The 54,962-nt window shown below is 70.1% G+C and carries 52 protein-coding genes, 2 tRNA genes and 5 pseudogenes (1 of these 59 only partly in view); 27 read left to right on the top strand and 32 right to left on the bottom strand.

Annotated elements, in window-relative coordinates:
• Positions 1–83 precede the first annotated feature (83 nt).
• Positions 84–659 (bottom strand): TetR/AcrR family transcriptional regulator, encoded by a 576-nt coding sequence (locus tag MMB17_RS16585; RefSeq protein ID WP_241099598.1) that lies wholly within the window; start codon positions 657–659, stop codon positions 84–86.
• A 410-nt stretch (positions 660–1,069) separates the two neighbouring features.
• Here MMB17_RS16585 and MMB17_RS16580 point away from each other — a divergent pair.
• The 4 genes and pseudogenes from MMB17_RS16580 to MMB17_RS16565 all read left to right on the top strand — a co-directional run.
• A pseudogene (locus MMB17_RS16580) lies at positions 1,070–1,495 on the top strand (transposase); the annotation flags it as partial.
• A gap of 87 nt (positions 1,496–1,582) precedes the next feature.
• A pseudogene (locus MMB17_RS16575) lies at positions 1,583–2,157 on the top strand (transposase); the annotation flags it as partial.
• A gap of 38 nt (positions 2,158–2,195) precedes the next feature.
• A protein-coding gene (locus MMB17_RS16570; RefSeq protein WP_241099007.1) for an IS5 family transposase occupies positions 2,196–3,001 on the top strand; the annotation gives its coding sequence in 2 pieces (ribosomal slippage) (positions 2,196–2,523 and positions 2,523–3,001; 807 coding nt in all).
• A 4-nt stretch (positions 3,002–3,005) separates the two neighbouring features.
• Positions 3,006–3,599: pseudogene (locus tag MMB17_RS16565) on the top strand (transposase family protein); the annotation flags it as partial.
• A gap of 111 nt (positions 3,600–3,710) precedes the next feature.
• On the opposite strand, the pseudogene MMB17_RS16560 reads toward MMB17_RS16565, so the two are convergent.
• Positions 3,711–3,824 (bottom strand): annotated as a pseudogene (locus MMB17_RS16560) (IS5-like element ISMra2 family transposase); the annotation flags it as partial.
• Positions 3,825–3,982: 158 nt separating this feature from the next.
• Between MMB17_RS16560 and MMB17_RS16555 the strand changes: the two are divergent.
• A complete protein-coding gene (locus tag MMB17_RS16555) occupies positions 3,983–4,357 on the top strand; it encodes a capsid cement protein (protein WP_241099597.1) in 375 nt (124 codons plus the stop codon).
• A gap of 55 nt (positions 4,358–4,412) precedes the next feature.
• Here the strand turns inward: MMB17_RS16555 and MMB17_RS16550 are convergent.
• Positions 4,413–4,488, bottom strand: a tRNA-Glu gene (locus MMB17_RS16550).
• A gap of 151 nt (positions 4,489–4,639) precedes the next feature.
• Between MMB17_RS16550 and MMB17_RS16545 the strand changes: the two genes are divergently transcribed.
• Positions 4,640–5,593, top strand: a complete 954-nt coding sequence (locus MMB17_RS16545; protein WP_241099595.1) for an RluA family pseudouridine synthase — start codon at positions 4,640–4,642, stop codon at positions 5,591–5,593.
• 260 nt (positions 5,594–5,853) lie between these two features.
• Positions 5,854–6,753, top strand: a complete 900-nt coding sequence (gene rpoH, locus MMB17_RS16540; protein ID WP_238314628.1) for an RNA polymerase sigma factor RpoH — start codon at positions 5,854–5,856, stop codon at positions 6,751–6,753.
• 118 nt (positions 6,754–6,871) lie between these two features.
• On the opposite strand, the gene MMB17_RS16535 is transcribed toward rpoH, so the two are convergent.
• The 5 genes from MMB17_RS16535 to MMB17_RS16515 all read right to left on the bottom strand — a co-directional run bounded on the left by MMB17_RS16535 (position 6,872) and on the right by MMB17_RS16515 (position 13,860).
• The gene (locus tag MMB17_RS16535; RefSeq protein ID WP_241099593.1) at positions 6,872–9,028 is read right to left on the bottom strand and encodes a methyl-accepting chemotaxis protein; all 2,157 of its coding nucleotides are present in this window, start codon (positions 9,026–9,028) and stop codon (positions 6,872–6,874) included.
• A gap of 163 nt (positions 9,029–9,191) precedes the next feature.
• A complete protein-coding gene (locus MMB17_RS16530) occupies positions 9,192–10,604 on the bottom strand; it encodes a histidine kinase (RefSeq protein WP_241099592.1) in 1,413 nt (470 codons plus the stop codon).
• Between the two features lie 50 nt (positions 10,605–10,654).
• Positions 10,655–11,947 carry an adenylosuccinate synthase gene (locus tag MMB17_RS16525; protein ID WP_238314622.1) on the bottom strand — a complete coding sequence of 431 codons (1,293 nt, stop codon included), beginning with the start codon at positions 11,945–11,947 and terminating at the stop codon, positions 10,655–10,657.
• A gap of 189 nt (positions 11,948–12,136) precedes the next feature.
• Complete coding sequence (locus MMB17_RS16520) at positions 12,137–12,445, bottom strand: hypothetical protein (RefSeq protein ID WP_238314619.1); 309 nt, start codon at positions 12,443–12,445, stop codon at positions 12,137–12,139.
• A gap of 107 nt (positions 12,446–12,552) precedes the next feature.
• On the bottom strand, positions 12,553–13,860 hold the full coding sequence (locus tag MMB17_RS16515; protein WP_420847278.1) for an MFS transporter: 1,308 nt from the start codon (positions 13,858–13,860) through the stop codon (positions 12,553–12,555).
• 291 nt (positions 13,861–14,151) lie between these two features.
• On the opposite strand from MMB17_RS16515, the gene MMB17_RS16510 reads away from it, so the two are divergent.
• Entirely contained in the window at positions 14,152–14,586 is a 435-nt protein-coding gene (locus MMB17_RS16510) for a tellurite resistance TerB family protein (protein WP_238314614.1), read from the top strand.
• 355 nt (positions 14,587–14,941) lie between these two features.
• Here the strand turns inward: MMB17_RS16510 and MMB17_RS16505 are convergent, their stop codons facing one another.
• Together MMB17_RS16505 and MMB17_RS16500 are read right to left on the bottom strand one after the other, a co-directional pair.
• A complete protein-coding gene (locus MMB17_RS16505; protein ID WP_241099588.1) occupies positions 14,942–16,561 on the bottom strand; it encodes a peptide chain release factor 3 in 1,620 nt (539 codons plus the stop codon).
• 106 nt (positions 16,562–16,667) lie between these two features.
• Positions 16,668–17,447 carry an SDR family oxidoreductase gene (locus MMB17_RS16500; RefSeq protein WP_241099587.1) on the bottom strand — a complete coding sequence of 260 codons (780 nt, stop codon included), beginning with the start codon at positions 17,445–17,447 and terminating at the stop codon, positions 16,668–16,670.
• A gap of 86 nt (positions 17,448–17,533) precedes the next feature.
• Between MMB17_RS16500 and MMB17_RS16495 the strand changes: the two genes are divergently transcribed.
• Positions 17,534–17,608, top strand: a tRNA-Gln gene (locus tag MMB17_RS16495).
• A gap of 33 nt (positions 17,609–17,641) precedes the next feature.
• Here MMB17_RS16495 and hemC read toward each other — a convergent pair.
• From hemC to MMB17_RS16450, 9 genes are all read right to left on the bottom strand, one after another.
• Complete coding sequence (gene hemC, locus MMB17_RS16490; RefSeq protein ID WP_238314605.1) at positions 17,642–18,571, bottom strand: hydroxymethylbilane synthase; 930 nt, start codon at positions 18,569–18,571, stop codon at positions 17,642–17,644.
• Positions 18,572–18,627: 56 nt separating this feature from the next.
• Entirely contained in the window at positions 18,628–18,837 is a 210-nt protein-coding gene (locus MMB17_RS16485) for a hypothetical protein (RefSeq protein ID WP_241099585.1), read from the bottom strand.
• Positions 18,838–18,880: 43 nt separating this feature from the next.
• Positions 18,881–19,180: an antibiotic biosynthesis monooxygenase family protein gene (locus tag MMB17_RS16480; RefSeq protein WP_238314599.1), complete on the bottom strand. Its 300-nt coding sequence runs from the start codon at positions 19,178–19,180 to the stop codon at positions 18,881–18,883.
• A gap of 66 nt (positions 19,181–19,246) precedes the next feature.
• The gene (locus MMB17_RS16475; protein WP_241099584.1) at positions 19,247–19,852 is read right to left on the bottom strand and encodes a PadR family transcriptional regulator; all 606 of its coding nucleotides are present in this window, start codon (positions 19,850–19,852) and stop codon (positions 19,247–19,249) included.
• A 148-nt stretch (positions 19,853–20,000) separates the two neighbouring features.
• A complete protein-coding gene (gene acnA, locus MMB17_RS16470; RefSeq protein ID WP_238314593.1) occupies positions 20,001–22,700 on the bottom strand; it encodes an aconitate hydratase AcnA in 2,700 nt (899 codons plus the stop codon).
• 274 nt (positions 22,701–22,974) lie between these two features.
• The gene (locus MMB17_RS16465; protein WP_241099582.1) at positions 22,975–24,039 is read right to left on the bottom strand and encodes a zinc-binding metallopeptidase family protein; all 1,065 of its coding nucleotides are present in this window, start codon (positions 24,037–24,039) and stop codon (positions 22,975–22,977) included.
• Between the two features lie 228 nt (positions 24,040–24,267).
• Entirely contained in the window at positions 24,268–24,936 is a 669-nt protein-coding gene (ccmB, locus tag MMB17_RS16460; RefSeq protein ID WP_241099580.1) for a heme exporter protein CcmB, read from the bottom strand.
• Entirely contained in the window at positions 24,933–25,583 is a 651-nt protein-coding gene (ccmA, locus tag MMB17_RS16455; protein ID WP_238314585.1) for a heme ABC exporter ATP-binding protein CcmA, read from the bottom strand. Before ccmA ends, ccmB begins: the two co-directional genes overlap by 4 nt.
• Before the next feature lie 117 nt (positions 25,584–25,700).
• The gene (locus MMB17_RS16450; RefSeq protein ID WP_241099578.1) at positions 25,701–26,540 is read right to left on the bottom strand and encodes a transglutaminase-like domain-containing protein; all 840 of its coding nucleotides are present in this window, start codon (positions 26,538–26,540) and stop codon (positions 25,701–25,703) included.
• Between the two features lie 264 nt (positions 26,541–26,804).
• Between MMB17_RS16450 and MMB17_RS16445 the strand changes: the two genes are divergently transcribed.
• Genes MMB17_RS16445 through MMB17_RS16435 form a run of 3 tightly spaced genes read left to right on the top strand, consistent with a single transcriptional unit; the run spans position 26,805 to position 28,385 of the window.
• Entirely contained in the window at positions 26,805–27,596 is a 792-nt protein-coding gene (locus MMB17_RS16445) for a heme ABC transporter permease (RefSeq protein ID WP_241099576.1), read from the top strand.
• A 10-nt stretch (positions 27,597–27,606) separates the two neighbouring features.
• Positions 27,607–27,774: a heme exporter protein CcmD gene (ccmD, locus tag MMB17_RS16440; protein WP_238314577.1), complete on the top strand. Its 168-nt coding sequence runs from the start codon at positions 27,607–27,609 to the stop codon at positions 27,772–27,774.
• On the top strand, positions 27,771–28,385 hold the full coding sequence (locus tag MMB17_RS16435) for a DsbE family thiol:disulfide interchange protein (protein WP_241099574.1): 615 nt from the start codon (positions 27,771–27,773) through the stop codon (positions 28,383–28,385). Before ccmD ends, MMB17_RS16435 begins: the two co-directional genes overlap by 4 nt.
• Positions 28,386–28,389: 4 nt before the next feature.
• Here the strand turns inward: MMB17_RS16435 and MMB17_RS16430 are convergent, their stop codons facing one another.
• On the bottom strand, positions 28,390–29,001 hold the full coding sequence (locus tag MMB17_RS16430) for a septation protein A (protein ID WP_241099572.1): 612 nt from the start codon (positions 28,999–29,001) through the stop codon (positions 28,390–28,392).
• A gap of 214 nt (positions 29,002–29,215) precedes the next feature.
• Between MMB17_RS16430 and MMB17_RS16425 the strand changes: the two genes are divergently transcribed.
• Positions 29,216–29,476: a type II toxin-antitoxin system VapB family antitoxin gene (locus tag MMB17_RS16425; protein ID WP_238314568.1), complete on the top strand. Its 261-nt coding sequence runs from the start codon at positions 29,216–29,218 to the stop codon at positions 29,474–29,476.
• Positions 29,473–29,871, top strand: coding sequence for a type II toxin-antitoxin system VapC family toxin (locus MMB17_RS16420; RefSeq protein WP_241099571.1), 399 nt, complete (start codon positions 29,473–29,475; stop codon positions 29,869–29,871). Before MMB17_RS16425 ends, MMB17_RS16420 begins: the two co-directional genes overlap by 4 nt.
• Here the strand turns inward: MMB17_RS16420 and ftsY are convergent.
• Entirely contained in the window at positions 29,868–31,166 is a 1,299-nt protein-coding gene (gene ftsY, locus MMB17_RS16415) for a signal recognition particle-docking protein FtsY (protein WP_241099569.1), read from the bottom strand. The two genes, MMB17_RS16420 and ftsY, sit on opposite strands and share 4 nt — an antisense overlap.
• 44 nt (positions 31,167–31,210) lie before the next feature.
• On the opposite strand from ftsY, the pseudogene MMB17_RS16410 reads away from it, so the two are divergent.
• Positions 31,211–31,905 (top strand): annotated as a pseudogene (locus MMB17_RS16410) (RluA family pseudouridine synthase).
• A 2-nt stretch (positions 31,906–31,907) separates the two neighbouring features.
• On the opposite strand, the gene mtaB reads toward MMB17_RS16410, so the two are convergent.
• Both mtaB and dapF read right to left on the bottom strand, forming a co-directional pair.
• On the bottom strand, positions 31,908–33,131 hold the full coding sequence (gene mtaB / locus MMB17_RS16405) for a tRNA (N(6)-L-threonylcarbamoyladenosine(37)-C(2))-methylthiotransferase MtaB (RefSeq protein WP_241099567.1): 1,224 nt from the start codon (positions 33,129–33,131) through the stop codon (positions 31,908–31,910).
• Entirely contained in the window at positions 33,128–34,021 is an 894-nt protein-coding gene (dapF, locus tag MMB17_RS16400; RefSeq protein ID WP_241099565.1) for a diaminopimelate epimerase, read from the bottom strand. The genes mtaB and dapF overlap by 4 nt, the downstream gene beginning before the upstream one ends.
• A 271-nt stretch (positions 34,022–34,292) precedes the next feature.
• On the opposite strand from dapF, the gene MMB17_RS16395 reads away from it, so the two are divergent.
• The 3 genes from MMB17_RS16395 to trpS all read left to right on the top strand — a co-directional run bounded on the left by MMB17_RS16395 (position 34,293) and on the right by trpS (position 37,048).
• Positions 34,293–35,042: a GyrI-like domain-containing protein gene (locus MMB17_RS16395; RefSeq protein ID WP_238314550.1), complete on the top strand. Its 750-nt coding sequence runs from the start codon at positions 34,293–34,295 to the stop codon at positions 35,040–35,042.
• A gap of 61 nt (positions 35,043–35,103) precedes the next feature.
• Positions 35,104–35,877 (top strand): endonuclease III domain-containing protein, encoded by a 774-nt coding sequence (locus MMB17_RS16390; RefSeq protein ID WP_241099563.1) that lies wholly within the window; start codon positions 35,104–35,106, stop codon positions 35,875–35,877.
• A 109-nt stretch (positions 35,878–35,986) separates the two neighbouring features.
• Positions 35,987–37,048, top strand: a complete 1,062-nt coding sequence (gene trpS / locus MMB17_RS16385) for a tryptophan--tRNA ligase (protein WP_241099561.1) — start codon at positions 35,987–35,989, stop codon at positions 37,046–37,048.
• 151 nt (positions 37,049–37,199) lie between these two features.
• Here trpS and MMB17_RS16380 read toward each other — a convergent pair whose 3' ends face one another.
• The 7 genes from MMB17_RS16380 to ilvN all read right to left on the bottom strand — a co-directional run bounded on the left by MMB17_RS16380 (position 37,200) and on the right by ilvN (position 41,755).
• Complete coding sequence (locus MMB17_RS16380; protein ID WP_241099560.1) at positions 37,200–37,853, bottom strand: pyridoxamine 5'-phosphate oxidase family protein; 654 nt, start codon at positions 37,851–37,853, stop codon at positions 37,200–37,202.
• A gap of 196 nt (positions 37,854–38,049) precedes the next feature.
• A complete protein-coding gene (gene ilvC, locus MMB17_RS16375; protein WP_133089719.1) occupies positions 38,050–39,069 on the bottom strand; it encodes a ketol-acid reductoisomerase in 1,020 nt (339 codons plus the stop codon).
• A gap of 16 nt (positions 39,070–39,085) precedes the next feature.
• Positions 39,086–39,736 (bottom strand): TetR/AcrR family transcriptional regulator, encoded by a 651-nt coding sequence (locus tag MMB17_RS16370; RefSeq protein WP_238314525.1) that lies wholly within the window; start codon positions 39,734–39,736, stop codon positions 39,086–39,088.
• A 108-nt stretch (positions 39,737–39,844) separates the two neighbouring features.
• Positions 39,845–40,489 carry a glutathione S-transferase family protein gene (locus MMB17_RS16365; protein WP_241099558.1) on the bottom strand — a complete coding sequence of 215 codons (645 nt, stop codon included), beginning with the start codon at positions 40,487–40,489 and terminating at the stop codon, positions 39,845–39,847.
• A gap of 27 nt (positions 40,490–40,516) precedes the next feature.
• Positions 40,517–40,861 (bottom strand): type II toxin-antitoxin system PemK/MazF family toxin, encoded by a 345-nt coding sequence (locus tag MMB17_RS16360; protein ID WP_241099557.1) that lies wholly within the window; start codon positions 40,859–40,861, stop codon positions 40,517–40,519.
• Between the two features lies 1 nt (position 40,862).
• On the bottom strand, positions 40,863–41,156 hold the full coding sequence (locus MMB17_RS16355; protein WP_241099556.1) for an AbrB/MazE/SpoVT family DNA-binding domain-containing protein: 294 nt from the start codon (positions 41,154–41,156) through the stop codon (positions 40,863–40,865).
• Between the two features lie 56 nt (positions 41,157–41,212).
• Complete coding sequence (gene ilvN / locus MMB17_RS16350) at positions 41,213–41,755, bottom strand: acetolactate synthase small subunit (RefSeq protein WP_238314488.1); 543 nt, start codon at positions 41,753–41,755, stop codon at positions 41,213–41,215.
• Positions 41,756–41,859: 104 nt separating this feature from the next.
• Here ilvN and MMB17_RS16345 point away from each other — a divergent pair, with 104 nt between their 5' ends.
• Entirely contained in the window at positions 41,860–42,729 is an 870-nt protein-coding gene (locus tag MMB17_RS16345; protein ID WP_241099555.1) for a methyltransferase domain-containing protein, read from the top strand.
• Positions 42,730–42,782: 53 nt separating this feature from the next.
• Here MMB17_RS16345 and MMB17_RS16340 read toward each other — a convergent pair whose 3' ends face one another.
• Positions 42,783–43,262, bottom strand: coding sequence for a hypothetical protein (locus MMB17_RS16340; protein ID WP_241099554.1), 480 nt, complete (start codon positions 43,260–43,262; stop codon positions 42,783–42,785).
• Between the two features lie 41 nt (positions 43,263–43,303).
• Positions 43,304–45,079: an acetolactate synthase 3 large subunit gene (locus MMB17_RS16335; protein ID WP_238314700.1), complete on the bottom strand. Its 1,776-nt coding sequence runs from the start codon at positions 45,077–45,079 to the stop codon at positions 43,304–43,306.
• Between the two features lie 378 nt (positions 45,080–45,457).
• On the opposite strand from MMB17_RS16335, the gene MMB17_RS16330 reads away from it, so the two are divergent.
• The 8 genes in view from MMB17_RS16330 to MMB17_RS16295 are tightly spaced (at most 46 nt apart) and all read left to right on the top strand, a layout consistent with a single transcriptional unit that may run on beyond the window.
• A complete protein-coding gene (locus MMB17_RS16330) occupies positions 45,458–45,970 on the top strand; it encodes a chemotaxis protein CheW (protein ID WP_241099553.1) in 513 nt (170 codons plus the stop codon).
• A 7-nt stretch (positions 45,971–45,977) separates the two neighbouring features.
• Positions 45,978–47,486 carry a CheR family methyltransferase gene (locus MMB17_RS16325; protein WP_241099552.1) on the top strand — a complete coding sequence of 503 codons (1,509 nt, stop codon included), beginning with the start codon at positions 45,978–45,980 and terminating at the stop codon, positions 47,484–47,486.
• The gene (locus MMB17_RS16320; RefSeq protein WP_238314452.1) at positions 47,483–48,034 is read left to right on the top strand and encodes a chemotaxis protein CheW; all 552 of its coding nucleotides are present in this window, start codon (positions 47,483–47,485) and stop codon (positions 48,032–48,034) included. Before MMB17_RS16325 ends, MMB17_RS16320 begins: the two co-directional genes overlap by 4 nt.
• A gap of 46 nt (positions 48,035–48,080) precedes the next feature.
• Entirely contained in the window at positions 48,081–49,754 is a 1,674-nt protein-coding gene (locus MMB17_RS16315; protein WP_241099550.1) for a methyl-accepting chemotaxis protein, read from the top strand.
• A 20-nt stretch (positions 49,755–49,774) separates the two neighbouring features.
• Positions 49,775–51,979: a hybrid sensor histidine kinase/response regulator gene (locus MMB17_RS16310; RefSeq protein WP_241099549.1), complete on the top strand. Its 2,205-nt coding sequence runs from the start codon at positions 49,775–49,777 to the stop codon at positions 51,977–51,979.
• 35 nt (positions 51,980–52,014) lie between these two features.
• Positions 52,015–53,067, top strand: coding sequence for a chemotaxis-specific protein-glutamate methyltransferase CheB (cheB, locus tag MMB17_RS16305; RefSeq protein ID WP_241102214.1), 1,053 nt, complete (start codon positions 52,015–52,017; stop codon positions 53,065–53,067).
• Positions 53,064–54,791: a response regulator gene (locus MMB17_RS16300; RefSeq protein WP_241099547.1), complete on the top strand. Its 1,728-nt coding sequence runs from the start codon at positions 53,064–53,066 to the stop codon at positions 54,789–54,791. The genes cheB and MMB17_RS16300 overlap by 4 nt, the downstream gene beginning before the upstream one ends.
• Positions 54,788–54,962, top strand: the start of a protein-coding gene (locus MMB17_RS16295; RefSeq protein ID WP_241099546.1) for a response regulator. Its footprint extends 1,688 nt past the window's final position; 175 of the gene's 1,863 nt are visible here — the first part of the coding sequence; its start codon is at positions 54,788–54,790; its stop codon lies off the right edge, out of view. The genes MMB17_RS16300 and MMB17_RS16295 overlap by 4 nt, the downstream gene beginning before the upstream one ends.

The following is a 54,962-nucleotide window of genomic DNA, read 5'->3' as shown; positions in this document are numbered from 1 at the left end:
CGAAATCATATATTTAAATTGGAATAATTCCTTTTTTGATCGTGTCTGGACCGTGTGGATCGATGGGGGATCGGGTGATCGATTCAGCCCTCGGGTCCGGGGTTCGCTGCCGCCCCGCCGCCGGTCGGGTCGGGTATCAGGCTCATTTGCCGAGGCGCTGCCCCAGTTAGGAAACGACTCCAGGCCGTTGTGAAGTATTCCTCCCGTGCGTGCATATCCTGGTATCGGTCATCGCCGAGCATCGCCGCGATCAACGGCTTGATTGAGGTCGCGTAGAGCAACTGCTCCGCTAGAAAGAAAGCTTCGTCGCCGACGAGATGACCCGCAGCCTGCGCATTCTGAACGAGGCCGGCAAAACGTTCCATGACCGGATCTTCTCGGGTCGGAATGGGCTTGACTGCGCCGGATGCCATGGCCTCGCCGAGAGCGACACGGTTGAGCGCCAGGAACTCCGGGCGCAGATTGATGTCCAGGATGACGCGCGCGTAAGAGCGCAGCTTCTCCATGGCGGTCCCGTCGGCGCTCACGGCTTGATCGAGTTCGGGGATCAGCGTCGCATGCAGGCGCGCCATCAGGGCTGAAAAGAGGGCGGATTTCGTCTGATAACGCCGATAGACCGTGTCCTTGCCAGCCCCACATGCTGCGGCGACCTGCTCCATCGAGGTTGCCGCAAAGCCCTGTGTCGCGAAGAGATTCGAAGCGGCATCCAGGATGCGCGACGCGAGCTCCGCACTTTGATCTTTCGTCGGCCTTCCTCCCCGCGGGACCCTGATCGCCGACCGTGTCGCTCCCGAAGCCCGCTCCCGTGATCCTGCTTTAGGCAACTGGAAACCCTTACTCTTCGCAGCCTACGGATCGACGGTTCTCATTTGGAAGCGATCTAACCTACTGTTGCGATCGACGGCAATCGGTCTGTTGGTGGGGATGCGTCCGCGAGAGCGTGCTGAATCAACGATCGCTTTCGGGCGACGCTGAAATCGCGAATGGAAAGGCCGAGTTGGACTGACCTGACCGGCTGGCTTTGGACCGGGCTGATTGAGAGGATTAGCTGGGACTGAGGGAGTCGGACATGCGGCCAGTTCAGAAGACGAGCGCGGAGCAGGTGGTGCTGAAGCTGCGCCGGATGGAGGTGCAGACCGCTCAGGGCAAGAGCTTGGCGTTGGCGTGCAAGGAGGCGGAGCTCTCCGAGCAGAGCTATGACCGCTGGCGCAAGGAATACGGCGGCCTGCAGGTCGATCAGGCGCGGAAGATGAAGGAGCTTGAGCGCGAGAACGCTCGGTTGCGCCGGCTTGTGGCCGACCTGCCCCTGGAGCAGCAGGTGCTGGCGGACGTCGCCTCGGGAAACTTGTAGCCCCCGAGCGACGCCGGCAGGCGGTGGACGCCATCCAGGAGAAGTATGGTCTCTCGGAGCGTCACGCCTGCCGGATCGTCGGTCAGCACCGCGGCACGCAGCGCACCGTGCCCACCGTGCCGGCCGACGAGGATGCGCTGACCTCCCGCCTGCGCCTGTCAGCTTCCCTGATCTATCATTACAGTTGCAGTGTAAGGCTCCTATCTGAGGGGTTTCGGATGGGAGAGCGCGATGTCCTCAGCCTCGCTCGAAGCTACGCTGGAGCTCTGGTCGACGACGCTACGACAGGCCAAACAGCGCATCCGCCCCTTGTTCGCCGCCCCGAGTGTCGCCGCCTCGGCCAACGCCTTCTCCTGGACGGCCTGCTCGGCGGTGAGCGGCGCAAGACCGGCTGGATGCGCGCCGAGGCTGCCGGGGACCCGGGTCCCTGGCGCCAGCAGGCCATCCTCGGTCGCACGCACTGGGATTCGGAGGCGCTGCGCGATGTCGTGCGTGACTACGTCGTGGAGACGCTCGCCTCACCCGACGCGGTTCTCGTGCAGATCGGGGTGTTTGCCACCTACGTCTCGGATCAGGGCCACGCCTTCATCGACCGTCGGCTGTACCTGCCCAAAGCCTGGACCGGGGATCCAGCCCGAAGGCAAGCGGCGCATGTGCCCAAGGCTGTCACGTTCGCCACCAAGCCGCAGCTGGCGCTCGCCATGATTGAGCGGGCCATCCAGGCAAAGGTGCCGTTTGCCTGGGTGGCGGCCGACAGCATCTACGGCGTGGGCGAGATCGAGCTGGCGCTGCGGCGGGCCTCTAAGAGCGTGGGACGAAACCTGTGTGAGCGAGTTGGAAGGGCATGGAGACCCTTGTCCCCGACGATCTGTGGGCGGTGATCGCGCCGCTTCTGCCGCCTGAGCGTGAGAAGCCGAAAGGCGGTCGCCCGCCAGCCTCGGACCGGGCGGCGCTGGCGGGCATCATCCTTGTGCTGCGGACCGGCATGCAGTGGAAGCACCTGCCGCGTTCCGAAGTCGGCTGCAGCGGCAAGACGAGTTGGCGGCGGCTGGGAGCGTGGCAGGCGGCCGGCGTCTGGGCCGCACTCCATCGCGCGATGCTGGAGCGGCTTCAGGACGCCGACGCGCTCGACTGGTCGCGGGCCGCCCTCGACAGCGCCAGCCTACCTGCGAAAAAAGGGGCTCCGCGACGGGGCCGAACCCGACGGACCGGGGCAAGCCGGGCACGAAGCGCCACCTCGTCGTGGACGCCAACGGCACGCCGCTCGGCCTGAGACTGAGCGGCGCCAACTGCCACGATAGCCGCATGCTGGCCGCCACGCTCGATGCGGTGCCGGGCGTGCGCACCGGCCGGCGTGGTCGCCCGCGGCGCAGACCCGACAAGCTGCATGCCGACAAGGGCTACGACCATCGCCGCTGCCGGCGCGAGTGCCGAGCCCGCAGCATCACGCCTCGGATTGCCCGGCGCGGCATCGAGAGCAATCAACGGCTGGGGCGCTATCGCTGGAGTGTGGAGCGCACGCTGGCCTGGCTCGCCCGCTTCCGCCGGCTCACCATCCGCTACGAGCGCCGGGCCGATCTCCATCTCGCCTTCACCACACTCGCTTGCGCCCTCATCTGCCAAGCTCAGGCCAGACGGTTTTGTCCCTAATTCTAAGAGCTACGTGCTGGGCGTCACCGGTCAGCATCACTTCTGGTCCTGGGACGCAAACCTCGACGTTGCGGGCACTGCCGTGGAGATCGCCAAGGGCATCCCCGACCAGGACTGGTTGCGCCTCTCGGCCGGAGCCGGCACCAAAGGACCGCGCCTGTTCGACTGGGCCTATCTACCGCTGGCCACGCTCCGGGCCGATGCGCTCGACGCCGCGCTCGATCAGAGCTTGTGGACGCGTGGCCTGCTGGTGCGGCGCAGCCTGTCGGACGGGGCGCTCGCCTACTTCACCACTTGGTGCCCGGCCGGCACGCCGGTCGAGAAGCTGGTGATGGTGGAAGGCCGGCGCTGGGCGATCGAGGACGCATTCGCGACCGCCAAGACGGAACTCGGATTGGCCCACAACGAGAGCCGCTCGTGGCACGGCTGGCATCGGCATGTCAGCCTGGTGATGCTGGCCTTCGCGATGCTGGCGCGGGTGCGCCGGCTGGCCAACGGGCCGCCCCCAAAAACGACGCTCATCGCCAAGCTCGCAGGTGCCGTGGTCCATCCAAGAGATCCGGCGCGTGGCGATGCGGCTGGCGCAACGGCGCATTGAACCCGCCTTCGTGCTCGCTTGGTCAGCTTGGCGGCGCGCCCACCAGCTATCGCTCAACAAGCGCATCGCAGAAGTAGAATGCAACTGTAATGCTAGGGCGTATCTTCAAGGTCACGTGAGCCAGAGCATAGTCATGCCGAGGGTGACCATGGCGATGTAGTTGGCGGCGCGTTTCTCGTGCCGGGTCGCGATGCGGCGATACTGCTTGAGGCGGTTGATCAGCCGGAGACCGAGATCGGCCGCGCCCAAGGGCGTCGCCGGGTCCGCACCTTCCGCGTCCACAGCCACAAGGGATGGTGACCATGAAGAACTACATCTAGCCCGGCAACGTCGTCACCCTCACGGCGCCCGGCGGCGGTGCCCGCTCCGGCGACGGGGTGCTGGTGAACGCCCTGTTCGGCGTGGCGGCCTATGACGCCGCCGAGGGCACTGAGGTCGAGGTCTCGCTTGTCGGGGTCTGCGTCTTGCCGAAAGCCTCCGGCGCCATTGCCGAGGGCACCAAGGCCTACTGGGATTCGACCGCCAAGGCCGTCAGCGGCACCGCTAGCGGCAACAAGCTCATTGGTGCCACCATCCGCGCGGCCGGTGTCGCCGAGGCCGGGTGCTCTCCGCACGAGATCATGGCCGTGCTCGGCCACAGCACCTTGGCAGAGGTCGGACCTTACACCCACGAGGCCGACAGAGCAGGTCTATCGACGGGCGCGATCACGAAACTGGAGGGATGGAAGAAGAACAATCCTACCCAAACCATGTCGTGAAGGTTTGGAGATTGCTCGGAAAGTCAAAGGTAAAGCAATGACTTGTAGCCGCTGCTGGCGCTCCCAAGGGGACTCGAACCCCTGTTTTCGCCGTGAGAGGGCGACGTCCTAGACCGCTAGACGATGGGAGCTTTCCGGCCGGCGAGGGGTCGTATAGCGAGGCGTTTCCGGGTGGGCAAGGCCCCTCTCGGATCTTCGTGAAACTTCTTTGCTGGCATCGGGACGGAACGGGTGGATCAATCGGCAGCGCAGCGGCGTGCGGTCGTCTTGGGCGGGGAGGAGATGCCGGCAGGGGGCGAGCGGCTCGACCGGGCCCTGGCCCGGGCCCTGCCGGAATTCTCGCGGGCGCGCCTGCAGGCGCTGGTGCGCGCCGGGCAAGTGAGCGCGGGGGGGCAGGCCCTGCGCGATCCCGCCGCCAAGGTCGCGCCGGGGCTGCATCTCGACATCGTTATCCCGGAGGCGCTGCCTGCGGAGCCCGCCCCGGAGCGGCTCGCTCTCGTCGTCGTCCACGAGGACGACGACCTCATCGTCATCGACAAGCCGGCCGGGCTCGTCGTGCATCCCGCACCCGGTCACGAGGGCGGCACGCTCGTCAACGGGCTCATCGCCCATTGCGGTGCGAGCCTGTCGGGCATCGGCGGGGTGCGCCGGCCCGGCATCGTGCATCGGCTCGACAAGGACACGAGCGGCCTGCTCGTGGTCGCCAAGAACGACCACGCCCATCAGGGCCTCACCGCGCAATTTGCCGATCACGGCCGCACCGGGCCGCTGGAGCGCGCCTATCTCGCCCTCGTCTGGGGCGTGCCGCAGCCGCGCAGCGGCACCATCCGCACCAATCTCGCCCGTTCCCGGCGCAACTTCGAGAAGATCGCCGTGGTCCGCGAGGGTGAGGGCCGCCATGCCGTCACCCATTACAGGGTCGAGGCGGAGCCGGACGGCGAGAGCCAAGTCGCTCTGGTGCGCTGCCAGCTCGAGACCGGGCGCACCCATCAGATCCGGGTGCATCTGAGCCATCTCGGCCATCCCCTCCTCGGGGATGATCTCTACGGCAGCGCCTTCCGCACCAAGGCCGCGCGGCTCGGCCTGGCGGCGCGCGACGCCCTCACGGCGTTGGGGCGACAGGCGCTGCATGCAACCCTGCTCGGCTTCGCCCATCCCCGGACGGGGGAAACCCTGCGCTTCGAGAGCCCGCTGCCGGCGGATATGGCGCGCCTGCTCGCCGCCCTGTCGGACTGAACCGTGGCAACCGGGGTGCGGTGTCGCTCTGTCGTCACGGTCAACGATGCATCTTGTGCGTTTTTGCACCGCGACTCGGTGACCAGGAATGCGAGAGAACTCTGCCACCCGGTTCGCGCGTTGTTGAGGACGCGAGGGGCGACCGACGCTACCGGAGCGGACCGAACCCCGTTAGAATTCGAAACGAGGGCGGCCGGCTTCAAGAGGAGCGGCGTGTCCTCGTGAGCCTGCCCGTCCGGGGGGCCTTGAAGGAGGTGTACATGGCTGGCGCTCTGCCCGTGCTCGCCACTGAAGGCGGCCTGTCGCGCTACCTCGACGAGATCCGCAAGTTCCCGATGCTGGAACCTGCGGAGGAATTCACCCTCGCCAAGAGCTGGCGCGATGCCGGTGACCGCGAGGCGGCCCACAAGCTCGTGACCTCGCATCTGCGCCTCGTGGCCAAGATCGCCATGGGCTATCGCGGCTACGGCCTGCCGATCAGCGAGGTCGTGTCCGAGGGCAATGTCGGTCTGATGCAGGCGGTCAAGCGCTTCGATCCCGACAAGGGCTTCCGGCTTGCTACCTACGCGATGTGGTGGATCAAGGCCGCCATCCAGGAATACATTCTGCGCTCCTGGTCGCTCGTGAAGATGGGCACGACCGCCAACCAGAAGAAGCTGTTCTTCAACCTGCGCAAGGCCAAGGGCCGCATCTCTGCCTTCGAGGAGGGCGACCTGCGCCCCGATCAGGTCCAGCAGATCGCGACATCCCTCGGGGTGCCGGAACAGGATGTGGTGGAGATGAACCGCCGCCTGTCGGGCGATTCCTCGCTCAACGCGCCCCTGCGCGAGGAGGGCGAGGGCGAGTGGCAGGACTGGCTCGTCGACAACACGCCGAGCCAGGAGAGCGTGCTCGCCGGCGAGGAGGAGGGCCGCAATCGGCTCTCGGCCCTGCGCGACGCCCTCGGTGTGCTCAACCCGCGTGAGCGCCGCATCTTCGAGGCGCGTCGCCTCGCCGAGGATCCGATCACCCTGGAGGATCTCTCCGGCGAGTTCGGCGTCTCCCGCGAGCGTGTGCGCCAGATCGAGGTCCGTGCCTTCGAGAAGGTGCAGGAAGCGGTCAAGAAGAACCTCGCCACCCGCGAGCTTCCCCGGGGCAACGGCGCCGCTCTGCCCGCCTGATCCGTTCCCGGGCCGGGCGGCTGCCCTCCCCTCCGCCTGACACAGACTGCAAGAAGGGCTGCGCAGGCGATGCCGCGCAGCCCTTCTTCGTTTTCGATGGGAGGCTTGAGGGCCGCGCTCAGGCCGCGCGGACGTCGGCGAGGAAGCGCTCGACCTCGGCCCGCAGGTGCTCCGACTGCGCCGCGAGATCGTCCGAGGCCTTGAGCACTGAGCCGGCGACGAGGCCGGCCTCGTCGGCGACGCGGGCGACCTCGGCGATGTCGCTCGTCACGGCGCCGGTGCCGGCCGAGGCTTGGCTCATGCTGCGCACGATTTCCTGGGTGGTGACGCCCTGCTCCTCGACGGCGGAGGCGATGTTCGTCGTCACCGCATTCATGGTCTGGATCCGCGCGGCGATGCCCTGGATCGCCTGCGAGGCGCCGTTGGTCGCCGCCTGGATCGAGGCGACCTGCTGGCCGATCTCCTCGGTCGCCCGCGTGGTCTGGCTGGCGAGTTCCTTGACCTCGGCGGCGACCACCGCGAAGCCGCGGCCGGCCTCCCCGGCCCGGGCCGCCTCGATGGTGGCGTTGAGGGCGAGCAGGTTGGTCTGGCCGGCGATGGTCGACACCAGGTTGACCACGTCACCGATGCGGGAGGCGGCGGTGGCGAGCGCCGCCATGGTCTCCTCGGTGCGCATCGCCTCCTGCACGGCGGCGGAGGACAGGCTGGCGGCCTGCTCGACCTGGCGGCCGATCTCCTCGACGGTGGCACCGAGCTCCTCTGCCGCGGCGGCGACGGCGTTCACGCTGGCGGCGGTCTGGTGCGCCGCGGCTGCGACGCTGCTGGAGCGCTGCGAGGTTCCCTCGACGGCGCGCTTCATGCTGCCCGAAGAACCGTGAAGCTCCTCGACCGCGCTCGACACCCGGGTGACGATGCCGCCGACCGAGCTCTCGAACTGGCCCGCGAGGTCGCGCAGCAAGGCGCGCCGGGCCTGCTCCTCGCGCAGCCGCGCGGCTTCCGTCGTCTTGAGCTGCTCGGCCGCCTCCTCCAGCGACATGTCGCGGATCGTGACCACGGCGCGGGCGATATCGCCGATCTCGTCCCTGCGGGCGCTGCCGGGCACCTCGGTGAGCGGCTCGCGGGCGGCGAGCGCCTTGAGGGCGCGGGTCAGGGCATCCAGCGGACGCACGATCGAACGGGCGAGGCCGAGCCCGAGCAGGGCGGTGACGGCCAGCACGCAGAGCGCGATCAGGGCGAGCGTCTGCGAGAGGGCCTTCACCGAGCCGATGGCCTCCGCCTCGCTCTGCTCGGCGACGACCGTCCAGGGGGCTCCAAGCACGGTCACGGACGAGGTAGCGCCCATGTGTGGGCCGTCGGCCGGGGTGAAGACGAAGTTCTCGCCATCGCCTAGAGTCTTCGGGTCGATGCCGAGGGAGGTGGGCGGGTCGCCTGCCTTGGCCTGGGTCTCCAGCGGCGGATTGCTGCGCAGGCGTCCATCGGTGCCGATGGCGAAGACTTGGCCCGTATCGCCGAGGCCGGCACGCTTCGACAGGGTGCGGTCGAACAGCTCGGCGTTCACGCGCATCACCACGAAGCCGATCCGCTCGGCCGCCTGGGCGGTGCCCATGGCGACGTTGGCGCGCTTGGTCAACGCACGGCCGATGAAGGCCGAGGGGCCTTCTCCGACGGGATAGGTGGCGTAGTCCTCAAAGACGACCGCCTCCGTGTCGACGATGCGCAGACGGTCGTAGAGCCGCGCGATGCCGGTGGCCCGCAGGCTCTCGTCGGTCACCGGCTTGCCGAAATCGGCTCCCTTCGTCGTCGTGTAGACGATGCGGCCGTTCTGATCGAGGATCATCAGGTCGGCATAGCCGGTCTGGGCGACGAGCTTGCGGGCGACCTCCTGGATCTTGGCGTGCCGGCGCCCATACATCGTGTTGGTGGACAGGCCGTCGAAGGCGATGCGGGCCTCGACCGTTTGCGGAGCCTGAAAGGCTTCGATGACCGCGGTGATATCGCCTTTGCTCGGATCGAGGATGTCGATCAGGTCGGGGGCGTTCGAGGCAACTTGAGGATGAGCGGCGATGGTGAGGAGGTCCGCCTGCAGGCGATCCGCCATCAGCCCGATGCTGTCACGCTGGGCCGTGGCGGCGAGCTGCAGCCGGTCGCGGGCCGCGTCGATCAGGCTGCTCCGGGCCGAGTTCCAACTGAAGCCGCCCATCGCTGCCGCGCTGAGCAGGGCCAATCCAATCGTGGTTGCGGGAAGACGAACCTTCAGCGTTCTCAGGATAGACATCGCGATGTGCCGGCCGACCTTCGGATTTGGTTCGGTCGATCATCGCTGTGCTACGTTAAGTTTTTGATACTGCGTGGAATCTAGCCTGTTTACAACTTTTGATAGCTTTGCCTAGCCTCTGTCGTGGGTGCGCCGAAGCACGCGGACAAGCGATGCGGCTTGCCTAATCGTTCCACTGCTCGAAGGCGCTTTGGATCACCTGAGTGCCGGTATTGCCCTTTTCGAAACTCAGGATGGCACGGCCGCCGCTGGCGTATTGCAACCCGAGGTCGAACCACGGGCGATGCAGCAGGAGGTCCGTGTTGCGGTCGACATCACTTTTGAGGGAGGACAGCCCGATCAGGAACAGGTTGTCGCGCACCCGCACCGGCAGGCCGGACACGGTGGTTCCGCGGCCCTTCTCCTCGTCCTTGAGGGCGATCAGGCCGATGCTCTGGACGGCATGCTTGGCGGCATCCGTCCCGGAGGTGGTGAAGGCGATCTCGACCGTGTGCGAGGCGGGCAGCGCCGCATCGGTGTTCTTTCGGATCGTCATGGTGAGGCCGAAACCGGCATCCGGATAATCGACGCTCGCCCGGATCACTGTCTGGAGAGGCTGGCTCTGCTCGCCGCTCACGGTGTCCAGGCGCCAGACCACACGGCCTTGGGTGACCTTGGCCGGTCCTTCCGGATCGGCGGTGTTCTCCTCGATGAGCACGGCGCGCTGGGCCACGGTCATGTCGGTCTGGGCCGGCGCCCGGGCCGGTGCTTGGCTCTTGCGGGGGGGCGGCGCCTGGTCGCCGCCGATGCGGTCGGCGAACTTGGAATCGGCGGGCTCGGCCGGGGCCTCCCGCGAGGACGCGGCTTCCTGCACCGGCGAGGGCTTGTCGCGAAGGAGATAGGCGGCAACGCCGATCGCGCCGATCACGATCGCGAGGAGGCCGAAGACCACGGCGTTGCGCAGCATCTGCGCACGGCCGGTCCGCGGCGGCACCACGTCGATCTTCGGTCGGCGCCGGCCATTGGCATTGGCGGGCTCGGCCGGGGCCTCCCCTTCGGCCGCTGCGGACGGCGCCGGCTCTGGCCGCGGCGGGCGCGGCGGCACGAAGGCGGCGAAGGGTTCGGGCGGCCCGGCCTCGGGCAGCGCGTCGGCGGCGGCCGCGGGCGGAATCAGCTCCGGCGGTGGGGCCGGTGGCAGCGTGGGCTCCGAAGCCCGCTCCGGAGCCGGGGCTGCAGGCTTCGGAGCCTCTTCCGCCGCAGGCTTCGAAGACTCCGCTGCCGGGGATGGATCGGGCAGGAATTCGGGCTTCGAGGGGACCGCAGCCGCGGGGGGCGCCGGCGGCGGAGCCGGGGGTTCGGCTGCGGGCGCCTCGGCCGGCGGTGCGGGCTCCCCGTAAGCCGTCTCCAGGCGTCCGATCGCCGCGTCGAGGGCCTTCCGCTCCAGCTCGATATCGGCTTCGGCGATCGGCGGGTCGAGGGAGCGGAGCTGAGCGATCAGGGCGCCGCGGGCGCGATCGTAGACGGCCTTGCGCATGGCCGGCGAACGGTCGGGCAATGCGTCGAGCGCCCGCGCCAGCAACGGATAATAGTCCGCCATCGTGCCTCGATCCGATCCCTTCGGGGCGGCTCAGACTGCCCGCCTCTGCCTCAATCCTCGAAGGGGTTGTGCATCAGGATCGTGTCGTCCCGCTCCGGCGAAGTCGAGAGCAGGGCGACGGGGGCACCGATCAGTTCCTCGATCCGGCGGACGTACTTCACAGCTTCCGCCGGAAGCTCCGCCCAGGAGCGCGCGCCCGCCGTGGTGCCCGACCAGCCGGGAATGGTCTCGTAGACGGGCACCGCGCGCTGCTGCGCGCCCTGGCTCGCCGGCAGGTGGTCGAGCCGCGTGCCGTCGATCTCGTAGGCGACGCAGACATTGATCGCGTCGAGGCCGTCGAGCACGTCGAGCTTGGTCAGGGCGATGCCGTCGATGCCGGAGGTGCGCACGGTCTGGCGCACGAGGCAGGCATCGAACCAGCCGCAGCGGCGCTTGCGCCCTGTCACGGTGCCGAATTCGTGGCCGCGCTCGCCGATGCGCTGACCGATCTCGTCGTGCAGCTCGGTCGGGAACGGCCCCTCGCCGACGCGGGTGGTGTAGGCCTTGGCGATGCCGAGCACATAGCCGACCGCGCTCGGGCCGAGGCCCGAACCCGTCGCGGCCTGGCCGGCGACGGTGTTGGAGGAGGTGACGAAGGGGTAGGTGCCGTGATCGACGTCGAGGAGCGCGCCCTGCGCGCCCTCGAACAGGATGCGGCGGCCGGCCCGGCGGGCTTCGTCGAGCAGCCGCCACACGGTGTCCTGGTAGGGCAGCACCTTGTCGGCGATGGCGGCGAGCTCGTCGTAGATCGTCTGGTGCGCGATCTCGGGCAGGTCGAAGCCCCGGCGCAGGGCGTTGTGGTGGGCGAGCAGCCGCTCGATCTTCGGCCCCAGGGCGTCGAGCTCCGACAGATCCATCAGCCGGATCGCCCGGCGGCCGACCTTGTCCTCGTAGGCCGGCCCGATGCCGCGCTTGGTCGTGCCGATCTTGGTGCCGGGCGCCCCCTCCTCGCGCAGGGCGTCGAGCTCCCGGTGCAGCGACAGGATCAGGGTCGCGTTGTCGGCGACGCGCAGGTTGTCGCGGCCGACCTTCACGCCCTGGCCGGCGAGCCGCTCGATCTCCGCGACGAGCGCGTAGGGATCGAGCACGACACCGTTGCCGATGACGCCCAGGGTGTTGGGCCGGACCACGCCGGAGGGGAGCAGGGAGAGCTTGTAGACGGCCTCGCCGACGACCAGCGTGTGGCCGGCATTGTGGCCCCCCTGGAAGCGGACCACGATGTCCGCCTTCTCGGAGAGCCAGTCGACGATCTTGCCCTTGCCCTCGTCGCCCCACTGGGCGCCCACGACGACGACGTTCGCCATAAGGTTCTGACCTGTCTCGCGCGGCGAGGGGCCAGAGCCCGGACGCCACGCGCGAAAACCCCGGCATTGGCCGGGGCGGGGTGGGTTGCGGGGCCTCTTCGGCCATCCCTGCGCCCGGGTCAAGGCGAGGGAGCGCAATCCAGCCTTCCGATCCCGTGAAAAGCCGCCGCTTCTCGAAGGTGTGACGCCTTATTTCGCGTTGCCCGGAGGCTTGATCACCGGCATCGAATTCGGGTTCGGTTCCGGTGCGATGGTCTTGATCTCGGGATCGACCTCGGAGGGCGGCTTGATGACGCCGTCGGAGTCCCGGAGCTTGTCGCTCAGCGTCCTGTTCTGCGCGTCCGTCTCGGGCCTCACCTTCTCCGGAACCTGCTCGCTCGGCGGCGGCAGCTTGGGGTCGGTGTCCTGGCCCTTCTGCGGCACGGACGGGTCCTGGGCATAGGCGGCCGTGGACAGGAAGATCCCGGCCAGCACGGCAATAGGCGAAACTCTGGGCATCCCGAACTCCTCGTGGCTCCGTACGGGAGAGTCCGGGACAAACCGGCCGGGGGCGGATGCGTTCCTGCCCCGCGGCCGAAGGGCGCCGCGGGGTCTTCGGGGGATCGTCAGGCCGCCGCGGCCGCCGGCATCGGTCCCGCGCCGCCGTCGCGGCTGGCCTGGGCGGGGTCCAAGCCACGGGTTTCCGGCATCAGCGTCAGGTAGACGAGGAAGCCCGCCGCGGCGATCGCCGCCAGGGCCAGGAAGGCGGCGGAGAAGCCGGCTCCGACGATGATCACGCCGGCCAGGGTCGCGCTGAACGAGGCGCCGACGCCCTGCGCCGTGGCGATCGCCCCCTGCGCCACGTTGAACCGCCCGCTGCCGCGGGTGAGGTCCGCGACCACGATCGGGAACAGGGCGCCGTAGATGCCGGCGCCGATCCCGTCGAGACATTGCACGCCCACCAGCCAGAAGGGGTTGTCCGAGAAGGTGTAGAGCACGCCGCGCAGGGCCAGGAAGCCGAAGGCGGCCAGGAAGATCGGCTTGCGGCCGATCGCATCCGCCTTGGCGCCGACGAAGATCGCGACCGGCACCATCACGCATTGCGCGGCGACGATGCAGAGCGCGATGAGCGAGGTCGCGTGGTCCTTGCCCGAGATCTTGGTCAGCAACTGGCCGACGGACGGCAGCATGGCCGCATTGGCGAGGTGGAAGGCGGCGCAGAGCAAGGCGAAGAGCAGCAGGTGGCGGTTCTGCAGGAGCGCCGACAGGCCGGAGGGCTGCTCGCCGCCCTGCTGCTCGGCGTGGTCGAGGCCACGGGCGAGGTCGTCGTCGATCGCCTCCGCCGGGATCATCAGCATGGCGATGATCGAGGCGCCGGCGAGGATCGCCATCAGCCAGAACACCACGATCGGCCCGAAGAAATAGGCGCTGGCCCCTGCGATCATCGCCGAGGCGGCGTTGCCGGCATGGTTGAAGCCCTCGTTCCGGCCGATCCGCTTGGAGAACATCTTCGGGCCGACGACGCCCAGCGTGATGGCCGCCAGGGCCGGTGGGAAGATCGCGCCGGCGATGCCCGCCAGCGATTGCGTGGCGGCGACGAGGAAGAAGTTCGAGACGAAGGGGAGCGCCAGGCAGCTCAGCGTCACCGCCACCGCCGCGGCGATCACGATGGCCCGCTTGTGGCGGGTCCGGTCGATCAGGGCGCCCGCCGGCGTCTGAGCGATCAGCCCGACGATGCCGGAAATGGTGATGACGAGGCCGATCGTGGCCTCGTTCCAGCCCTGCTCGGGTCCGCGCACGGCGAGCAGGTAGATGGCGAGGTAGGGGCCGAGCCCGTCGCGCACGTCGGCCAGGAAGAAGTTCAGCGCGTCGAGGCCGCGCAGGGATTTCTGCGAGGGAGCAGGCGCACCCGTGGCACCGGTTGTCTGCGTCATGATCGTCATCCGTCGCTGAAGGGCGGATGACGCCGCGCACGTTTCAGGGTGCCGCCTTCATCCCAGGCATTCAAATGCGCATCCCGGACTCGGTTCCGGCCCGGGAACGCATTTTTCGCGGTCCGGCGGCGTGTGCGCCAACCGATCTCCGCCTGTGATGCGCAGGCCACAAATGCCGATGGAAATCGCGCCGCAGGCGGTTCGGCCCGCTGGAGGCGCCGCGATTCGCGCTTAAGATGCTCGGGCCGAGGGCCTCCGCATCCCGGCGCGGAAGAGTGCGAGGAGGGCAGGATGGGGTTCTTTCAGGATGCACTCGTCCGCTTCAACCGGGCGGTGATGTCCTACGCGGGCGACACGGCGTTCATGCAGGCGGCGGTGGCCGCCGCGGCCAACGTCATCGTCGCCGACGGGGAGACCGACGAGGAGGAGATCGAGGCCGCCCTGGTCAGCATGCGCGCCAACCCGATCCTGGAAAAATCCTACGACACCCTGGCCCTCGAGAAGGAGCTGTTCGAGGCGCTGGCCCGGGCCGAATTGCGCGCCGGGCGGCTCGAGAACCTGCGCCTCGTCTCGGCCATCGCCGACCGTCCCCTGGAGCAGCGCCAGCACGTCTTCCTGATCGCCGCTGACGTCGCCGACGAGGGCGGCGTCACGGAGAGCGAGCACAAGGTGCTCGACGACCTCGCCAAGGCCCTTCTCGTCGACAAGGCGGCCCTGCTCGGCTGAAGCCGCCTCACCGCCCCGCTCCGCCGGGACCCGCGACAGCAGGGGGCTGGTCATCGAGGGCACGGCGGTGCCGATCCCCGCGGCGACGCCGATCAGGCCGGCCTGCCGGGCGAGATCGGAGAGCGGCGCCGCCCGTCAGGAACAGGGGCCGCGGTGGCGGGGGCGAAGGCGAGGCCGCCGAGCACCAGCGGGCGGCCACGCTGTTGGCGAGACCCGGCACCACGGTGAAGGGCAGGAAGGCGCGGCCGGAATTCCCGCTATCCTCGGAGCTTTTGACGCGCGGGGCGGTCGTCGTGTCCCGGGTCAGCCCGCGACGCTTCGGTTCCGATCGAAGCGTCGTGGCTGAGCCGACGCGTCAGACCGCCCGTTTCTGGTAGTCTTTCACGTCGGTGAAGCGGATCTTCTCCCAGCGCTCCTCCTCGTAGCGCAGGGAGAAGGCGGTGCTCGCCATGAAGACCGGCGCCCCGTCGAGGTCGCTTGCCATGGACGAGCCGTGGGCGTTCACGAACTTGTCGAGCTCGGCCTCGGAGTCCGATTCGATCCAGCGGCACACGCTGAAGCGGCTGGTCTCGAAGTCGATCGGCAGGCCGTATTCGGCCTGAAGCCGTTCCTTCAGCACGTCGAGCTGCAGGGCGCCGACCACGCCGACGATGGCCGGGGAGCCGTCCTGCGGCACGAAGACCTGGACGACACCCTCCTCGCCCATCTGCTGGAGCGCTTCCCGGAGCTTCTTGGCCTTCATCGCGTCGGTGAGCTTGATCCGGCGCATGATCTCGGGGGCGAAGCTCGGCACGCCGCGGAAGACCAGCTCCTCGCCCTCGGTGAGCGTGTCGCCGATGCGCAGGGTGCCGTGGTTCGGGATGCCGACCACGTCGCCGGCATAGGCCTCGTCGGCGATGGCCCGGTCCTGCGCGAAGAAGAATTGCGGTGCCGAGAGCGACATCGGCTTGCCCGTGCGCACGAGCTTGGCCTTCATGCCGCGCTTCAGCTGGCCCGAGCAGACCCGCATGAAGGCGATGCGGTCGCGGTGGTTCGGATCCATGTTCGCCTGGATCTTGAACACGAAGCCCGTCATCTTCGGCTCGGTCGGCTCGATCGTGCGCTTGTCCGCCTCCTGGCCCCGCGGCGGCGGGGCGAAGCGACTGAGCCCGTCGATCAGGTCGCGCACGCCGAAATTCCGGAGCGCCGAGCCGAAGAAGACCGGCGTGAGGTGGCCCTCGCGGAAGGCGGCGAGGTCGAAGGTCTTCAGGCCGCCCTCGGCGAGCTCGACCTCGTCGCGCCAGGCCTGCGCGGCGCCGTTCTCGGTCAGCAATTCGTCGAAGAGCGGGTCGTCGGGACCGGAGACGCTGAGCGTGCCGGCATCGTCCGCCGCGTCGAGGCGGCGCACCCGGGCCTTCCCGAGCTCGTAGGTGCCGGCGAAGTTCCGGCCCAGGCCGATCGGCCAGGTCACCGGCGCCACGTCGAGGGCGAGGGTCTTCTCGATCTCGTCGAGGAGGTCGAACGGGTCGCGGGCCTCGCGGTCGAGCTTGTTCACGAAGGTGACGATCGGGATGTCGCGCAGGCGGCAGACCTCGAACAGCTTGCGCGTGCGCGCCTCGATGCCCTTGGCGGCGTCGATCACCATCACCGCCGAATCCACGGCCGTGAGCGTGCGGTAGGTGTCCTCGGAGAAGTCCTCGTGGCCCGGCGTGTCGAGCAGGTTGAAGACGCAGTCGCCGTATTCGAAGGTCATCACCGAGGTGACCACCGAGATGCCGCGCTCCTTCTCGATGCCCATCCAGTCGGAGCGGGTCGAGACGCGGTTGCGCTTGGCCTTCACCTCGCCGGCGAGCTGGATGGCGCCGCCGAACAGCAGCAGCTTCTCGGTGAGCGTGGTCTTGCCCGCATCCGGGTGGGAGATGATCGCGAAGGTGCGCCGCCGGGCGACCGGATCGGCTTTCGGGTCGGCGGGCTTGGGATCGGTCTGCATCAGCATGGCGGGCACCGGCCGCCGGTGGAAGGCGGCCGCTCGTCCTCGAGGAGAGTCAGCGGGAAGCGCGCGTCCTCATACGCGCTCGCGCGGGAGGGTGCAAAAGGGCGCCTCAGCCCCGGCCGAGATAGGGCATCTTCGTCGCCATCACGGTCATGAAGGGCACGTTGGCCGAGAGCGGCAGCCCGGCCATGTAGACCACGGCCTCGGCGACGTGGCGCGCCGCCATCACCGCCTCGGGCTTGATCGAGCCGTCCGCCTGCCGGGCGCCCTGGCCGAAGGCGCGGGTCATGTCGGTCTCGGCATTGCCGATGTCGATCTGCCCGCAGGCGATGTCGAAGGCGCGCCCGTCCAGGGCGGTGGCGCGGGTGAGCCCGGTGATCGCGTGCTTGGTGGCCGAATAGGGGGCCGACATCGGCCGCGGCACATGGGCGGCGATGGAGCCGTTGTTGATGATCCGCCCGCCCTGCGGGTCCTGCGCCCGCATCATCGCGAAGGCCGCACGGGTGCAGAGGAAGGCGCCGGTGAGGTTGATCTGCACGCTGGCGAGCCAGTCCTCGATCCGGACCTCGTCGACGGTGGCGGCCGGGGTGAAGATGCCGGCATTGTTGAACAGGAGGTCGAGCCGGCCGAAATGCCGGCCGATCTCCGCGAACAGCGCCTCGACGCTCTGCGGATCGCCGACATCGGCCGGTCGCGCCAGGGCCTCGCCCCCCTGCTCCGCGATCTCGGCGGCGAGGGCCTCCAGGGGCTCGGGCCGCCGCCCGGCCAGGGCCAGGCGCCAGCCGGCCTGCGCCAGCCCGAGGGCGACCTCCCGGCCGAGGCCGGAGCCCGCCCCGGTGACCAGGGCCACGCCCCGTGCCGCACCCTCCGCCCCGCCTGCCCGCGCCATCCCGGCCTCCTGTTCGATCGGCCGGCCCGATCCCGTGTTGCCAGCGGCCCCGGCCCCGTCTAGACAACGCCCGACCCGCGCGTCGATGGGGCGTCGCCAAGCGGTAAGGCAGCGGTTTTTGGTACCGCCATACGGAGGTTCGAATCCTCCCGCCCCAGCCATCCAGCCGATGATGCCGACGGCAGGTCTCCCCGTTACTGCAACCGTTCCGTATAGGTCCGTCCCGCCGCATGGCGCAGGGCCTCGCCGGCCTCCTTGCCGATGGCGGCGGCGTCCGCCGCGAGGCCGTCGCGGGTGACGGCCCAGTGGCGGCTGCCGTCGGGCAGGAAGAGCAGGCCGTCGAGATGCAGGCGGTCGCCGTCGATCCGGGCGAGCGCCGCGATCGGCGTGCGGCAGGAGCCGTCGAGGGCGGCGAGCAGACCGCGCTCGGCTTCCAGCGCCGTCGTCGTCGTGGCGCAGGCCACGGGAGCCAGCAATGCCCGGATCGGGTCGTCCCCCGCCCGGCACTCGATGCCGAGGGCGCCCTGCGCCACGGCGGGCAGCATCTCCTCCACGGAGAGGACGCTTTTGGCCACGCTCTCCATGCCGAGACGCTGCAGGCCGGCGAGGGCGAGCAGGGTCGCGTCGCATTCCCCCGCTTCCAGCTTGCGCATGCGGGTATTGGCGTTGCCGCGCAGGGGCACGATCCGGAGGTCGGGCCGGCGCATCAGCACCTGAGCGCCCCGCCGCAGCGAGGAGGTGCCGACCCGCGCCCCCGGCGGCAGATCGTCGAAGCCCTTCGCCTCGGAGGCGGCGAGGAAGGCGTCGCGGGGATCGTCCCGCTCCAGGATGCAGCCGATGACGAGGCCGTCCGGCAGCCAGGTCTCGACGTCCTTCATCGAGTGGACGGCGACGTCGACCTCGTCCGCGAAGAGGGCTTGCTCCAGCTCCTTCGTGAACAGGCCCTTGCCGCCGATCTCGGAGAGCGGCCGGTCGAGCACCCGGTCGGCGACCGTCGAGACGACGACGATCTCGGTCTCCAGGCCCGGATTGGCCGCGACGATCCGGTCACGGACCATGCCGGTCTGGGCGAGCGCCATGGGGCTGCCGCGGGTGCCGATGCGGAGGGGGCGGTTCAGGCTCATGCGCCGGGCTTAGCCCCGCGCCGGCTTCCTGTCACGCCGCTGTGCGGAGGAGCGGCTCAGCCGCGCCTCTGGGGCGCCTGCTGGTCCTTCATGGGCTCGCCACCGGGCGTGCCGGCGGCGGGCTTGCCCTCGGAGCGTCCGTCCGGCGGCCCGCCCGCCGGGGAGCCGGCCGGGCGCCGGCTGGTATTGACGCTCAGATCCGCCAGACCGTCCCGTTCCGCCCGCCGGATCGTCTCCCGGGTCGGTTTCCCGTGCTCGTCGGACATGCGGTTCTCCTCTGGCAGGAGAACCATGGCCCGCGCCGATCGTTCAGAAGGCCTGAAGCGTCAGCTCGGTGTGCTCGACCTGCGGGGGAGCCTCGAAGGTGTCGGAGACGAGGGCCCGGTACTGCTTCCACGGCTCGGAGCCGGTGAAGTCCTTGGTGTGGGCCTCGAGCGTCTCCCACTCGATCAGCAGGCGGTAGCGCTGCGGCTTCTCCACGGAGCGGCGCACCGCGAAGCTGCGGCAGCCCTTGGCCGCGCGAAAAATCTCGGCGGCCTTGGCGATGCCCGCCTCGAACGCGGCCTCCGCGCCGGCCTTCACGTCGATCTGCGCGATTTCGAGGATCATCGTCGGTCGCTCCTGTTGACGTCCGGCGACCGCCCTACCCTCGCCCGCCGCCGCGGTCGAGCCCGATCAGCTGCGCTCGACGGCGGTGGCGGCGGCGTCGATGGCGGCAGCGACGGCGTTGATCTCGTCCGTGCTCAGCGGGCCGCGGGAGAGGCGCAGGCGCAGGGCCAGCTTCAGGTTCTCCATGGCCCGCACCACCTGCGGGGCCGGGCCGCCGCCATGGGTGCGCGCGGCCTCCGCCATGCGGGCGAGCAGCGGGTCGAGGGTGGCGCGCTGCGCCTCGAGGAAGGCCCGGCCCTCCTCGGTGATGGTGTGCAGCTTCTTGGCGCCGTCCCCCTCGCTGACGGTGACGTGGCCGAGCTCCTCGAGCAGCGTCAGGGTCGGGTAGATCGTGCCCGGGCTCGGGCTGTAGGCGCCGCCGACCTGCTCCTCAATCGCCTTGATGATCTCGTAGCCGTGGCGCGGCTTCTCCGCGATCAGGTGGAGGATGACGAGCCGCAGGTCGCCATGGGCGAAGAAGCGACCGAGGCCCCCCCGTCCGCCGCGCCCGAACCGGCCCGGACCGAAGCCCGGCCCCTCGCGGTGCATGCGGTGATGGTGAGGTCCGTCATGACCCTCCTCGCGGGCGAAGAACCAGTCGGAGGGATGGCGGTGATGGGAATGGGGATGCATGGGATGATTCGATCCTGTTTCGATATGTCGTATTTTTAGATATATCGAAACAGGATCGACGGCAAGCCCCTTTCTGGTTCCGCGACCTCCGAAACGAAAAAGGCCTCCCCGGAGGGAGGCCTTTCCGCATCGTTCGAGACGGGTGCGCTTACGCCGCGAGCGAGCGCAGCACGTAGGGCAGGATGCCGCCGTTGCGGAAGTATTCCAGCTCGTCGAGGGTATCGATCCGGCAGGTCAGCGGGACCTCCTTCTTCGAGCCGTCGGCGGCGGTGATCTCGGCGGTGAGCGTCTGGCGGGGCTTCAGCTCGCCCTCGAGGCCCTTGATGGTGACGGTCTCGTCGCCCTTCAGCCCCAGCGACTGCCACGAATCGCCGTTCTGGAAGACGAGCGGCACCACGCCCATGCCGACGAGATTCGAGCGGTGGATGCGCTCGAAGCTCTCGGCGATCACGGCGCGGACGCCGAGGAGCTTGGTGCCCTTGGCCGCCCAGTCGCGGGACGAGCCGGTGCCGTATTCCTTGCCGGCGAAGACGACGAGGGGCGTGCCCTCCGCCGCGTATTTCTGCGCGGCGTCGTAGATGTACATCTTCTCGCCCGAGGGCTGATGCAGCGTCCAGCCGCCCTCGACGACGTTGCCGGAGGCGTCCTTCACCATCTGGTTCTTGATGCGGATATTGGCGAAGGTGCCCCGCATCATCACCTCGTGGTTGCCGCGCCGCGTGCCGTACTGGTTGAAGTCCTGCACCCGCACCTGATGCGACTGCAGGTACTCGCCGGCCGGCGAGGCCGCGCGGATGTTACCCGCGGGCGAGATGTGGTCGGTCGTGATGGAGTCGAGGAACAGGCCGAGGATGCGCGCGCCCTCGATGTCGGTCACGGGGGCCGGCGTCATCTCCATGCCCTCGAAATAGGGCGGGTTCTGCACGTAGGTGGAGCCCGCATCCCAGGCGAAGGTCTCGGCTTCCTTCACCTCGACGCCCTTCCAGTTCGCGTCGCCGCCGAACACGTCGGCGTAGCGGCTCTTGAACAGGGCCGAGGTGATGTTCTGCTCGATGAAGGCGTTCACCTCCTCGGAGGAGGGCCAGATGTCCTTCAGGTAGACGGGCTGGCCGTCCGCGCCCTGGCCGAGGGGCTCGGTGGTGATGTCGATCTGCAGCGAGCCGGCGAGCGCGTAGGCCACCACCAGGGGCGGCGAGGCGAGGTAGTTCGCCCGCACGTCCGGGTTCACGCGGCCCTCGAAGTTGCGGTTGCCCGAGAGGACGGCGGCCGCGACCACGTCGTTGTCGTTGATCGCCTTCGAGATCGGGGCCGGGAGCGGGCCCGAATTGCCGATGCAGGTGGTGCAGCCGAAGCCGACGAGGTTGAAGCCCAGGGCGTCGAGGCTCTCCTGCAGGCCGGACTTCTCGAGATACTCGCCGACGACCTGGCTGCCGGGGGCGAGCGAGGTCTTCACCCAGGGCTTGGAGCGCAGGCCCTTGGCGACCGCGTTGCGGGCGAGCAGGCCGGCGCCGATCATCACGCTCGGGTTCGAGGTGTTGGTGCAGGAGGTGATCGCCGCGATCACCACGTCGCCGTGGCCGATGTCGAAGTTGGTGCCCTCGACCGCGTAGCGGCTGGCGATGTCGGCAGCCTTCTTGAACTCCTTCTCCATGGCATCGGCGAAACCGGCCTTGGCGGCGTCGAGCAGCACCCGGTCCTGCGGACGCTTGGGGCCGGCGAGCGACGGACGCACCGTGCCCATGTCGAGCTCGAGGGTGTCGGTGAAGACCGGATCGGGGGTCTGCGCGTCGCGCCACATTCCCTGCGCCTTGGCATAGGCCTCGACCAGGGCGATGCGGTCATCGGCGCGGCCGGTGACCTTCAGGAAGTCGATGGTCTTCTGGTCGATGGGGAAGAAGCCGCAGGTGGCGCCGTATTCCGGGGCCATGTTGGAGATCGTGGCGCGGTCGGCCACCGCCATGTCGTCGAGGCCGGGGCCGTAGAATTCCACGAACTTGCCGACCACGCCCTTCTTGCGCAGCATCTGGGTGACGGTGAGCACGAGGTCGGTGGCGGTGGTGCCCTCGGGCAGCTTGCCGGACAGCTTGAAGCCGATCACCTCGGGGATCAGCATCGAGAGCGGCTGGCCGAGCATCGCCGCCTCGGCCTCGATGCCGCCGACGCCCCAGCCGAGCACGGCCAGACCGTTGACCATGGTGGTGTGCGAGTCGGTGCCGACGAGGGAATCCGGATAGGCGATCTCGGCGCCGTCCTCGGTCTTGGTCCACACCGTCTGCGACAGGTATTCGAGATTGACCTGGTGGCAGATGCCGGTGCCCGGGGGCACGACGGAGAAGTTGCGGAAGGCCGACTGGCCCCACTTGAGGAAGGTGTAGCGCTCGCCGTTGCGGGCATATTCCAGCGCCACGTTCTCGTTGAGCGCCTTCGGGCTGCCGAACTCGTCGACGATCACCGAGTGGTCGATGACGAGGTCGACCGGCACCAGCGGGTTGATCTTCTGCGGGTCACCGCCGAGCGCGGCCATGGCGTCGCGCATCGCCGCGAGGTCGACGACGGCGGGGACGCCCGTGAAGTCCTGCATCAGCACGCGGGAGGGACGGAAGGCGATCTCGGTCTCGGCCGTGCCCCGGTTGTCGAGCCAGGCCACCGAGGCCTCGATGTCGGCCTTCTTGACCGAGCGGTCGTCCTCGAAGCGCAGCAGGTTCTCGAGGATCACCTTCATGGAAAAGGGCAGCGCGGCCGCGTCGGGCAGGCCGTTCTTCTGCGCCTCGGGGATGGAATAGAAGGTGTAGGTCTTGCCCCCTGCGGTCAGGGTCTGGCGGGCCTTGAAGCTGTCGAGGGATGCCACGGCGGGTCGGATCCTAAGCTGGCGTTGCGAACACGCGCAGGCATAACCTGCGCCACACGAGGTGTTCGGCTGGAAGCGCTCCAAAGAGCGCGCGCCGCCCCGGGGGTGCCCGGGTAGGATGGTGCGCGAGGGGCGGTTTGGACGCCCTGAGGGGTCGCGCGGCGCAGCCGCGGCCCGTATAGAACGTTTCGAATCTGGCCGCCAGCGTCGCGCGGCCGCGCGCGCCCCTTTCCCCTTTCATTCCGGCGCGTCTGCCGCCGAGGCGGGCGCCCGCTCAGACCCGGCCGTGCACGAGGTCGTGGATGAAGCCGAGCTTCGTCACCACGGGCGGCGCGAGCACGAAGGGGTAGAGATCGGTCTCGCCCATGGCCCGGCTGACGCTGTTCATGGCGAAGACGAAGGGCAGCCAGGCATCGATGATCTGCTGGATGCCCTCGGCCCGGTAGGGATCGAAATCGACCCGTGCGGCGAGTTCGCCGTGGGAATCGAGCAGGGGCTGCACCTGCATGCCGAAGGCGCTCGCCATTTCCAGGGTGTCGACGATGTGGAGATAGTGGGCCCAGGTCTCGGCGAAGTCTTCCCAGGGGTGGGTGGTGGCGTAGGCCGAGACGAAGTTCTCCCGCCAGTTCGGCGGCGTGCCCTGCTCGTAGTGGCGCTTGAGCGCCGCGCCGTAATCCTGCGAATCGTCGCCGAAGACGGCCCGGCAGGCCCCGAGCTTGCCGGCATCGCGCACCAGCACGTCCCAGTAATGGTGCCCGACCTCGTGCCGGAAATGGCCGAGCAGGGTCCGGTAGGGCTCGCCCATGGCCTTGCGCCGTTTCTCCCGCTCGGCCGGGTCGGCCTCGACCAGGGCGATGGTGATCACGCCGTTCTCGTGGCCCGTCATCACCTTCGGCCCGTCGGCGCTGGGCGGATCGGGCAGGAAGTTGAAGATCAGCCCGTGCTCGGGATCCTCCGCCCGGGTCACGAGGGGCAGTTTCCAGCGCAGGAGCGAGTAGATCAGCCGGTGCTTGGCGAATTCCATCTCGCGCCAGTGGGTGAGGTTCTCCGGCACGCTCAGGTCCGGCACGATGCCGTTGTGGCGGCAGGCCAGGCAGAAGGCGTCGGTGGAGCCGGGCGGCACCAGCCAGTTGCAGGCGTCGTGCTGGGCGTTGGTGCAGAAGAAGCGCGGCGTCTCAGGCGCGGCCAGGGGCGTGAAGGAGTTGTTGTCGCCGGCCGGCGACACCGCCGAGAGCGTGTCCATCTCCGGCAGATAGCCGAGGCGATGGCCGCAGCGCTCGCAGGTGCGGTTCTCGAAATACAGGACGTTGCCGCAGGACTGGCACTTGAAGAGCTTCATCGGTGTCGTTCCAGGCCGGTTCCGGCCGCGCCCGTGGCGTGCGGGTCGGCGGAGCGGCCGTCAGAGATGTCGAGGGGGCGCGGTCGGCGTTCGCCGGGGGGCGAGCGCCCCGGTCCGCCGAGCTTCGTCGTTGTCGCGGCAGGAACTCGGGATCGCTGCCCCCGGTTTCCGGAGCCTTTACAAAAATCTGGTCCGCCCCGCTGCCATCGTCTCGTCCTCCGCCCGGCCCTATTCCGACCAGCGTAGGGCGGCGGCGGCGGCGAGCGTGCCGATGACCGCGGCGATCAGGCTGAGGGCCGCCAGGATCGTGAGCGGCGTGGCGAAGGGAACGGTGCCGCCGAGGGCGGCCTCGCTCGCCGAGACGCCGAAGATCAGGGTCGGGATCATCAGCGGCAGCACCAGAACCGCCAGGATCAGGCCGCCGCGGCGGATCGAGGCGGTGAGCGCGGCGCCGACCGCGCCGATGAAGGTGAGCGCCGGGGTGCCGACGAGCAGCGTCAGGGCGGTCGCACCCATGCCGGTGGGCGAGAGCGCCACCAGCAGGCCGAACAGGGGCGAGACCAGGGCGAGCGGCAGGCCCGTGGTCAGCCAGTGGGCCAGCACCTTGGCGAGCACGACCAGTTCGACGGGGGCGGGCGAGCCCGTCATCAGGTCGAGGGAGCCGTCCTCCTCGTCGGCCTGGAAGAGCCGGTCGAGCCCGATCAGGGTCGCGAGCACCGCGGCCAGCCAGAGGATCGCCGGGCCGATCCGCGAGAGCAGGTTCAGGTCGGGCCCCAGGGCGAAGGGCACCAGCGCCACGATCATCAGGAAGAAGACGAGGGAAAGCGCCCCCGAGCCGCCGACCCGGGCGGCGAGCAGGAGGTCCCGGCGCACCAGCGCCGCCAAGGCGCGGATCACGACCAGGTCTCCCAGTCCGAGGCCGCCGCGTCGGCCGGGGCGGATGCGGCGGGGGGGGCGATGCGCAGCTCCGTCGCATCCTCCAGCCCCATCGCCTGATGGGTCGCGGCGACGATCAGGCCGCCCTCGTCCCGGTGGCGCGCCATCAGGCCGGCCAGCACGGCCTGCGAGGCGGTGTCGAGGGCGGCGGTCGGCTCGTCGAGGAGCCAGAGCGGGCGCCGGCAGACGAGGAGGCGGGCGAGCGCCACCCGCCGCCGCTGCCCGGCCGAGAGATAGCCGACCGGCAGGTCCAGGGCATGGGCGAGGCCGAGCGCCGCCAGCGCATCGCGGGGGCTCAGGGTCGGCGCGCCGAGGAGATCGCGGGCGAAGGCGAGGTTCTCACCGGCGGTCAGCGCGGTCTTCAGCCCGTCGCGGTGGCCGACCACGTGCAGGCATTCGGGCAGGGTGCGCTCGCCGACGCCCTCGACGCGGATCGTGCCCGAGGCGGGCTTCAGCCGCCCCGCGAGCATGGCGAGGAGGCTCGACTTGCCGGCACCGTTGCGGCCGGTGACCATCAGCGCCTCCCGGTCGGAGAGCGCGAAGGACAGGCGCTCGAAGACGCGGCGCCCGGAGCGGCGGCAGGCCAGGTTCTCGACGATCAGCCGCAACGATCCGCCCGCATGTTCGCCCGCTCCGACCGCGTGTCGGAGCGGCCGCCCCGCCTATGCGGCGCAGGGCGGCTTCGCGCAAGCGGCCGCGAAGGGGCGAGCCGGGAGGAGGATGGCTCAGGCGGCTCGGCGGGAGAGCGCGGCGTCTTCCGGTTCGACCTCGTCGGTATGGACCTGGAAGGTGACGAGCTTGGCGGAGCCGAAGCTGGTGGTGATGGCGCAGTCGGTGGCATCGCGTCCCCGCGCCATCACGATCCGGCCGATGCGCGGGCGGTTGTGCCGGGCGTCGAAGGCGTACCAGCGCCCGTCGAGATAGACCTCGAACCAAGCGGAGAAATCCATCGGCGCGGGATCCTTCGGCACGCCGATATCGCCGAGATAGCCCGTGCAGTAGCGCGCCGGGATGTTCATGCAACGGCACAGCGTGATGGCGAGATGGGCGAAGTCCCGGCAGACGCCGACCTGCTGGGCGTGACCCTCCGCGGCGCTGCGGGTCGCATCCGCCTGCATGTAGTCGAAGCGGATCCGCTCATGGGCGTAGTCGACGATCGCCTGCACCCGCCCCCAGCCCTCCGGCGTCTGACCGAAGAGCTGCCAGGCGGTGGCGCAGAGCTTGTCCGTGTCGCAGTAGCGGCTGCCCATCAGGTAGGGCAGCACGTCGTCGGGCAGGTCCTCGACGGGGAGCTGGCGCGCCGCCGGCACGACCGGATCCGGCTCGCCGGAATCCCGGATCACGAAATCCGCCGACATGGTGATGCGCCCGGCCGGCGCGACGAGGCGAGTGGCGACATTGCCGAAGGCATCGCGATGCTGCCGCGCCTCGACCGGCGGGTCGAACCGGATGGTCTCAGGCGTCACGAGATCCGCCTGGCGCTCCGGGCGCACGTTCAGAAGCAGGGACATCGGGGTGGAGCGCACGGTCTCGAAGGCGATCGTGAAGCCGGTTCGGATCAGCATCTTGGGGTCCACAGGTCGACAATGTGAACCCCCAGAACATCCCTGCGCGCGCGCTGTTCCAGCCGCGCCTGCGGATAGAAGGTAGGGCGCTGCACAAATGTTGCGCAGGGTAAGGAGTTTCGCTTCGGGCGACCGGAACCGGTTCGGTCCTTTCAGCGCGTCGGGTTGACGCGTCGGGGCACGATCCGAGCGGCGTTGGACGCACCGTCGCGGTGCCGGCCTCGTGCATTGCTGGTGCACCGCACAGCGCGGTAAACGGGCGTCATGTGGACCGCCTTCTGGAACCGCCTCGCCCATCCGGGGCACTTCATGCGCTGGTCGGGGCGCCTGCTGCCCTGGCTCGCCGGTGCCTCGGCGCTTCTGATCGCCGCCGGGCTCTATCTCACCTGGTTCGTGGTGCCGCCAGACTACCAGCAGGGCGAGACCGTGCGGATCATGTACATCCACGTGCCTGCGGCCTGGCTCGGGGTGTTCTTCTACGGCGCGATGGCGGTCTCGGCGATCGGCACGCTGGTCTGGCGGCATCCGCTGGCCGACGTGGCGCAGCGGGCCGCGGCGCCGATCGGGGCGATGTTCACCCTGGTCTGCCTCGTCACCGGTTCGCTCTGGGGCAAGCCGATGTGGGGCACCTACTGGGTCTGGGATGCCCGGCTGACCTCGATGCTGATCCTGTTCCTGATCTATTGCGGCATCATCGCCCTGTGGCGCACCATCGAGGATCCCAACCGGGCGGCCCGTGCCATCGCCATCCTCACGCTGGTGGGTGCGGTGAACCTGCCGATCATCAAGTTCTCCGTGAACTGGTGGTCGACGCTGCACCAGCCGGCCTCGATCCTGCGCATGGGCGGCTCGACCATCGATCCGTCGATGCTCTATCCGCTGCTCGCGATGATCCTCGCCTTCACCCTGCTGGGCGTGAGCCTGCATCTCTACGGCATGCGCACGGAGATCCTGCGCCGCCGGGTGCGGGCGCTGACGATCCGCGAGGCCGAGCGGCTCGATGCCGGGGCCGCCGTGGCGCCGGCCTCGCCCCTTCCCGTGGGCCAGCCGGTCTGAGGGTGTCACGATGGACCTGACCGCCCAGCTCGGCCCCCATGCGGGCTTCATCCTCGGCGCCTACGGCTTCACGGCCCTCGTGATCGCGGGCCTGATCCTCAATGCCTGGCGCGACCGCCGGGCGCAGAACCGGGCGCTGGCCGCCCTCGAAGCGAGCCGGACGCCGCCGCGGCCATGAGCGAGACCCCCTCCCCCCACGACGCCCCGGCGGAGCCGGTGCGGCGCTCGCTGCTGGTCCTGCTGCCGGTGCTGGTCTTCGCGATCCTCGCCGGCCTGTTCTTCCTGCGGCTGCGTTCGGGAGTCGACCCGCAGGCGCTTCCCTCCGCGCTGATCGGCAAGCCCGTCCCGGCTTTCGATCTCGGCCCCGTCGCCGGCCTCTCGGCCGAGGGGCAGCCGGTGCCGGGCCTGTCCTCCGCCGATCTCAAGGGCCAGGTGACGGTCCTGAACTTCTGGGCCTCCTGGTGTGCGCCCTGCCAGGTCGAGCACCCGATGCTGATGCGCCTGTCCCGGGAGCCCGGCATTCGCCTGGTCGGCATCGACTACAAGGACGGCGCCGAGGCCGGGCGCCGCTTCCTGGCGCGCAACGGCGTCCCCTTCGCCGCGGTGGGCGCGGATGCGAGCGGCCGCGTCGGCATCGATTTCGGGGTCTACGGCGTGCCGGAGACGTTCATCATCGGGCCGGACGGCACGATCCGCGACAAGCTCGTCGGCATCGTGACCGCGGAGAATTACGGCGACGTGCTCGCCAAGATCCGCGCCGCGGGCAAGATCGCGGCGGCCTCCCCGTGACGGATCAGGCCTCGGCCTTGTCCTTGCGCTCGTAGCGCATCAGCAGGGGCGTCTGGGCCAGCGCGAAGGCGATGGTGAGCGGCATGATGCCGAACACCTTGAAGCTGACCCAGAAGTCTTCCGTCTGCGTGCGCCAGACCGCCTCGTTGAGGACGGCCAGGGCCAGGAAGAACATGCCCCAGCGGAAGGTGAGCTTGCGCCAGCCCTCCTCGGTGAGGTTGAACATGCTGTCGAGGGCGACGGAGAGCAGCGAGCGGCCGAAGGCCAGCCCGCCGAGCAGCACCACCCCGAACAGGCCGTTCACGATGGTCGGCTTCATCATGATGAAGGTCTTGTCCTGAAGCGCGAGCGTCAGGCCGCCGAACACCACGACCACGACGCCCGAGACGAGGGGCATCACCGGCAGCCGGCGCACCAGGGCGAAATGGGCGGCCAGCGCGACCACCGTCGCCGCGATGAAGACGCCGGTCGCCACGAACAGTTTCTGGTCGGGCGAGACGCCGAAGCGCTCCGCATAGGAATTGACGAGGAAGAAGACGACGAGCGGCCCGAGCTCCAGGGCGAGCTTGAGGAGCGGCGGCAGGTGCCGGCGGGGCGGGACGGATTCGATCTTCATCGGGCGTTCTGGTGACCTTCGCCGGCGTCCGGCCGGTGATGGCGGCGGCGGCGCGGCGGGTGTAGGACAGGGCGTTGCGTATTCCTAGAGCCGGGCCCCTCCCCTCGGACCGGACACGGCTCCAGGCCCCGTCACAACGCGCGTTCACGCCGAAGCGGTCTCCACTGCGACGAAGCGCGCTCCAACTGCGGCGATCGTGCCGCTACGGTCGGACATGACGATCAGGATCGAGAACCCGGAGGCCGAAGCCCTCCTCGTCGACCTGGAACGGGCGACGGGGCGGGACCGGGCGGATCTGATCGTCGAGCTCCTGCGCCGCGAGCGCGACAGGCTCGCCCCTGGTCGGGAACGGATGCCCGTGGATGCCAAGGAATCCGCTCGCCTCCTGCGGGAAAGCGTGCAGGCGCGCGTTCTGATTGATTCGCGCCCCCTCGACGAGGTCCTGGCCTACGACGAGAACGGCCTGCCCGTGTGAGCGACTGCCACGTCATCGACACGTCTGTCTTCATCGCGATCCTCGCGAACGAGGCGGATGCCGACCTCTTGAGCGAGGCCGTGCGGTCGCGACCGCGCCGCGTCATGTCGGCTGCCACCTATCTCGAATGCGCGATGGTGATAGGCCGATGGCAGGCGGCCCGGGCGGATCTCGACGCCTGGCTCGCCCGCGAGCAGATCGACATCCACCCCGTCGATCACGCCCTCGCCCGGCTCGCAGCGGATGCCTTTGCCCGGTTCGGCAAGGGCCGGCATCCGGCCGGGCTGAATTTCGGCGACTGCTTCTCCTACGCCCTGGCGAAATCGCTGGATGCGCCGCTGCTGTTCAAGGGCGCGGATTTCGCGCGCACCGACATCGCGCCGGCCCTGGCCTAATCCTTCTCCAGCCCGGCGATGGCGCGGGCGAAGTCCCGGGCCGCGAAGGGCTCCAGATCCTCCACGCCCTCGCCGACGCCGATGAAGTGCACCGGCAGGCCGAACTTGGCCGCGAGCGCCACCAGGATGCCGCCCCGGGCCGTGCCGTCGAGCTTGGTCATCACCAGCCCGCTGATCGGCGCCGCCTGGGAGAACAGCTCGACCTGGCTGAGGGCGTTCTGGCCGACGGTCGCGTCGAGCACGAGGAGCGCGGCGTGGGGCGCCTCGGGGTCGAGCTTGCGGATCACCCGCACCACCTTCTCGAGCTCCGCCATCAGCCCGGCCTTGTTCTGGAGCCGGCCGGCGGTGTCGATCAGGAGCACGTCCGTGCCCGCCTCCTTCGCCCGCTGCAGGGCGTCGAAGGCGAGGCCGGCCGCGTCCGCCCCCTGGGCGCCGCTGATCACCGGCGTGCCCGTGCGCTCCCCCCAGACCTTGAGCTGCTCGATCGCCGCGGCGCGAAAGGTGTCGCCGGCCGCCAGCATCACGCTGCGCCCCTCCGCCTTCAGCTTCGAGGCGAGCTTGCCGATGGTGGTGGTCTTGCCGGCGCCGTTCACGCCGACCATCAGGATCACGAAGGGTTTCCGGGTCGCATCGACCGCGAGGGGATGGGCGACGGGGGCCAGCGCCCGCTCGACCTCCGTGGCGAGGATGGCGCGGACCTCGTCGGCGGAGATGCCCTTCTCGTAGCGCCCCTTGCCGACGGCTTCGGAGATCCGCATGGCCGTCTCGACCCCGAAATCCGCCTGGATCAACGCATCTTCCAGCTCCTCCAGCGTGTCGGCATCAAGCTTCCGCTTCGTGAAAACCCCCGTGACCCGATCGGACAGGGCTGAGGAGGTGCGGCGCATGCCGGCGGTGAGCCGGCTCCACCAGCCGCGCTTCTCCTCGGCCGGCGCCTCTGCCGGGGTTTCGGCGGAGACGAGGGAGGAAACCGGTGCTGTGCCGTGCTCGGGGTCGTCGCCTGCCGTCCCGGCGGGCGGCGCGTCCTCGTCGGCGACGGGCTGGAGATCGGCACCCTCGACCTCGTCGGGAACCGTGTTCTTGTCCGGGTCCTCGGGCGAGGGCTCGCTCGGCGGCAGGGGCACGGCCGCGATGTCGTCCGCACCCGTGGCGAAATCGGGCTGGCCCTCCGAATCCGAGGCCGGCGAGATCGGATCCAGCGTGGCGGCCTCGTCGGCGGCGGCCGGCTGCGATGCCTCCTTGCCCTTCCGTCCGAACAGCCGGCCGAACCAGCCCGGCTTTTCCTCGTCGCTCATTCGATCTTGCTCCCGGCGGCCGGCGTCACTAGCGAAACGATGCGATGCCGGCCCAAACACTCATCACCGACATAAGTGCGCGCCTCCTCTACCGCGACGCCCTGATGCTCGTCATCGACAAACCGGCGGGTTTGCCGGTGCATCCCGGACCGAAGGGCGGGCCGACGCTGACCGATCACCTGGACGCCCTGCGCTTCGGGTTGCCGAAGCGGCCGCAGGCGGCCCACCGGCTCGACCGCGACACCTCCGGTTGCCTGGTGCTCGGGCGCCATGCCAAGGCGCTGGCGCGGCTCAACCGCCTCTTCGCGGAGAGCGCCGTGGAGAAGACCTATTGGGCGGTGGTCGAGGGCGGCCCCCCGACGAAGCCGGCACGATCGACCTGCCTCTGGCCAAGCGTTCCGATGACCCGCGGAGCTGGTGGATGAAGGTCGACCCCGCCGGCGATCCCTCTCTCACGCACTGGCGGGTGCTCGGGCGCGATCCCGCGGCCGGGCGCACCGTTCTGGAACTGAAACCCGTCACCGGCCGCACGCATCAGCTTCGCGTGCATTGCGCCGCCTCCGGCTGGCCGATCCTGGGCGATGCCGTCTACGGGACGGCGCCACGCGGGGCGGATCTCCACCTGCATGCCCGCGCCCTCGTCCTCCCTCTCTATCCACGCAAGAATCCGATCCGGGTGGAGGCGCCCCCGCCGGAGCGGATGCGTTCCGAGCTCGCGCGTTGTGGGCTTCCTGCCTGACGTCACCTCGCCGAGAGCATCTGCCCGTCATGGCCGGTGACGTGCACGGTGCGCAGTTCGCCCGCGGCTGCGCCGGGGAGGCGGACCCGCGCGAAGCCTTCGGTGCGGCCGATGCCGCCCCGCTCGGTCAAGACCCGCCGCACGGCGCCGATCTCGCCGTCGAGATGGCGAACGAGCGCCGCTTCCCCCGCGGCGCGCAGGCGGGAGGCGCGATCGCGCACGATCTCCGGCGCGACCTGCGGCATGCGTGCGGCCGGCGTGCCCGGCCGGGGGGAATAGGGGAAGACGTGGAGATGGGTCAGCCCGCATTCCGCGACGAGGTCGAGGGAGCGGGCGAAGTGGGGTTCGGTTTCGGTGGGGAAGCCGGCGATCAGGTCCGCTCCGAAGACGATGCCGGGGCGCAGGGCCTTGAGCCTGTCGCAGAAGGCGATCGCCTCGGAGCGGCTGTGGCGCCGCTTCATGCGCTTGAGGATGAGGTCGTCCCCCGCCTGCAGGGAGAGATGGACGTGCGGCATCAGCCGCGGCTCCTCGGCGAAGGCGGCGACGAGGGCCGGGTCGGCCTCGATGGAATCGATCGAGGACAGGCGCAGCCGCGCCAGATCCGGCACCGCCTTCAGGATGCGCCGGACCAGGGTGCCGAGGCTCAGGCCCGCCGCGAGGTCGCGGCCATAGGCCGTCAGGTCGACCCCGGTCAGCACGACCTCGCGGCCGCCCCGGTCGACGATGCGGGCCACCTGCTCGACCACCGCGTCCGGGGGCAGCGAGCGGGAACGGCCGCGGCCGAACGGGATGATGCAGAAGGTGCAGCGATGGTCGCAGCCGTTCTGCACGGCGACGAAGGCGCGGGTATGCCCCTCCAGGGCGTCGGCCCGGACGGGGGCGAGGCGGCGCTCCTCCATGATGGTGCCTGGAGGCGCGGCGTCGCCGGTCCAGGTCTCCGGCCGCGTCTTGGCGGCGTTGCCGACGAGGCGGGACACCTCCGGCATGGCGGCATAGGCCTCCCGCTCCACCTCGGCGCCGCAGCCGGTGACGACGATGGGCCGGTCGGGCCGCGCCCGGGCGGCCCCGCGGATCGCCTTGCGGGCCTGCCGCCCGGCCTCCGCGGTGACGGCGCAGGTGTTGACGAGCAGGAGGTCGCCCCCGCCCGCGGCCTCGGCGGCGGCGCGCATCGCCTCCGACTCGACGGTGTTGAGCCGGCAGCCGAAGGTGAGCGTCTCGACGCTCATTCCGCCGCGCACCCGGCGAAGATCGCGGGGTCGAAGGTGCCCTCCCCTTCGAGAAAGACCGGGCCGGTCATCAGGACGTGGTCGTCGGCGCGCCACTCGATGAAGAGGTCCCCGCCGGGCAGGCTCACCGTGGCCTGCCGGCCGATCATGCGCAGGCGCGCGGCGGCCACCGCCGTGGCGCAGGCGGCGGTGCCGCAGGCGAGGGTGAGGCCGGCCCCGCGCTCCCAGACCCGCAGCTTGATCGTCTCGCGGCCGGTCACCTGCGCGATCGAGATGTTGGCCCGCTCGGGGAAGAGCGGATGGGCCTCCAGCAGTGGGCCGATGCGGCCGAGATCGTAGCCGTCCGGGTCGGTCTCGACGAAGAAGATCGCATGCGGGTTGCCCATGCTCACCGCGCTCGGGGAATGCAGCACCGGCGCGTCGATCGGGCCGATCTGCAACTCGATCAGCCGCGTGTCGGGGAAGGGCTCGGCCAGCGGGATCTCGTCCCAGTTCAGGCGGGGGCGGCCCATATCGACGGTGAAGGAGCGGTCGGCGACCCGGCGCACGGCCACGAGCCCCGCCCTGGTCTCCAGCGTCAGGGTGCCGCCCTCGGCCGGGCGCGCCATCGCGGGGTCGTCGAACATGGCATAGGCGACGCAGCGGGTGCCGTTGCCGCAGGCCCCCGATTCCGAGCCGTCGGTGTTGTAGATCCGCATGAACGCGTCGGTGCCGGGGCTCTGCGCGTCGTGGATCACCATGAGCTGGTCGAAGCGCGAGCGCGGGTCCCGCCCGATGGCGCGGGCTTCTTCCGGCGCGACGGTGAGGCCGCTGCCGCGCAGGTCCAGCACCACGATCGCGTTGCCGGCGCCGTGCATCTTGAGGAAACGACGATGTGCGAGAGGACTCATGAGGCCTGTGTGCCGATGGGGCTCGGATGAGAGGCGGCGGAGGGTTGGAAGCCGGGGGCTATATGGCAGCCCGGGCCGCCGGGCGCGAGACCCGGGCGGGGTACGGGGGCGTGGCATGCAGGCCGCGCCGGGTCACGATCCCGCGCCCGATCCGCCTCGCCGAGGCGCGCACCCTCGCAGGCGCGGGGCTTCGTCGCTACGTAGGACGCCGTGCCCGGGAGCCGCGCGCGAATCAGCGCGGGCGGTCGGCAGGGCCATTCGGGAGTCTTTCTTGATCCGTCTGCCCGCTCCCTTCCTCGCCCTCTCGCTTCTCGTCGGCGGCGCGAGCCTGCCGGCCTGGGCGGACGAGAAGGCGCCCCCGCCGTCCAACGCGCCCTCGCCCGCCGAGAAGACGCCGCTGCCGACGACGACGCAGCCCGACCCGTCGAAATCCGAGGGGGGCACGCCCGCCCCCGCCCCGGAGCAGGCGCCGGTGCGGCAGACCCCGCCCGGGGCTCCCCCGCCGAGCGCGGCGGGTCCCAGCCCCCGCCAGACGCTGGTGCCGCCGAGTGCCGAGTCGAACGACGTGGAGACGGTCACCCTCGCCCCTAAGCCGGCGGCCATCGTGTCCGGCACCACCAAGTGGGAGGAGGCGGTGCCGAGCCTGAAGGCGAGCTTCGCGCGGATCGAGGCGGCGCTGGCCAAGGCGGGTGTCAAGGCGACCGGGCGCCCGATCGCGATCTTCATGAAGACCGAGGATGCGGGCTTCGACTACGAGGCGATGATCCCGATCGAGGCGACGCCCGCCAACCCGCCGACGGAGGAGGGCCTGCGCTTCGGCACCACTCCGGCCGGCAAGGCGATGCGGTTTCCCCACAAGGGATCCTACGACGAGATCGACGGCACCTACGAGACGCTCACCGCCTATCTCGACGCCAAGGACATCGCCGTGCAGGACCGCTTCGTCGAGGAATACGTGACCGACCTGACCGACAAGGCGGACGAGAAGCTCGACGTGAACATCTACGCGCTGACGAAGTAAGCGCCCCGAAGGAAGTGGCCCGGCGCGGGAACCGGCCGAATCCCTCGTGGATTCGGCCTCCATGTCCTTCCTGCCCGACAGCTCCGCCCAGAAGCGTCCCCGCGCCCGGCCCAAGCCGGACCCTGTGCCGGACCCCGCGCCGGATGCCGAGGCCGGCCCGCGCGCCCTGGAGATCCACCGGCGCCTCTGCGGCGTCTATGGCTGCCCGATCCCCTATTTCCACGATTTCGATCCCCTCAGCGAGCTGATCTCCTCGCTGCTCTCCCACCGCACCCGCAACGCGGAGTCGGGGCGGGCCTTCAAGGCGCTGCGGGCGCGCTGGCCCGACTGGGCCGCCGTGATGGCGGCCGACACGGCGGCGATCGAGGAGACGATCCGGGGCGTGACCTGGCCCGAATTGAAGGCGCCGCGGATCAAGGCCGTGCTCGCCGCGGTGGCCGAGCGGCAGGGCGAGCTCTCCCTCGATGTCCTGAAGGCGATGGAGGTGGAGGCCGCCCGGGCCTGGCTCGAGGCGATCCCCGGCATCGGCCCGAAGACGAGCGCGGCGGTGCTCGCCTTCAGCACCCTGCGCATGCCGGCGCTGCCCGTCGACAGCCATCACCACCGGGTCGCCCAGCGCCTCGGGCTGATCGGGCCGAAGGTCGATGTCGGCCCGAGCCACGCGATCCTGCGGGCGCAACTGCCGGCGGACTGGTCGGCCCAGGCCCTCTACGACAACCACGAGGTGCTGATGCTGCACGGCCAGCAGGTCTGCCACCACCGCGCCCCGCGCTGCGGCGCCTGCGTGCTGCTCGATCTCTGCCCGACCGGGCAGGCGCGAAAAGAGCTTCGCTGAGCCCGCCGGCGTTCTTGACCGGCTCCGCTCCCGGGTGCCAGTAACCGGCCCCTTGACCAGGGACACGAGATCGCCTCGGCCCAGCCTCCGCACCCAGGGATCCGCGCCGATGGCCGCGTTCACCGACCTCGTCTTCTCCGGCGTCCAGCCGACCGGGAACCTGCATCTCGGCAACTATCTCGGCGCCATCCAGCGCTTCGTGGAGATGCAGGAGCGGGACGCGCAGTGCCTCTATTGCGTGGTGGACCTGCACGCGATCACGCTGTGGCAGGACCCCGAGGCGCTGAAGGGCCAGATCCGCGAGGTCACCGCCGCCTTCCTCGCCGCCGGCATCGATCCCAAGCGCTCGATCGTCTTCAACCAGTCCCAGGTGCCCCAGCACGCCGAGCTCGCCTGGATCTTCAACTGCGTCGCCCGCCTCGGCTGGCTGAACCGCATGACGCAGTTCAAGGACAAGGCCGGCAAGGACCGGGAGAACGCCTCGATCGGGCTCTACGACTATCCGGTACTGATGGCCGCCGACATCCTGGCCTACCGGGCGACGCATGTGCCCGTGGGCGAGGACCAGAAGCAGCATCTGGAGCTGACCCGCGACATCGCGCAGAAGTTCAACAACGACTTCGCCGGCTCGATCCTGGCCCATGGCCATGGCGAGCAGTTCTTCCCGCTCACCGAGCCGCTGATCGGCGGCCCGGCCGCCCGCGTCATGTCCCTGCGCGACGGCTCGAAGAAGATGTCGAAGTCGGACCCCTCCGACTATTCCCGCATCAACCTCACGGACGACGCGGACGCCATCGCCCAGAAGGTGCGCAAGGCCAAGACCGATCCGGAGGCGCTGCCCTCCGAGGTGGCGGGTCTCGCCGGCCGGCCGGAGGCGGACAACCTCGTCGGCATCTTCGCGGCGCTGCGCGGCATCACCCGCGAGGAGGTGCTGACGGATTTCGGCGGCGCCCAGTTCTCGAGCTTCAAGCCGGCGCTGGTCGACCTCGCCGTCGAGAAGCTCGCGCCGATCGGCGCCGAGATGAAGCGGCTCGTCGCCGACACGGCCTATATCGATTCCGTGCTGGCCGACGGCGCCGCCCGGGCCGAGGCCATCGCCGCCCCGACCCTCGACGCGGTGAAGGACATCGTCGGCTTCGTCCGCCGCGGGCCGGCGCTGAAGGCGGTCTGAGGCACGGGCGCCGAACGGCCGCTCCGGCCGTTTGCGACGGCTCGGAGCCGGCATCGGTCTCCCGGCCGCGCTGGCCACGCCCGCGATCTTCGTGGCGACCTCGCCCGGCCTGTCTTCCGCAGGATCGCCCGGGGCGCCGCGCCCCGCTCCCTCAGGCCTCGCCCTTCACCAGCTTCTCCCCATAGGCATCGAGGCTCAGCACGCCTTCCCGCTCGGCCCGCGCCCGGTCCTCGTCGCTGATGACCGCCTGCACCATGTCGAGGCGCTTCCACTGGGCGAGCGGCGTCTCGCTGCCGGGCCTGGGCACGTAGCGGCTCTGCGCGACGCGGGTGTACTGGTGGATGTAGCGCGGGCAGTTGACCCAGGCCTTGGTGACGTCGACGCGCACGATGTACTTGGCTTCGGTGTATTCGCTCAGCAGGGGATCCTCGCGCAGGACCCGCGCGGTGCCCTGCACCCGCAGGCGGTGCGGCGTCTCGAAGTCGATGAAGAGCAGGCCGACCCGGCCCTGGCCGGTGATGTTGCCCATCGACAGGAACATGCCGTTGCCGTCGAAGCCCGGGAAGGCGAGCGCGTTCGGGCCGAGCACCTTCACGAAGCCGCTGGGGCCGCCCTTGTAGGAGACGGTCGGGTTCCCCTCCGGATCTACGGTCGAGAGGAAGAACATGTCGCGGGTCTCGATGAAGCCGCGCTCCGGCTCGCCGAGCGCCGGCTGGACGTGATGCTTGTCGAGGAAGTCCGCGAGCTTCTGCGTGCCGAACGCTTCCTGGAGCGCGCGGTGCTCCCCGCTATAGAACGAATCCATCTCGTATCCTCCCAATATGTCGTGCCGCCCGTCTTTGCGCGGGGCAGCATCGCAGAGCAGGCGGGGCCGCCTGTAGGGCATCTTGCCCGAGGGGGCGGCCCAAGGAAAAGGCCGGCACCGCGTCGCGGGCCGGCCTTCAGATGAGCCCGAGGCCGGGAAAGCCCGGCCTCGATGTCACGGGTGATCCGTTCCCGGATCAGTTCTTGGACTTGTCGACGAGCGCCTTCTCCGAGATCCACGGCATCATGCCGCGGAGCTTGGCGCCGACCTCCTCGATCGGATGGGCGGCGAGCTTGGCGCGGGTGGCCTTGAACGAGGTCTGGCCGACCTTGTTCTCCAGCATCCAGTTGCGGGTGAAGATGCCCGACTGGATGTCGTTGAGGACGCGCTTCATCTCGGCCTTGGTCTCCGGCGTGACGATGCGCGGGCCGGTGACGTACTCGCCGTACTCGGCGGTGTTGGAGATCGAGTAGTTCATGTTGGCGATGCCGCCCTCGTAGATGAGGTCGACGATCAGCTTCACCTCGTGCAGGCACTCGAAATAGGCCATCTCGGGGGCGTAGCCCGCCTCGACCAGGGTCTCGAAGCCGGCCTTGATCAGCTCGACGAGGCCGCCGCAGAGCACGGCCTGCTCGCCGAACAGGTCGGTCTCGCACTCCTCCTTGAAGGTGGTCTCGATGATGCCGGCGCGGCCGCCGCCATTGGCCGAGGCGTAGGAGAGGCCGAGGTCATGGGCGTTGCCCGAGGCGTCCTGGGCGATGGCGATCAGGGTCGGCACGCCGCCGCCCTTCAGGTACTCGCCGCGCACGGTGTGGCCGGGGCCCTTCGGGGCGACCATCAGCACGTCGAGGTCCTTGCGCGGCTCGATCAGGTTGAAGTGCACGTTGAGGCCGTGGGCGAACAGGAGCGCGGCGCCCTGCTTCATGTTGCCCTCCAGCGACTCCTTGTAGATGTCGCCCTGGAGCTCGTCGGGGGTGAGCATCATCACCACGTCGCCCCACTTGGCGGCATCGGCGACGTTCATCACCTTGAAGCCCTCGTGCTCCGCCTTCTTGGCGGTGGCGGAGCCCTCGCGCAGGGCGATGACGATGTCCTTCACGCCGGAATCGCGCAGGTTGAGCGCGTGGGCATGGCCCTGGGAGCCGTAGCCGACGATGACGACCTTCTTGCCCTTGATCAGGTTCAGGTCGGCGTCGCGATCGTAATAGACACGCATAGTCTGGTTCCTCTTCTCAAGCTTGGTGGTTGGGGTGTCGCGGCTGGCCGTACAGGGCCAGGAACTGCTCGACCGCCCGGGCCGCGTCGCGCCGGATCCCGGCGGCGTCGAGGTCGAGGGCGTCGCCGAGCAGGAGACGGATCTGGATGTCGCGGCCGACCAGCCCGAAGAAGGTCCGGAAGGCCGTCTCGCTGTCCTCGAAGGCGAGGAGGCCCGCGGCGCGCCCCGCCTCCAGCACCGGCTTGACCCGGTCCCCGATGGCGAAACGCCCGTTGGCCAGAACGATTCCGCCGAGATTGCTCTTGGCCGAGGCGGCGTGGCCGATGGCGAGGCGGTTGAGCGCCACCGAGGTGGGGCTCGCGATCACTTCGAGCCAGGTCGCGGCGAAATCCCCGAGGCTCTCGCGCAGGGTGGCCACGTCGAGATCCTGCGCCTCGTAGCGGCCGGCCCGCACCCGGGAGGCCTGCCACTGCACGGTGGCGGTGAGCAGGCCCTCGCGGTCGCCGAACCACTTGTAGAGCGTCTCCTTGGAACAGCTCGCCCGGCGGGCGACCGCATCCATGGTGAGCGGGTCGCCCTCCTCGACCATCAGCGACAGCACGGCATCGAACACCGCCTGCTGGCGGACCGATGGGGTGTCCTGCGGGGAAGGAGAATTCGGCTGCATCGCCCTGGGGCCAGTACCGTACCGTACGGTACGGCTCCTTAGACAGATTCGCCGCCTCAGGCAACCGGGCTCCCGGGCTCCGCTCCGGCGCCGCGCGAGGCCGCGGGCTCAGGCCGGCAGCGTCAGCCCCTCGCGGGCGAAGACCGCCTGCACGGCGGGCCGTTCCGCCATCGCCCTCGCATGGGCGGTCCAGGCGGGGAAGCGCTCGGCCATGTCGAACTTGCAGGCCGGGCCGCGGCCCCAGGTCCAGAACAGGAGCAGGTAGGGATCGACCACGCTGTAGCGGTCGCCCACCGCCCAGCCGCCGTTGGAGAGGCGCACCTCCGTCATGGTGCAGAGATCGCCGAAGGTGTCGAGGCCCTTGGCCCGGATTCCGGGAAACGCGGCCTCGTCGTCGGTGTAGCGCTCGCTGCGGCGGATATGGGCGAAGGCCGGGTGGTGGTTCGTCGAGAGCCAGGACAGCCACTCGTCCGCCTCGGCCTGCGCCCGGGGCGCCTCCGGCCAGAGCCCGGCCTCCGGATGCGCGCGGGCGATGTGGCGCAGGAGCGCGGTGTTCTCGGTGAGCACCCAGCCGTCCTCGTAGAGGGCGGGTACCCGGCCCTTCTCGTTGATCGCCAGGTATTCCGCGGCCCGCTGGTCCCCCGCCTGCAGGTCGAGGCGCACGGTCTCGTAGGGCGCACCGGTCTCTTCCAGGGCGATGTGGGACGCGAGCGAGCAGGCGCCGGGGGCGTAGTAGAGGGTGCGGGCGGTCATTCGGAGATCTTCCAAATTTCGTGCGGGTCAGAGACCGATCAGCTTCGCGATCTGGTGGCGAACTTCGATGAGAACGGAGTCGGGCACCACGCCGAGACGCCTGAGGATGCGGGCCCGTTGATCGATCGAGCGGACCTGGTCCGTCAGGACGGCGCCGGCCGTGCCTGTGCCGGCGGGAAGCATGACTTTGGTCGGCCAGGGTTCGACGTTGCGCGTGATCGGGCAGACGATCACCCGGCGCGTCGCCGAGTTCATGAGTGCTTCCGAGACGACGAGAGCCGGCCGCCGCCCATCCTGTTCGGTGCCGCGCACCGGGCCGAGTTCGACGAGGATCAGATCGCCGGGCTGGAGCGGCGCATCGTCGGGCGCCATCTCAGCGGGGATCGCCGTCGTCGATGATCTCGGCGCCGCGATCCGGTCCCCAATCGACGGTCGGCGGCTCGAAGTCCGGACCGAGACGGCGCATCTCGGAGACCATCTCCTCGAGTGTGTAGACAGGACGCCCGTCAACGGAGCGCCGGCCGGCCCATTGTGCCGGTTCGGGCGGCGATGGCGGCTTCGAAACGATCTCCACGGTCTCCCCCTCGCGGATGCCGAGTTCCTCGGCCTCCGCGCTGGTCAGCCTGACGGCGAGATCATCGCCCCAGCGAACGACTTTGGCTTCCATCGCGAGCCTCCGGGAACCGGCGCGCGGGGCGCGCCGGCCGAGATTCCGGCCCGATCCTACATCGGCTCCGCGCCGCGGCCCATGGCGGCGATGCCGGTGCGGGAGATCTCGACGAGGCCGATCACGCCGAGCAGGTGGATGAAGCGGTCGATCTCCTCGGTCGCGCCGGTCAGCTCGAACACGAAGGAGTTGAGCGTGGCATCGAGCGTGCGCGCGCCGAAGGCCGAGGCGAGCCGCAGGGCCTCGCTGCGGTTCTCGCCCTGGCCGACCACCTTCACCAGGCAGAGCTCCCGCTCGAGGGCATTGCCCTGGAGGGTGAGGTCGACGACCCGGTGCACCGGCACCAGGCGGTCGAGCTGCGCCTTGATCTGCTCGATCACCGCGTTCGTGCCCGTGGTCACGATGGTGATGCGGGAGATGTGGCGCGCCTCCTCCGTCTCGGACACGGTCAGGCTTTCGATGTTGTAGCCGCGGCCCGAGAACAGGCCGGCGATGCGGGCGAGGGCGCCGGGCTCGTTGTCCACGATCACCGCGAGGGTGTGGCGGTTGACCGGCTCGACGCGGACCGCGTCGGGGTAGTGGGTGTTCATCGCGTTCATCCGTGCCGATCCTTCGCTGTCGTCTTCCCTGGGTCCCGGAAGGGCGCTGGACCGCCGTCCTCCCGGGTGATACCGGCCGCGCCATGAACCGGCGCCAGCGTGTCTTGGAATTTGTTCGTCCCGCGGGACGTGTCGGCGTCGAGATCGGCCCCCTCGCCCGGCCTCTGATCCTCCGCGAAGACGGCGACATCCTCTACGCGGACCACCTCGGCGCCGACGACCTCCGCCGGAAGTACGACGGACATCCGGCTCTGGGGCCGGAGGGCGTGGCCGGCATCGCCGAGGTCGACGTGGTGCTCGACCGCTGCAGCCTCGCCGAGGCCCTGGGGCCGCGCGGCCCCGTGGACTACGTCGTCGCCGCCCATGTGATCGAACACATCCCCGATCCCATCCGCTGGCTCGCCGAGGCGGCCGAGGCGCTGAAGGCGGACGGCCTCGTCTGCCTGGTCGTACCCGACAAGCGCTTCACCTTCGACCATCACCGCCCCGTGACCCCGACCGGCGCCCTCGTCGCGGCGCATCTGAACCGGCTGGAGCGGCCGCCCATCTCGGCGATCTACGAGCAGATCGCCCGCGCCTGCCCGGTCCATGCCCCGGCGGTGTGGAAGGGCCACCGGGTCGACCCGACGCCCTATCCCGGCGGCGGCCCGGCCGAGGCCCTGCGCATCGTCCGGGAGGTCGCCGGCACGGACACCTATATCGACGCCCATTGCACGGTGTTCACGCCGCACAGCTTCGCCGTGGCGCTCGCCGAGATCCTGGCGCTGGGCCTGATCCCCTTCGCCTGCGAGGCCTTCGCGCCGACGCTGCCCAACGAGGACGAGTTCTTCGTCCTCCTGCGCAAGCGCGACGCCTGGAGCCCGGAAGCCCGGGCCGCCTCGGTGCCGTCCCTCGATGCCAAGCGCCATCACGACCTGCCGCCCTCGCGGGTCTCGGCCTGGATCCGGTCCGCCGCCCGCGCCCGAGGAATTTAAGTCCGAGTACCGTATGATGATTATTGAGTGCACACTCTTCGTGCCTCGGTTTGTTAAAATCTTAGTTCTGGATGCTTGATTCGAATTTGCTGAATTACATATGTTAGGAATGTGAATGCTGTACCAAATATACTAATAGTTCCTGGATGTTTGCAATCTTTGCAGATTATGTATGTCGGCACTAATTGTTGTGAGCTATTTAGAAAAATATTTGAACCGTCCCAGATAGCCCAACCCAAAGTAAGATCTTTGGCATGCCTTATCTTATGTATTGCAAATAAATAGTTGTCTTCAAAATCATTGTTTTTCACACTAGAATTTTCGAGTGAAAACCTGCTCGCTGATGCGCCAGTAACTTGGTCTTTAAGCTCGCAAAGCTCATTTATTCTGTAAGCATTGCAAGAAAATTCAAATGTTTTTATTATAACATTCTCTGTTACGGCATCTTTTAATTCGCATGGATAGATTGTGCTTGAGAGAGAAAAAATATCTAGGGCGAGCCGCCGAGCTTCAATGATATGAAGCTCGGCCATGCGCCTAGTCGAAGAGTCGGCTTTCTTGAAGTCGACCATAATTAGACCAGCATCTTGCCCTCTTCCGAGATGACGTCGCCGATCTCGACCCCGGTCTCGCCGAGATAGTCGGAGAGCAGCATCTCGTTATGCGCCTTGCCCGAGGGGATCATCGGGAAGCAGTTCTCGGTCTTGTCGACGACGCAGTCGAAGATGACCGGGCCGTCGTAGTCGAGCATGTCCTTGATCGCCGCGTCGAGCTCGCCGGGCTTCTCGCAGCGGATGCCCTTGGCGCCGTAGGCCTCGGCGAGCTTCACGAAGTCCGGCAGGCTCTCCGAGTAGCTCTGCGAGTAGCGCGAGCCGTGCAGCAGCTCCTGCCACTGGCGCACCATGCCCATGTACTCGTTGTTCAGGATGAAGATCTTGATCGGCAGCCGGTACTGCACCGCCGTCGAGAGCTCCTGGATGTTCATCAGGATCGAGGCCTCGCCCGCGATGTCGATCACGAGCCCGTCCGGGTTGGCGAGCTGCGTGCCGATGGCGGCGGGCAGGCCGTAGCCCATGGTGCCGAGGCCGCCGGAGGTCATCCAGCGGTTCGGCTCCTCGAACTTGAAGTACTGCGCCGCCCACATCTGGTGCTGGCCGACCTCCGTGGTGACGAAGGTCTTGCGGTCCTTGCAGGCCTCGTAGAGGCGCTGGACCGCGTATTGCGGCTTGATGATCGTGCCCGAGGGCCAGTAGGCGAGGCAGTCGCGCGACTTCCAGCGGCTGATCTTGTTGAACCAGTCCTCCAGGCGTCCCTTGTCGGGCTGGGACGGCAGCGCCCGCCAGGCGGCGAGCATGTCCTCCAGCACCGAGGCGCAATCGCCCAGGATCCCGACATCGACCTTGACGACCTTGTTGATCGAGGAGGCGTCGACATCGACGTGGATCTTCTTCGAATAGGGCGCGAAGGCATCGAGCCGACCGGTGATGCGGTCGTCGAAGCGCGCGCCGATGCAGATCATCACGTCGCAATCGTGCATCGCGAGGTTGGCCTCGTAGGTGCCGTGCATGCCCAGCATCCCGAGGAACTTGTCGTCGGAGGCGGGGAAGGCGCCCAGGCCCATCAGGGTCGAAGTGATCGGGAAGCCGGTCTCGGCCACCAGCTCGCGCAGGAGACGCGCGGCCTCGGGCCCGGAATTGATGACGCCGCCGCCGGTATAGAAGACGGGCCGGCGCGCGGAGGCCATCAGCTCGACGGCCGCGCGGATCTTGTCCTGATCGCCCTTGACCGCCGGGTGGTAGGTCTTGTGGCCGTTGTGGCGCGGGCGCTCGTAGACGCCGGAGGCGAACTGGACGTCCTTGGGCAGGTCGATGACGACCGGGCCCGGGCGGCCGTGGCTCGCGACGTAGAACGCCTCGTGCAGGATGCGCGGCAGGTCGTCGATCGATTTGACCAGGTAGTTGTGCTTCGTGCAGTGGCGCGTGATGCCGACCGTGTCGCATTCCTGGAAGGCGTCGGAGCCGATCAGATGCGTCGGGACCTGGCCCGTGATCGCGACGATCGGGATCGAGTCCAGCATCGCGTCGGTCAGGCCGGTGATGATGTTGGTGGCGCCCGGGCCGGAGGTCACGAGGACGCACCCGACCTTGCCGGAGGAGCGGGCATAGCCCTCCGCCGCGTGGATCGCGCCCTGCTCGTGGCGCACGAGCACGTGCTTGACCGCGTCCTGGTGGAACAGGGCGTCGTAGATCGGGAGCACCGCGCCGCCCGGATAGCCGAACAGGGTGTCCACGCCCTGATCCTGGAACGCCCGGATGACCATCTCGGCCCCGGTCATGACCTCGCCGCCCATCGTCTCCTCCATCACCTTTCGCATGCGACGACCCGGAATTCGGCAACAAAAAAGGGCCCCGAGGGACCCTGCATGCGCCACCGACCGGGTCTCGCGGGCTATTTCAAGCCCGCCCCGTCCGTGGCGCTTCCGCTACGATGAGAACCGCACGCATGCTTCGTATCAGACTGCTTCGAAAACAAGAGCCGCCCGTCTAGTCGAAGGATAGGCGAGCGTCAACGGGATCCTTGCGCGGTTCTCGATCAAATCGACGGGCGATCGGCGGGGAACCGCGGCCAGGCTTCGCTCGTCTTGTCCCCACGCGCGTTTCGGACCACATCGAGGCGCAGCCGCGACCGAACCTGCAGGGCCACCGGGCGCTGCGCCCTGAGGCGAGACATGACGCCAGCCGCCTCCGCCTATCTCCTCCTCGACCTGGCAGGCCGCCCCTGCGCCCTGTCGCGGGCCTCCGTCCGGGAGGTGCTGCCGCTGCCGCATCTGCACGCGCCCCCGGCGGCGGGGGGACCGCTGGCGGGCTTCCTGAACCTCTCGGGTGCGCCCGTGCCGGTGCTCGACCTCGCCCGCCTCCTCGGCCTGCGCGCGGGGGCCGAGGCCGCGCCCGACGCGGCGCCTGCGGACGCCTATAGCCACGTGGTCCTGTCCGCCGGCGGCGATCTCGGCCTCCTCGTCGACCGCGTCGTGGATCTCGTCCAGGTCCCGGCGGAGGACCTGCGCCCGGTCTCGGACGCGCGCACTCTCAACGGCTGCGTCGAGGCGGAGATCGCCCTCGGCGACCGGCTGGTGCACGTCCTCTCCTTCGCCCGCATCGTGACCCGCGAGGAGCAGGCCCGGCTCGAGGCCCTGCGCCTGCACGCGGCCGCGCGCCTCGCCGCCCTCCCGGCGGAGGCGTGAGGCGGGCGTGGCGGAGGAGCCGGGGCGCCGCCGCACGGGCGAATCGCGGACGGATGCCGGCTTCCCGGCCCTGAAGGCGCGCATCATCGCGCAGACGGGCCACCAGTATTACGCCGACAAGGACGACCTGCTGTTCGACCGCCTCGCCCGGCGCTTCCGCGCCTGCGGGGTGCCGGATTCGGAAGCCTATCTCGCCCACCTCTCCGGGCCGGAGGGGGCCGGGGAATGGTCGGCGCTGGAAGCCGAGATCACCATCGGCGAGACCTTCTTCTTCCGCTACGCCGAGCAGTTCGAGGCGCTTCGCAGCACCATCCTGCCCGGCCTGATCGCGGCCCGGAAGGGACGGAAGACCCTGCGCATCTGGAGCGCCGGCTGCTCCACCGGGGCCGAGCCCTATTCCGTGGCCATCCTCGTCCACGAGCTGCTCGGCCTCGCCCTGCCCGATTGGCGCGTGACCATCCTCGGCACGGATCTGAGCGCCGCCGCCCTCGCCACGGCGCGCCTCGGGGAATACGGGCGCTGGGCCCTGCGCACCCTGCCGCCGGAGGAGCGCCTGCGCTGGTTCCGGCCGATCCCGGCCCGGGCCGGGGCGCTGCGCGAGGGCGGCTACGCCCTGCGCCCGGAATACCGCGCCATGGTCCGGTTCGAGCGCCTGAACCTCCTGGCTCTCCTCGACGGCACCGTGCCCGAGGCCTACGCCGCCTTCGACCTGATCCTCTGCCGGAACGTGCTGATCTATTTCGGGCAGGCGCAGGTGAACGGGATGGTGCGCGCCTTCGGCCAGCGCCTGGGCGAGGACGGCTGGCTGCTCCTCGGCCATGCCGAGCCGAACCCGGCCTTCGCCGCCTGGCTCGCACCGGTCAATCTCCCCGGCACGGTCGCCTATCGGCCCCTCGGCACGCCGGAGGCCGCGCCTCCCCTCCCCCCGGAGCGGAAGCCGGAGCCGGTCGCCGCGCCGTCCACCCCACCGCCGGCTGCGACGCCGCCATCCCTCGCCCGGCCGCTGCCCGTCCCGGATCCGCCGGCGCCGTCCTCAGCACCGGCGGCCCCTCCCCGGCCCGCCGCCCCGGACGCCCTCATGGATATCCCCGCGGAGGCGGAGTCCGACCGCGACCGCGTCCTTTCCCGCATCCGGGCCCTGGCCGATGCGGGGGAGATGGGGGCGGCCTGGCGGGCGCTGAGCGCGGCCCTGGAGGCGGACCCGATCGATCCGGGGCTGCGCTACTACCAGGGATTGCTCGCCCGCAGCCTCGGCCGCGAGGCGGAGGCCGAGCGGGCCCTGCGCGGCGCCCTGTTCCTCGACCGGGACTTCGTGATGGCCCATTACCAGCTGGGATTGCTGCTCTCGGCGCTCGGCCGCCGCCTCTCGGCCCTGCGCGCCCTCGACAATGCCCTGAGCCTCGCGCAAGGACTGTCGCCGGAGACGGTGCTCCCGGAGGGTGACGGCGTGACCGCGGGCGAGATGAGGGACAACCTGCGGCATGCGCTCTCCGGCCTGCGGAGGCCGACCGCGTGAGCGAGGCTCCGGCGGTTCTCGACGCCCGGCGACGGCGCATCCTGCTCGACGCCCGCTCCGCCGCCCTGGCCGCGCGGCCCGCCGGCGGCGCCGAGGCCGTGGCGCTGTCCGCCTATCTCGTCTGTACCTGCGGCCCGGAGCGCTACGGCCTGCCGATCGAGGCCGCCGCGGCGGTCCTGCCCGGGCGCCCCTGCGCCCGCCTGCCGGGGGCCGCCCCGGCCATCCGCGGGATCGTCGCCCTGTCGGGCGTCGTCGTCACGGTGATCGATCTGTCCGCCCATCTCGGCCTCGGGCGCGGCCCGGAGGACGAGGCGGGGCGCGGCCATCTGCTGCGGCTGCGCGGCCAGGAGCCGCCGATCGCCCTCCTCGTCGAGCGGGTGCTCGGCGTGGAGCACGTGCCCGTGCCGGCCCTGCCCGATGCCAACCCCGATGCGAGCCTCGGCGCCCATGCGGTCGCGCGCTATGCGCCGCCCGGCCGCGACGGCGCGGGCGGCTTCTCGATCCTCGACCTTCCCCTCCTCCTTCGGCGCTACCGTCCGGCGGCCTGACGCCGCCGCGGACCCGCCGATCCCCGTCATCCGGAGCCAGCCCCCCGTGTCGCTCTCGATCGGAAAACGCATCCTCCTCGGCTTCGTGGCCGTCACCCTGGTGATGATCGCCCTCGGCTTCTACGCGATCGGCCAGATCGGGGCGGTGCGGGACGCGACGGACAAGATCGTCTCCCGCGACCTCGTGGTGCTGCGCCAGCTCGACGAGCTCGGCAACGAGACCCGCAATCTCGGCGTCGTCCGGCGCAACGCCGTGATCGCCACGCTCCTGCGGGCGCAGGGCCGCACCGTGCGGGACGAGGATTTCGTCGGCAGCTGGCGCAAGATCGCGGTGAAGACGGACGGTCTCTTCGCCGAGCTGGTCCGGGAGACCGATCAGTACCGCAACCTGTCGATCTCCACGGAGCGCGCGGCCACCTGGGACAGGCTGCACACGGTGCTGGTGCAGTCCCAGGACATCTATCGCCGCTACCGGATGCTGAGCGAGGCGCAGCTCGGCGCCACCTCGGCGAAGGACGTCGAGGAGGTGGAGAACCGCAACGACGAGGTGAGCGGGCTCTACGAGACGACGCTCGCGGCCATCGACAAGGCCCGGGCGGCCCTCGACGAGGGCGTGATGGCGGGCCAGCGCGCCGTGGCCGAGATCCACGAGAGCAGCCGCTTCTCGATCATCCTGACCCTCCTGCTCGCCGTGGTGCTGGCCGTGCTCGTCACGGTGCTGATCAGCCGCGCCGTGGTGCGCCCGCTCAACCTCGTCATGGCCTTCGCCGAGCGGGTCGGTTCGGGCGACCTCTCCAGCCAGCTCGATGCCCGCGGCGGGGACGAGGTCGGCCGCCTGGGGCGCACCCTCAACGGCATGGTGGCCGGCCTGTCCGATCTCGCCCGCACCAACCGGGCCGCCACCGCCGACCTCAACGCGGCCGCCGCGGAGATCCGGGCCTCGGCCCAGGAGCAGGCGGCGAGCGTCGAGGAGCAGTTCGCCGCCGTCCAGGAGACCGCCGCGACGGTGGACGAGATCACCCATTCCGGCGCCCAGATCTCCAAGCGCGCCACCGAGGTGATCGCGACCGCGCAGGCCGCCGCCCAGACGGCCAAGCAGGGCCTGCGGGCCGCCTCCGACACCGCCCGCGCCATGGACTCGATCCGCGAGCAGGGGGAGGCGGTGGCCGGCAACATCGTCGCGCTGAGCGAGAAGACGCAGGCCATCGGCGAGATCATCGCCACGGTGAACGACATCTCCGAGCGCACCCACCTCCTGGCGCTGAACGCGGCGATCGAGGCGGCGGCGGCGGGCGAGAGCGGGCGCAGCTTCGCCATCGTCGCCTCCGAGATGAAGCTCCTCGCCGATCAGGCCAAGGCCGCCACGGTGCAGGTCCGCACCCTGCTCTCGGAGATCCAGCGCGGCATCAATTCCTCCGTGATGCTGACCGAGGAGGCGGTGAAGCGCGCCGCCACCGGCAAGAGCCGCACGGATTCCACCGTGCGCACGATCGAGGAGATGGCGGCCCGGGTCGAGGAGGGCGTGCAGACCTTCCAGCAGATCGTCGCCTCGACCAACCAGCAGCAGCTCGGCATCGAGCAGGTGATGGGTGCGCTCCAGAACATCCGCCAGGCGAGCCAGCAGACCGCCGCCGGCACGCGGCAGGTCGAGACCGCCTCCGCCAACCTGACCGAGCTCGCGCAGGGGCTGATGACCCTGGCCGAGCGCTACCGGCTCTGAGGCACGGGCGCGTCTGAGGGATGGACATCCGGCGGCAGCTCCTCGAAGCCTTCGACCTCGAGCACCGGGAGCACCTCGAGGCGATCCGCACGGCGCTCGCCGGCGGGGCGGAGGGCCGCGCCCCGGACTGGAACGACGTCTTCCGCCGCGCCCACAGCCTGAAGGGCGCCGCCCGCGCCGTCGATCTGCCCCCGGTCGAGACCATCGCCCACCGCCTGGAGACCCTGTTCGAGCAGGTGCGCGACGGGCGGCGCGCCCTCGACGGGGCGGTGATGGCCGCCTCCCACCTCGCCCTCGACCGGATCGAGGCCTTCGTCGCCGGGACCAAGACCGGCACGCCCTCCATGCCTCCCGACGCGCTCGCCGCGCTCGATGCCTGCCTCGCCGGCTGGTCCCCGGCCGCGGAGCCCGCGCCCGCCCCGCCCCCGCCGAAGGAGGCCGCCCCGGCCGAGCCGGTGCCGGAAATCCCGCCCGATCCGGCCCAGGCGGTGCTGCGGGTGCCCGCCACGACCGTGCAGGCACTGGCGCTCGCCACCTACGACCTCGCCGGAACCCTGCCCGGTCAGGCCGCCGTCTCGGAGGGCCTGCGCCGGATCGCCGCCTCCGCGGCCCGGCTCCGGCGCCAGACCGAGCGGCTGCGCGGCGGCGAGGCGGAGCGGGGCCGGACCGACCTGTCGAGCCTGGAGGCGGCGCTCGCCGATCTCGCCCGCGACGCCGCCGACCTCGCCCGCAGCCAGGTCGGCACCGCCCTCGCCCTGGAGAACGCCGCGGCGCGGGTCCGGGAGGAGGCCGAGCGCCTGGCCCTGGTCCCGGCGGAGACCGTGTTCGGCGGCTTCGCCCGGACCCTGCGCGAGACCGCCCGCGGCGAGGGCCGCGAGGTCGATGTCCGGGTGCGCGGCCTCGACCTGCCGGTGGACCGGGTGATGCTCCAGGTGCTCAAGGACCCGGTCCTGCATGTCCTGCGCAACGCCCTCAGCCACGGCTTCGAGCCGCCGGAGACGCGGATCGCCGCCGGCAAGCCGGCCTCCCTCGTCATCCGCTTCGAGGTCGCCCTGCGCGCGGGACGGCTGGAGATCGCCGTGCGCGACGACGGCCGCGGCCCCGACCTGCCGGCGATCGAGGCCCGCGCCCGCGCCGCCGGGCTGCTCGCCCCCGGGGAGCGGGCGGAGCGCGAGAGGCTGCTCGGCTTCGTGTTCGAGCCCGGCTTCTCCACCAGCGCCGCGGTCGACACCCTCTCCGGGCGCGGCATCGGCCTGTCGGTGGTGGCGGAGGCGGTGCGGCGCCTGCAGGGCAGCGCCCGGCTCGAACCGGGCGAGCTCCATGGCAGCGCCCTGGTGATGAGCCTGCCGCTCTCGGCGGCCCGCTGCCCGGTCCTCGTGGTCGAGGCGGGGGGCGCGGCCTATGCCCTTCCGGCGGATGCGGTGGTGCGCCTGCTGCGCCTGACCCCCGAGCAGCGCGGCCGCGTGCAGGGGCGGCCCGTGGCGAGCCTGCCGGCGGCGGGCGGCGCGACGGAGACGCTGCCGGTGGTCGACCTCGCCGCCCTGCTCGGGGCAGCGGAGGACCAGGAGCGGGACGGGCCGGTCGCGGCGGTGCTCCTGCGGGCCGGGTCCGGGCGCCGCTTCGTGCTCGTGGCGGAGCGCCTGCGCGAGGTGCGGACCTGCCTGCTCATGCCGGCGCCGCCGATCGGTCTCGACGCGATGCTGGCCACGGGCACGGTCATCCTCGAAGCCGAGATCCCAGCCCTGGTGCTCGACCCGGATTTCCTGCTGTCGCGGGCCGTCGAGGGGGCTGCGATCGCCCGGAGAGATGGTATCAGACTCGACACGTCCCCCGACGGAACGTTGGCCGCCAGCCGGCGTTCGACGGTTCTCGTCGTCGACGATTCGATCACCACGCGGACCCTGGAGAAGAGCATCTTGGAAGCGGCGGGCTACCGGGTGGTCGTCTGCGTGGATGGGCAGGACGCGCTCGACACCCTGCGGTCCGGGCTCGAACCCATCGATCTCGTGGTGGCGGATGTGGAGATGCCCCGCCTCGACGGCTTCGGCCTGGTGAAGGCCCTGCGCGGGCAGGACGCCTTCGCGAACCTTCCGGTGATCCTGATGACGTCGCGCGGCGACGCCGAGGACGTCGCCCGGGGATTGGACCTCGGCGCCAGCGCGTATCTGACGAAGCAGAAGTTCGATCAGCGCGAGCTCCTGGACACGATCGGTCAATTGCTGTGACGATGGGATCCGAACCTGTCCGCCGCGTGCGCGTGATGCTCGTGGAGGACTCGCTGGTGGTGCGCACGCTGCTCGCGCATATCGTGGCGCGGGACCCGCGGCTGGAGCTCGCCGGGGCGGTGGCCTCGGGCGAGGAGGCGCTGGCCGCCCTCGCGGTGACCCGGCCGGACGTGATCTCCATGGATATCCGCCTGCCCGGCATCGACGGCCTGGAGACGACCCGGCGCATCATGGCCGAGCACCCGACCCCGATCGTGGTGATCGCGGATGCGGTCGAGGATTCCTCTCTCAAGATCTCCATGAACGCCCTGCGGGCCGGCGCGCTCTCCGTGGTCGAGAAGCCGGTGGCCACGACGAATGCCGGCTACGAGGCCATCGCCGAGGAGATCTGCACGCAGCTGCGCATCATGGCGGCGGTGCCGGTGATCCGGCGTCGCCCGATCGGCGCGGAATGGGCGGCGCGCAAGGCCTCCCTCATCCAGGCCGAGCCCCTCCCCCTGGCGGCGAACGCCCAGCCGAGCGTGCTCGCCATCGCGGCCTCCACCGGCGGGCCGCCGGCCCTGGCCAAGGTGATCGGCGCCCTGCCCGCGGGCTTCCCCCTGCCGGTCCTGCTCGTCCAGCACATGGGCGCGGCCTTCATGGAAGGCTTCGCGAGCTGGCTCGACAGCGTCGTGCCCCTGCCGGTGGCCGTCGCCCGGGACGGCGAGCGGATGCAGCCCGGCCATGTCTATGTCGCCCCCGGCGACCGGCATCTCGAACTCGGCACCGCCGGCACCCTGCGGGTGACGGGCTCCGAGCCGGTCAGCGGCCAGCGCCCGGCCGCGACGGTGCTGTTCCGCTCCGTCGCCCGGCAGGCGGGCGCCCGCGGGCTCGGCGTGCTGCTCACCGGCATGGGCGAGGATGGGGCGCTCGGCCTGCTCGACATGCGCCGGGCCGGGGCCCTCACCATCGCCGAGCACGAGAGCACGGCAGTGGTCTACGGCATGCCGGCCGCGGCCGTGCGGCTCTCGGCGGCCGCGCAGGTCCTGCCCCTCGACCGGGTGGCGGGGCAGCTCCTGGCCTGCGTCTGGCCGGAGGCCACGGTATGACGGAGACCCTGGCAACGGCGGCGCCGGAGCGGGCCGCCCGGCTCCTCCTCGTGGAGGATTCCGAGACCCAGGCCCTGGAGCTGCGCCTGTTCCTCGAAGGCGCGGGCTTCTCCGTCGACCGCTGCGCGACGGCGGAGGCCGCGCTCGACCGCCTCAACAGCGACCTGCCCGACCTCGTCGTCGCCGATCATCACCTGCCGGGGATGAACGGCGACGAGTTCACCCGGCAGATGCGCCTCTCGCTGCGCACCCGCACCCTGCCCGTGCTGATGCTGACCGGAGCCCAGGACGGCGAGCGCCAGGGCCTGGAGAGCGGGGCCGACGCCTATGTCGCCAAATCCGCCGACCGCGACCTCCTGATCCTGCGCATCCGCGCGCTCCTGCGCGAGCGCGTCGCCGAGGAGGGCCCGGGCGTCTCCGCCTTCCGGCGCGGCCGGGTGCTCGTGGTGGATGGCAGCGCCACCTACCGCACCTTCTTCGCCGGCCTGCTCAGCCAGGACGGCCATGCCGTCGAGACCGCCGTCGACCGGGCGACGGCGCTGGCCGCCCTCGACGCGCCGGGCGCGGCCTTCGACTGCGTGACCGTCGATCTGCTCGGGCACGCCTATGACGGGCTCGCCCTGTGCCGGGAGATCGCGGCGCGCCGCAGCCTGGCGCTGCAGGACGGCACCAGCGCGACGGGAGCCTTCCAGCTGCTCGGCGTCGCGAGCGGCAACCCGGACAAGGCGATCCACGTGGAGGCCTTCGCCGCCGGCGCCGACGACGTGGTCGCCAAGACCGACGGCGAGATCCTGGCGATGCGGGTGCGCGGCCTGGTCCGGCGCCGGCTTCTCGAAGAGGACAACCGCCGCATCACCGGCGAATTCGGGGCCCGGGAGCGTGCGCTCGAACGCGCCCGGGCCGAGGCCGAGGCGGCGGAGGCCCGCGCGGCCCTCGCCGACGCCCTGGAGCAGGCGAACCAGGACCTCGCCGCCGCCAACCGCAAGCTGACGGAGGCCCAGGCCAAGCTGGTCCAGGCCGCCAAGATGGCCTCCCTCGGCGAACTGGTGGCCGGCATCGCCCACGAGATCAACAATCCCCTCGCCTTCATCCTGGCCCATCAGGGCACCGTGGAGCGCCTGCTCACGGAGATGGCGCCGCCGGAGGACGAGGGGGCGCGCAAGGCCCTGACCAAGGCGCGCGACCGGGTCGGCTCCATGCGGATGGGCCTGACGCGGATCCAGGAATTGGTGCTCAACCTGCGCAAGTTCTCCCGCCTCGACGAGGGCGAGCGCTCCCTCGTCAACGTGCCGGACGCGATCGAGACCGTCCTGTCCCTGATCCAGCACAAGCTCGGCGACCGCATCACCGTGATCCGGGATTTCGCCGGGCGGGCGGAGATCTGCTGCACCCCGGCCCTGCTCAATCAGGTCGTCATGAACATCCTCGGCAACGCCGCCGACGCGATCGCTGGCCCCGGCACGATCACGGTGGCGACCCGGGCCGAGGCGGAGACGGACGTGATCCGGATCAGCGACACCGGCCCCGGCATCCCGGAAGCGCTGCGGGAGCGGATCTTCGAGCCCTTTTTCACGACGAAGCCCGTCGGCTCCGGCACCGGCCTCGGCTTGGCGATTGCCTACAGCGTCGTGCAGGCGCATAGCGGCACCCTGAGCGTCGAGACAGCGCCGGGCGGTGGGGCTTGCTTCGTCATCGGGATCCCGCGACAGACGGCGGACGCATGACCAAAGGTACGATCCTCGCCGTCGACGACGAACCGGACATCCTCATCGCTCTCGAGGACCTGTTCGAGGACGATTACCGCGTCGTCACCACGACCCGCCCCGTCGAGGCGCTGGCGATCCTCCGGGCCGACCCGGACATCGCCGTGATCATCTCCGACCAGCGCATGCCGG

It is taken from the genome of Methylobacterium organophilum (assembly GCF_022533465.1).
Classification (GTDB): Bacteria; Pseudomonadota; Alphaproteobacteria; order Rhizobiales; family Beijerinckiaceae; genus Methylobacterium; species Methylobacterium organophilum.
Note: the sequence above shows the minus strand (reverse complement) of the source record. Positions and strands in the feature narration are given on the sequence as shown.

Coding starts and splice junctions, on each gene's coding strand:
- MMB17_RS16480 (WP_238314599.1), bottom strand. CDS start 19,180: ATGATCCTCGAAATCGCGCAGATCGACGTGAAGGCCGGCGCGGAGGCC.
- ilvC (WP_133089719.1), bottom strand. CDS start 39,069: ATGCGTGTCTATTACGATCGCGACGCCGACCTGAACCTGATCAAGGGC.
- MMB17_RS16380 (WP_241099560.1), bottom strand. CDS start 37,853: ATGGATTCGTTCTATAGCGGGGAGCACCGCGCGCTCCAGGAAGCGTTC.
- MMB17_RS16445 (WP_241099576.1), top strand. CDS start 26,805: ATGTGGACCGCCTTCTGGAACCGCCTCGCCCATCCGGGGCACTTCATG.
- mtaB (WP_241099567.1), bottom strand. CDS start 33,131: ATGAGCGTCGAGACGCTCACCTTCGGCTGCCGGCTCAACACCGTCGAG.
- MMB17_RS16370 (WP_238314525.1), bottom strand. CDS start 39,736: ATGCAGCCGAATTCTCCTTCCCCGCAGGACACCCCATCGGTCCGCCAG.
- MMB17_RS16500 (WP_241099587.1), bottom strand. CDS start 17,447: ATGGCGCGGGCAGGCGGGGCGGAGGGTGCGGCACGGGGCGTGGCCCTG.
- hemC (WP_238314605.1), bottom strand. CDS start 18,571: ATGAGCCTGAACCGCCCCCTCCGCATCGGCACCCGCGGCAGCCCCATG.
- MMB17_RS16545 (WP_241099595.1), top strand. CDS start 4,640: ATGCCGGCAGGGGGCGAGCGGCTCGACCGGGCCCTGGCCCGGGCCCTG.
- MMB17_RS16535 (WP_241099593.1), bottom strand. CDS start 9,028: ATGTCTATCCTGAGAACGCTGAAGGTTCGTCTTCCCGCAACCACGATT.
- MMB17_RS16300 (WP_241099547.1), top strand. CDS start 53,064: ATGACGGAGACCCTGGCAACGGCGGCGCCGGAGCGGGCCGCCCGGCTC.
- MMB17_RS16355 (WP_241099556.1), bottom strand. CDS start 41,156: ATGGAAGCCAAAGTCGTTCGCTGGGGCGATGATCTCGCCGTCAGGCTG.
- MMB17_RS16510 (WP_238314614.1), top strand. CDS start 14,152: ATGGGGTTCTTTCAGGATGCACTCGTCCGCTTCAACCGGGCGGTGATG.
- MMB17_RS16335 (WP_238314700.1), bottom strand. CDS start 45,079: ATGGGCGGCGAGGTCATGACCGGGGCCGAGATGGTCATCCGGGCGTTC.
- MMB17_RS16515 (WP_420847278.1), bottom strand. CDS start 13,860: ATGACGCAGACAACCGGTGCCACGGGTGCGCCTGCTCCCTCGCAGAAA.
- MMB17_RS16465 (WP_241099582.1), bottom strand. CDS start 24,039: ATGAAGCTCTTCAAGTGCCAGTCCTGCGGCAACGTCCTGTATTTCGAG.
- MMB17_RS16430 (WP_241099572.1), bottom strand. CDS start 29,001: ATGAAGATCGAATCCGTCCCGCCCCGCCGGCACCTGCCGCCGCTCCTC.
- MMB17_RS16450 (WP_241099578.1), bottom strand. CDS start 26,540: ATGCTGATCCGAACCGGCTTCACGATCGCCTTCGAGACCGTGCGCTCC.
- trpS (WP_241099561.1), top strand. CDS start 35,987: ATGGCCGCGTTCACCGACCTCGTCTTCTCCGGCGTCCAGCCGACCGGG.
- MMB17_RS16360 (WP_241099557.1), bottom strand. CDS start 40,861: ATGGCGCCCGACGATGCGCCGCTCCAGCCCGGCGATCTGATCCTCGTC.
- MMB17_RS16365 (WP_241099558.1), bottom strand. CDS start 40,489: ATGACCGCCCGCACCCTCTACTACGCCCCCGGCGCCTGCTCGCTCGCG.
- MMB17_RS16390 (WP_241099563.1), top strand. CDS start 35,104: ATGTCCTTCCTGCCCGACAGCTCCGCCCAGAAGCGTCCCCGCGCCCGG.
- MMB17_RS16435 (WP_241099574.1), top strand. CDS start 27,771: ATGAGCGAGACCCCCTCCCCCCACGACGCCCCGGCGGAGCCGGTGCGG.
- MMB17_RS16585 (WP_241099598.1), bottom strand. CDS start 659: ATGGAGCAGGTCGCCGCAGCATGTGGGGCTGGCAAGGACACGGTCTAT.
- MMB17_RS16475 (WP_241099584.1), bottom strand. CDS start 19,852: ATGCATCCCCATTCCCATCACCGCCATCCCTCCGACTGGTTCTTCGCC.
- MMB17_RS16310 (WP_241099549.1), top strand. CDS start 49,775: ATGGACATCCGGCGGCAGCTCCTCGAAGCCTTCGACCTCGAGCACCGG.
- ccmD (WP_238314577.1), top strand. CDS start 27,607: ATGGACCTGACCGCCCAGCTCGGCCCCCATGCGGGCTTCATCCTCGGC.
- MMB17_RS16425 (WP_238314568.1), top strand. CDS start 29,216: ATGACGATCAGGATCGAGAACCCGGAGGCCGAAGCCCTCCTCGTCGAC.
- ftsY (WP_241099569.1), bottom strand. CDS start 31,166: ATGAGCGACGAGGAAAAGCCGGGCTGGTTCGGCCGGCTGTTCGGACGG.
- rpoH (WP_238314628.1), top strand. CDS start 5,854: ATGGCTGGCGCTCTGCCCGTGCTCGCCACTGAAGGCGGCCTGTCGCGC.
- dapF (WP_241099565.1), bottom strand. CDS start 34,021: ATGAGTCCTCTCGCACATCGTCGTTTCCTCAAGATGCACGGCGCCGGC.
- MMB17_RS16485 (WP_241099585.1), bottom strand. CDS start 18,837: ATGTCCGACGAGCACGGGAAACCGACCCGGGAGACGATCCGGCGGGCG.
- MMB17_RS16520 (WP_238314619.1), bottom strand. CDS start 12,445: ATGCCCAGAGTTTCGCCTATTGCCGTGCTGGCCGGGATCTTCCTGTCC.
- ilvN (WP_238314488.1), bottom strand. CDS start 41,755: ATGAACGCGATGAACACCCACTACCCCGACGCGGTCCGCGTCGAGCCG.
- MMB17_RS16525 (WP_238314622.1), bottom strand. CDS start 11,947: ATGGCGAACGTCGTCGTCGTGGGCGCCCAGTGGGGCGACGAGGGCAAG.
- MMB17_RS16330 (WP_241099553.1), top strand. CDS start 45,458: ATGACGCCAGCCGCCTCCGCCTATCTCCTCCTCGACCTGGCAGGCCGC.
- MMB17_RS16530 (WP_241099592.1), bottom strand. CDS start 10,604: ATGGCGGACTATTATCCGTTGCTGGCGCGGGCGCTCGACGCATTGCCC.
- MMB17_RS16340 (WP_241099554.1), bottom strand. CDS start 43,262: ATGGCCGAGCTTCATATCATTGAAGCTCGGCGGCTCGCCCTAGATATT.
- MMB17_RS16505 (WP_241099588.1), bottom strand. CDS start 16,561: ATGCTGATGCAGACCGATCCCAAGCCCGCCGACCCGAAAGCCGATCCG.
- cheB (WP_241102214.1), top strand. CDS start 52,015: ATGCTCGTGGAGGACTCGCTGGTGGTGCGCACGCTGCTCGCGCATATC.